Below are 57,671 nucleotides of genomic sequence, written 5' to 3'. Positions count from 1 at the left end.
GCAAGACGCTGGTAGCGGTAGCGGCTGCCCTGCACGCCATCGCCAACGGCTATCAGGTAGCGCTGATGGCCCCGACCGAACTGCTAGCGGAACAGCACTACCAGAACCTGACCCGCTGGCTGGAACCGCTAGGAGTAGAAACCGTCTACATTTCCGGCAACCAGACCCCGCGCCAGCGCCGCCGCAAGGTCGAAAACCTGCTGCTGGGCATCGGCCATATCGCGGTCGGCACGCACGCCCTGTTCCAGCGCACCGTTGAATTTCTGCAACTGGGACTGATCATCATCGACGAACAGCACCGTTTCGGCGTGCATCAGCGCATGTCGTTGCGCGAAAAAGGCAAACAGGGCGACCACTACCCGCACCAGTTGGTAATGACGGCTACCCCAATCCCACGCACGCTGGCAATGACCGCTTACGGCGACCTGGATTATTCGGTGATCGACGAACTGCCGCCTGGGCGTACCCCCATCACCACCGTGGCGATGAACAACGAGCGCCGTGATGAAGTCATTACCCGTATTGCCGATGCCTGCCGTGAAGGGCGTCAGGTGTACTGGGTATGCCCGCTGATTGAAGAATCCGAAGTGCTACAATACGAAGCGGCAGAAGTGACCGCCGCCCTGCTGCGCGAACGCCTGCCACACGTTGAAGTCGGGCTGGTACACGGGCGGCTGCACGGTTCCGAGAAGGAAAGCATCATGCGCCAGTTCAAGCAGGGCGACATCCAGCTACTGGTTGCCACCACCGTGATTGAGGTGGGGGTGGATGTGCCGAATGCCTCGCTGATGATCATCGAAAATACCGAACGCATGGGGCTGGCGCAATTGCACCAGTTGCGCGGACGGGTCGGGCGCGGCAGCACCGCCAGCAGTTGCGTGCTGCTGTATCAGGCTCCGCTCGGCAAAACTGCCCGCAAGCGGCTGGATGCGATGCGCAATACCACCGACGGTTTCGTGATTGCGGATATTGATCTGGAATTACGCGGCCCCGGCGAAGTGCTGGGTACACGCCAGACCGGCGATGTACGGCTGCGGGTTGCTAGCCTGCTGCGGGATCAGCATTGGCTACCGGCGGTGCAGGAAGCCGCACGGGCAATAGTGGCACAATACCCTGAACGGGTGGAACTGCTGACCCGGCGTTGGTTGCAGCAAGCCGGTGGCGATACGGCGACGCGCTTTTTCCAGAGTTGAACTACCCGCCTAAAGGCAGAAAACGGTACCATTTCGCCAAAGGCATTGCGCATAGACCACTGGTTCAGGTGATCCGGCAACATGCGGCTGCTACGTAGGCACTGCCACAGGCGCTGGAAAGTGTGTCGTTGATGCCAGCAGTGGCAGAAATTGGGTAACGTCAATGCGCCAGAATCTTTGCCAGAAACGCTTGGGTGCGTTCGCTACGCGGGCGGTTGAAAAAGTCATGCGGGTTGTTTTCCTCTACGATCTGGCCTTGATCCATGAAGATAACACGGTCTGCCACCGATTTCGCAAATCCCATTTCATGGGTGACACAAAGCATGGTGATGCCTTGTTCAGCGAGTTCGGTCATTACGTCCAGCACTTCTTTAATCATTTCCGGGTCGAGGGCAGAGGTTGGCTCGTCGAACAGCAGGATTTGCGGGGTCAGGCACAGGGTACGGGCAATCGCCACGCGCTGCTGTTGCCCGCCGGAAAGTTGCAGCGGGTACTTGTGCGCTTGTTCGGCAATTTGCACCCGTTGCAATTGCAGCATCGCGCGTTCTTCTGCCTCCGCTTTGGGCAGCTTGTTGACGTGGATCGGCGCGAGGGTGAGGTTTTCCAGCACGGTCAGGTGCGGGAACAGGTTGAATTGCTGGAAGACCATGCCGACCTTGCGGCGCACTTCGTGCAGCACCTTCACGTCGTCGCTGAGTTCCAAGCCGTCAACGGTCACTGTGCCTTGCTGGTGGGCTTCCAAGCGGTTAATGCAACGGATCAGGGTGGATTTTCCCGAACCGGAAGGGCCACAAATGACGATGCGTTCACCCCGGCGCACCTGCAAGTCGATGTCACGCAGGACGTGGAAGTGGTTGCCATACCATTTGTTGACTTTGGCGAATTCGATCATGTAGTCAGACATTAATGCACCTTCCCCCGATTCACCTGCCGCTCTACCCACTGGCTGTAACGCGACAGGCTGAAACAGAATACGAAATAAATCAGCGCGATGAACAGATAACCTTCCAGCTTGTACGCCATCCAGTCCGGGTCACTGTTGACCGCCAGATCCAGCGAGCCGGTCAGTTCATACAGGCTGACAATCGTCACCAGCGAGGTATCCTTGAAGGTGGAAATGAAGTTATTCATGATCCCCGGCACAACGGTTGCCAAGGCTTGCGGCAGGATGATCTTGCGCTGCATCAGCCAGTAACCCATCCCCAGTGACACTGCGGCTTCATACTGCCCGCGCGGGATTGCCTGCAAACCACCCCGAATTACTTCCGCCAGATACGCCGCTGCAAACAGCACCATCGCCACCAGCACCCGTACCAACACATCAATCGACGTGCCTTCCGGCATGAACAGCGGGAACAGGAACGACGCCATGAACAGCACCGAAATTAGCGGCACACCCCGAATCAGCTCGATATACACCGTACATAAGCTACGGATCACCGGCAGGTCGGACATACGCCCCAATGCCAGCAGGATGCCCAGCGGGAACGCCCCCAAAACCGACATGGAAGCCAACAATATGGTCAACGGCAAACCGCCCCACTGGTCAGTGGTCACGGTTGCCAACCCCAATACCCCGCCGTGCATCAGGATGAAAAATACCGTCAGCACCACCACCCACACAGCCGCAAACCAGCGTTGCCAGAACACGCGCATACAGCTTGCCAGCAACAACGCCATCAGCAGCAAGGTAGCCAGCAATGGACGCCATTGTTCCTCAAACGGGTAACGCCCGAAAATGATAATGCGGTATTTTTCCGCCACCACGCCCCAGCACGCGCCAGTTCCACGCGCTGCATGGCACTGTTCGGCATCCGCCACCCACACCGCCTGACCGATTGCCCAGCCCCACGCTTGGGTCAGTGCATACAGCAGCAACGTCCCCAGCAATACCGTAACACTACTGTTGAAAACATTATTGAACAGATTGGAGCGTAGCCAATTCATGTTACCGCTCCTTGATCGCCGCACGACGGTTGTACCAGCCCATGAACGCCGAAGTCAGCAGAGAAAGCGTCAGATAAACCGCCATAATCACCGCAATGCACTCCACCGCCCGCCCGGTTTGATTGATCGAGGTATTGGCAATCGACACCAGATCGGGGTAGCCCACCGCCACCGCCAACGAAGAGTTCTTGGTCAGGTTCAAATACTGGTTGGTCAGCGGCGGGATAATCACGCGCAAGGCTTGCGGCAACTGGATGAAACGCAGGGTTTGCGCCCGACTCAAGCCCAATGAATACGCCGCCTCATGCTGCCCACGCGGGACGGACGCAATGCCGCTGCGCACGATTTCCGCGATATAGGAAGCGGTATAAATCACCAGCCCCAGCAACAGCGCGAAAAATTCTGGCGACAGCGTAACCCCGCCCTTGATGCCAAACCCTGCCTTGACCGGCACATCACCAAACCACGGCAGCGATAGCCCCGCCTTGCTCAGGTAAATACCCAAGAACGGTTCGGCCTCCCGTGCGGTCGGCAACAGTTCCACAATCACCAGATACCACATCAACAATTGCAGCAGCAACGGAATATTGCGGAAAATTTCCACATACGTCAGGCACAAACCCCGGAGCAGGATATTGTGGGAAAATCGCCCTACCCCCAGCAATACGCCGAGGATAGTGGTAAAAATAATACCCAGCACGGCGGCTTTCAGCGTATTGCCCAAACCGGTGAGAAAGGCTTGCCAGTAGGGTTGGGTAGATTCGTAAGCAAACAGGCTTTCGCTGATGTCAAACCCGGCGGGCTGGGCGAGAAAACCAAAACCGCTCTGGATGCCGCGCACCCGCATGTTTTCCAGCGTATTGTCTGCCAGCCAGACGATGCACGCTGCCACCAACAGCAAGGCAGCAAACTGGTATAACCAGCCGCGTGTTTTTTGGTTGCGCCAGAAGGCCATCATGCTTTATCCCCTTGTTGATGGGTATCGATGGCTATCCCATCAAGCTGCTGCCCTTGCCTTTCCAGCAACGCCCACAAATCAGCATAAAAGAAATGGTCGATGGTTTTAATATGCTGCGCCAACAAAGCATCTTCCTGCATATTGGGGCGAATATCACAATAGTACACCCCATCCAGCGGGTTCAGTTTGACGGTGTATGCCTTGAAATGCCCCGGCAGAAACGTTGCACTCACACCATACTCATTTTCACGCTTGGTTGTCTTGCGCTGGACATCATTCAGGAAAATGGCAATATGCGGCAAGGCGGTATCCGTCAAACGACCATACAGGAATTTGTCCATAAAAACCTTGTCAATCCGGTCTTTACTCGATGTTTTGACGGAACCAATGATTTTCAGTTCGCTGTTTTTGCTAATCAGCAAATCATGCTGATAACTGGCCTTAAACAGCTCCAAACCGGCAGCATCCCTGACTGGCACTTGCATTGTCCCAGCGACACAATCAAGGTTGAGTTCCACAATGAGCAGGCGAATCAGACGCTCAAACAAATCACCGTTCAGTTTTCTGGCCTGGTTGGACTTCCCTACCGGCAAACCATCCAGTGCTGCACCGATGGATTGTTGCAGGGTATAAATGGTGCGGATCAGGTTTTCCCGCAACGCATCAGCAGGCTTGTGACCATTCCGTAACTGCTCCAGTATCCCATGGAATTGGGTTAATGCCCCGGCAAGCGTCTCTGCCGTGTACATCAAACGGGAATTCAACGGACGGGTAATATTAAAATCGCCGTCTTCCCGGTACTGAAAAAACTGATAGTGGGTTTCATTTTGCGACACGATGCGTGCCTGTAAACCCTGCTCGATAAAGTCCAGATAACGGCAGCAAAAATCCGTGTAATCGCTGACCGCCTGAAAACGTCCTTTGTCAGTCACATAAAACAACAGATCAGCAAACGTCACCGGATAGATTCCCTGCGGGCAGCCGTTTTACGGTCATGGGCAATCCATTCCTCTTTACTCATGCGGCGCACATTTTCAAGCCGTTCAATTGCCCAGCGGTTGTATTGCGGGTCAAGATCACACCCCATCCAGCGACGGTTCAATTGTTCTGCTACCACAACCGTTGTTCCTGAACCAGAAAACGGGTCAACCACCAGATCACCTTCATTGGAAGAAGCCAACACAAATTTACGTACCAGTTCTTCAGGCTTTTGGGTGGGATGGGGTGTTTTCTCCCCCATACCATTACAGGTAGTTGGAATATCAATCACATCCTTGGGTTTTGCCCCTTTGGGATTGGGTGTCCAATCATCACGCTGTTTGGCGCTACCCTTGCCGTAGGCACTGCTTTCAGCTTGTGGATGGGAAGGGTATTTCAAGGTATGCGCCCCATAAGGGATCCGCACATCGTCAATATTCAGTTTGCTGGCATCTGACTTGCGGAAATGGATAATGCTTTCGTGCGAACGCCCCCAGTCATTACCCAGATTCGCCTTGTTCTTGTAATGCCAAACCAGCCAGCGACAGTGCTTGAAATGCCTGGATGCCGGGTGTTTCAAATCCGCCAGAATCTCGGAAAAACCGCAAATATACAAAGACCCGCTAGGTTTCAATACCCGTGAGGCTTGTTTGACCCATTGCATCGACCAGTTGATGTATTGTTCCTGGCTGTCAAAATTATCCCAATCGGCCTTTTTGATATTGTACGGTGGATCGGCAAATACCAGATCCACGCTGGCACTCTCCAAAGAACTTAACCATTCCAGTGAATCGCCTTGATACAAGCGTCCATTAGCGTGTTCGTATTGCAATAAAACACCTTTGGCAATAGGCTCAACCAGGGATAATTGTTCCATATCAAGCCTAACGGATCGGTGGTGCGTACATGATCCCGCCCTGATTCCACGGCCTGTTCAAACCGCGCTCCAGTTTCAGCGGGGAACCCTTACCGACGTTGCGCTCGAAAATTTCACCATAATTGCCGACCGCTTTGAGTACGCGATAAGCCCATTCCTTATCCAGCCCCAGCAACGCCCCCATGTCTTCGCCCGAACCCAGAATGCGCTGGATGTTGGGGTCATCGCTGACCTTCTTTTCATCGACATTGGCCTGGGTAATGCCGTATTCGTCACCTTCCAGCAGGGCATTCAGTACCCACTTGCTGATAGCGAAAAACTCGTCGTCACCCCGGCGTACCAGTGGCCCCAGCGGTTCCTTGGAAATGATTTCTGGCAGAATCAGGTGTTCATCGGGGTTCTTGGCGATGCTGCGTTCGGCAGCCAAACCGGAAGCATCGGTAGTGTAGGCTTCGCAACGCCCGCTGTGGTATGCACCGGTAGCAGCTTCGTTCTTTTCAAACACCAGCGGTTTGATGTCGAGTTTGTTGGCGCGAGCGAAATCGGTCAGGTTTTTCTCGGTGGTCGTGCCAGACTGTACGCACACGGTCGCACCATTCAGCTCCTTGGCACTGGCAACTTTCAGTTCCTTTTTCACCATGAAACCTTGCCCGTCGTAGTACATAACGCCGACAAAATTTGCGCCCAGTGAAGCGTCGCGGGTCAGTGTCCAGGTGGTATTACGCGAGAGGATGTCCACTTCGCCGGATTGCAGCGCGGTGAAACGTTGCTGTGCATTCAGTGGCACGTATTTGACCTTGTTGGCATCGCTGAGGATGGCAGCAGCAAGGGCTTTGCAGTAATCCACATCCAGCCCGCTCCATTTGCCCTGGCTGTCAGCGGATGAGAAACCCGCCAGTGCTACATTCACCCCACACACCAGTTCACCACGTGACTTGATGGTGTCGAGGGTTTTACCGGCATGGGCAGGCAGGGAAATGGCAGCAGTGGCGCACAGGGCAAAACCCGCCAGCCAGCGGGAAAAGGTCGTGTTTGGCATGGTGTTCCTTGGCAAATGATTAGTCTGGAATATCGGCAAATTTAAACAACAACTTGCCGACAAGTAAACAGCATCAATAAAACTTGCCGCGCATCAGTACCAGCGGAATCCCTGCCAGCACAAACATCAACGGAATAACCAGCCAGTTGCCCACCCTGACATAAGGTGTCGCTCCACTCATGGGCATGGCTTCACCGGTAATGACCGTTGCTTCGTACTGCGGCCCGGTGACGGTCACTTTGCCTTTTTCATTGATAATGGCACTGACACCGTTATTGGTGGCTCGTAGCAGGTAACGCCCAGTTTCCAGCGCCCGCATACGGGCAATTTCGGCGTGCTGTTGGGGTTCAATGGAGCCTGTAAACCAGCCGTCATTGCTGACATTGACCAGCATGGTGGCTTCAGGCAAACCCGCAATCATTTCTTCCGCATAGGCATCTTCGTAGCACACTGACACACGCACGGGCTGACCTGCCACTGTCAGTGTGTTCGTCCCTTCCCATGCGGTCACGTTGTCATACGGCAAGCGGATGATGTTTTTCAGAAAATCCAAGTATTTCAGGAATGGAATGTATTCACTGAACGGAACCAGATGCTGCTTGCCATACACGCTTTGTGCCGTGTGCAGGGATTGCTCGGCATCATGCCCCTCCCCCAAAGCCATCACTGCATTGTAAACATGGTCTTTTTCGCGGTCGAAATAGAAACCGCCGATCAGCACATCGGTTTTGGATTCACGTGCCCAATCCTGCAATGGCAAAACCACATCTTCCATCGAAAAATGGAAAAAGTCGGATAACGCCGTTTCAGGCCAGATGACCAGATGCGAATGTTCCACCGCCGGGAAACGGTCATAATCCATCAAGTCCAGATAAGCCTGCACGTTTTCAGTGCGGTATGCCTTGTCCCACTTGAGCAACTGATCGACATTGCCCTGCAACATACTGACGTACAAGGGCTTGTCAGACACCGGCTGTGTCCAGTTGATCTGCATCAGCCCCAGGCCACCCAAGGTTGTCACCAGCACAATTGCACCAGCAGCAATACGCTCTTTCAACGAACCCAGCAACGCCAGCAACAGGCAACCAGCACCCAGTGCCACCAACCAGCTTAACCCCAGTACCCCCGTTACCGGCGCATAACCTGCCAGCCAAGTATCAATCTGGGTTGTCCCCAGTTGCAACCATGGAAACCCAGTCAGGAACCAGCCCCGAAACCATTCTGTCAACGTCCACAAAGCCGGGAACACCAGCAGCAGTTTCATGCTGACCGACAGATGATCGAAATACGAAGCCAGCCAGCCAAACAGCATTAGACACAAGGCCACCAGCATCACAAACAGCAACACCATCAAAGCCGCAATCAGGCTGTTGGCTCCACCAAAAAAATGAATGCTGACATATACCCAGTGCGCCCCCCCGGCAAACATACCAATGCCGAATACCCAGGCCAGTTTCAGGCGTTGTTTCCGGGAAATGGATTTCAGGTTCAGCCAGAAAAAGACAGCAGGTACCAGCCAAGCAAACGGACGCCACTCGAAAGGCGCAAATGCCAGAACCAATAGTGCCCCTGCCAGCAAAGCCAACAGGTAATCAAGTTTGGAAAGGGAGTCGCGGAAAGACAGCATGAACCTATACCCGGTCAATCAAAACGTGGCGATTATAGCGCAGCCGTCTGTTCCTGATATGAATTTTCAATATACGGGGAAACTTCCAGCAGCGAAATCCGGCGATTGTCACTGCGCAGGATTTTGAACAACCAACCTGTCAGTACCACCTCTTCACCTTCTCGCGGAATTTTGCCCATTTCATCCATGATGATACCTGCAATGGTATCGAACTCATCCAACGAAAATCGTGTCCCTAACACAGCATTGATCTCTGCTACCGGTGTCAGCGCTTGTACCAGATAGAGGTTGTCACCTTGCGCCGCAATATTCACACTGGTGAGTTCTTCTTCATCGTATTCATCTTCAATGTCACCGACAATCTGTTCCAGCACATCTTCAAATGTCACCAAGCCACTAACACGCGAATACTCGTCAATCACCACTGCCATGTGATTGTGCGTATGGCGGAATTCCGCCAGCAAACGGCTCAGGCGCTGGCTTTCGGGCACAATCAGGGCTGGACGGATGATGGCATCAAGGCTGAAGGTGTCTTCATGCCCCATGTATTTAAGCAGGTCTTTTGCCAACAGAATGCCAGCCAGATGGTCATGTTCTTCATCCATGACCGGATAACGGGAGCGCTCGGTTTCGGCAATGGTTTGCAAAATCCGGGAAAAGCCATCCCGTTGGTCAATGAAATTGATTTGTGAACGGGGAACCATGATGTCCCGTACCTGAAGCGCCCCAAACTCCAGCACCCCCTGTAACATGCCCACCGTTTCATCAGGCAGCAGGTTTTTTTCATTGACCCGTTGCAGGTCTTCCAACAAGTCTTCCCGGCTTTGGGAGGTAAGATCGAGAGCCTGGATCAACCATTGTTTCCATCGCGGTCGAGGTCGCGACTCACCTGTTTCCGTATTCATGGTTCCTCAACATGTACTTGATATGGGTCTGGAAAACCGAGTGTGCCGAGAATGGTCGTTTCAAGGGATTCCATTTCAGCAGCTTCTTCATCGTTTATATGATCATAGCCTTGCAAATGCAACAAACCATGTATCAGCAAATGTGCCCAGTGCTGGGTCTGGGTTTTGCCTTGTTCCGCTGCTTCACGTTCCATGACCGGCAGGCAGATGACCAAATCCCCCAAGTAATCGGTTTCACCCTCTTCCAGCGGGATCGGCGGCTCATCGTAAGGAAAAGACAACACATTGGTCGGGTAATCCTTCCCCCGGTAATCGCGGTTGAGTTCCTGGCTTTCAGCTTCAGCCACCACACGCACCACCACACCGGCATCACCCTCGCCTTGCCATGCCGCTTGCGCCCACTGCAACAACTCGGTTTCAGCAGGCAGGGTAGCGTAATTTTCAGGATTCTGGATGTCGAGCAGCAAGGTCATGACTGTCATACGCCTCTACAATTTTTTGTACCAGTTTGTGCCGTACCACATCACGCCCACTGAAATAGTTGAAGCTGATGCCTTTGACGCCATCCAGAATTTCCGCCGCCTGTTTCAGACCGGATTTCTGATGACGTGGCAAGTCAATCTGAGTGACATCGCCGGTAATGACGGCAGAGGAACCGAACCCCAAACGGGTCAGGAACATTTTCATCTGTTCGGTGGTGGTGTTTTGCGCCTCATCCAGCAGGATGAAAGCATCATTCAGGGTACGCCCACGCATGTAAGCCAGCGGTGCAACCTCAATGACGTTGCGTTCAATCAGTTTGTTGACCTTTTCAATGCCGAGCATTTCATACAGGGCATCGTACATGGGGCGCAAATACGGGTCGATTTTCTGGCTCAGGTCGCCGGGCAAGAACCCAAGCCGTTCACCCGCCTCCACCGCAGGGCGTACCAGAATCAAACGGCGCACTTCGTCACGTTCCAGTGCCTCTACCGCACAAGCGACTGCCAGCCAGGTCTTGCCTGTCCCGGCAGGGCCGATACCGAAAGTGACATCGTGGATACGGATATTCTGGATATACTGGCTCTGCACCAAACCCTTTGGCTTGATGAAACCGCGTTTGGTACGGATACGCACATCATCACTGGTGTTGGCTTGTACCTTGTCCAGATTGGCTTCCTGCAAGAACAGGTGAATGCTTTCCGGGTCAAGCACGTTATCCGCTGTTTCGCGGTAAAGCCCTTGCAACAGGTTAATGGTGAGCTGGTTGGAAGATGGGTCGCCAGTGATCTGGAACAGGTTGCCCCGGTTACTAATGTCTACCCCAAGGCGTTTTTCCAGTTGACGCAAATGTTGGTCAAACTGACCACACAAGTTCATGAGGCGGGGAGTGTCGGCAGGTTCAAGCTCGAACTGGACGGTGTGCCTGTCATTTTCCGTCGCAGCAGTTGTTACTGTACTCAAAAAAGCTGAATGTCTGTAAGTTATTAATTGCTTGAAAGTATATAGGCAGGCACGTTCCGGTTCAACAACTGCCGCACCTTGCCATCCGTATTCAAAACTCAGTTGGGCTGATGATAATAGTCGTACTTGCTCAGCATTTCATTGGTAAAACGCCATGCCTCGTTGTATGACAAACCACTGTCACTAGGGATAACCACTTTCACATACAGGTCTGTACCGTATTTGGCTTTCAAGGCAGCCAGCCTGCTTTCCAGGGCTGGCAAGCCGACATTCGGTACAGTCGTGGAACCTGGCTCACGGATGGCATAACCCGATTTGCGATAGACCACTTCTACCACCTGTTTCCCCTTGGAGGAACGGGCAGGCTTGAGCAGTTTCTGATATTTTTTATCCAGTTCGGTGTATTCGCCCCGCAAGCTCAGCAACTGTTTTTCATGCTGGTCGACCTTGGTCAACAAATTGACAACCTGGGTGCTTTTGTCGGTCAACTCGGTTTGCATGGTGTCCAGCGAACGTTTGCGCATCTCAAGTTCTTCGGACTGCTCGCGGGAAAGTGCCTGCAAACGGGTAATTTCAGCCTCGTTGGTGCTAGTCAGGGTACGAGCTTCCTCGGTTTCAGCACGGCTGCGCAACAACTCCATTTCCAGAGTGGAAGCCCGTTGTTGCAGGTATTCCAGTTGTTCTTCCAGCGTGGCATTTTCCTTGAGCTGGAATTCAGCCAACTGGGTGGCCTGTTGTGCCTGCGCGGATGCCTGTTGTGCCTGCTCAGCAGCTTTTTGTGCATCCTGTGCAGCTTGCTGGGCTTCCTGCTTGGCAACTTCCTGCGCTTTGACGCTATGCTTGAGTTCATCCAGCAGATTACGGTTGTTCAAGGCCATCACCACAATCACCAGCAGGAAAATCTTGAGGATCACCATCATCACATTGCTGAAAGACGACCAGAAGCCCTCTTCCATGTCTTCCTGTGAGCCACCACTGAGTGATGGAAAACCGCTGTTCATGGTTTATCCTTGCTATCCAGCCGAAAACCTTCCCGGATGGAATCACGGATAACACGGATATTGTCACCACTACCTGCCACAGCAGCTTGCAGATCATCCACTGCCAGTTGCAGCCGCTCACCGGCTTGCAGGAAACGGTTTTGCACCAGCCCGATGGTTTCGGATGCCTTGCGCAGTTCCGCAGCCAGCACTGCCACATCATGCATCAGGTTATTTTCGGCATGTTTGAAGCGCGGCAGGATATACAGTGAGGTGACATCTTCGATGTTCGCCAGCAACTGGGTACGTGCATCCTGCAAACGCAGGTAAAAATAGGCGAAAAATACGTAACAGATAATGGCTGTCACCGTGGTACTCAGGGAATTGGACATACCACCGATGATGTCCCACATGTTTTTCATGCTGTCAGGGGAATTCATCAGGCCAGCCGCCCCCATTAAGGCAATAGCCAGGGAAATGACAGTTGCCAGTACCCCCGCCAGAATCAGGATACTGTTGACAAAACGCACCAGGGTAAACTGGGATGCTTGACCAGCAAGTAGCGTCGCCGCCAGTGCAGCCTGATTGATCGGCGCATGTTGGCGGGCAATGGTTTGCACCGCGTAATAACGGTTGACCACTAAAGCCGACTCTGGCAATCCATACGCCGGGTTGGCAGCATTATCTTCCGCACGCTTGATGAAATTCTCCAGCATATCCTGTTCACGGCTATACACCAGAAACAACAGGATCATGCGCACCAGCCCAATCAAAAAAATCAACAGGATGACACCATTCAGCACCAGACCCAACTGGCCTGCTTGCGTGGTGTAAAAGAATTGCGTCACCACATCCTTGTTCAGCAAGACCCCAGCTCCCAGCAGGAACAGCAGGATCAGCATCTGTAACAGGGTCAGGTAGTAACGTGTCTTAATTGGTTTCAGCATCAGTATCAGAATCCCTCGAATATGGCTGACGTGGTATGGCTTCGACAGGTACAGGTTCGCTCATGTTCCGCCCCGAGGAAATTCCCAGTTCAGACAGTTTGCGTACACCGGGCAAGACACTGCGTTCCAATGAACCGAGCGCCTTATTGTACGTTTCCACGCTGGAACCCAGATTACGCCCCAAACGCTCCAGATGCTCAAGGAACACGGTCAAGCGTTTGTGCAACTCTTCACCCAGATCGCGTACCTTGCCTGCGTTTTCAGCCAGAACGGTCTGTTTCCACCCGAATGCCACGGCCCTTAACAAAGCAACTAGGGTGGTCGGTGTTGCCAGAATGACTTTATCATTCAGGGCATCATGCAGCAGGCTTTTATCCTGTTCCAGGGCTGCGCCCAGAAACTGCTCGCCGGGGATGAACAATACCACAAAATCGGGGGATTGCTCGAATTGCTCCCAATAACGCTTGCCTGCCAGCACTTTCACATGTTCGCGCACATGGCGGGCATGGCGTTGCAGGTGACGTTTGCGGATTTCTTCATCATCTGCACCCGCTGCATCCAAATAGGCATCCATCGGTGCTTTGGCATCCACAATCATTTCACGCTTGTCCGGCATCCGTATCACCATGTCAGGGCGAATGGTGCGTTCGGCATTACTGCGTTGCGCCTGCTCAACGAAATCACAATGCTCGACCATACCAGCCAGCTCGGCAATACGCCGCAGGCTAAGCTCTCCCCACTGCCCACGGATACCAGGGGTACGCAAGGCAGAAGCCAGGCGCCCGGTTTCACCCCGCAGGGCAGCCTGGTCATGCATCATGCCCCGAATCTGCTGACTGAGAACACCGAAACTGGCTTGCCGTTCCTTTTCAATCTCACGGATTTGCTGCTCGGTTTTCGCCAAGGCATCACGGATCGGCTCAACCAGATGCTGGATAGAGCGCTGCCGTTGCTCTAGATCGGCGCGTGATTCCACCTGAAAACGCCCCATGCTTTCCTGTGCCAGTTGTAGAAACTGGGTATTGTTTTCACGCAAAGCCCGCTGGGAAAGAGCCGCAAACGTGTTGTGCAGACGGTCTTGCGCGTCATCCAGCATTCGCAGACGCTCTTCGTGGATTTGCTCTTCGCTTTGCAATTGCATTTGCAGACGCTCAAGCTCACGACGAGCTTGCCGCAAAGGGTTGCTATAGATGAAATGCGCTACCAGCAACCCAAACAGGAACATGCTTATTGCTGTAATGAAAACAATGTGTTGATCAACAAAAGCACCAAGCTGGAAGGCGTTGTTATCCATACTGTGCATTCAGATAAAGAACAAAATGAGGAATCCCTCCCGACCCCACAATAGGGAGGAAAATATTCAGTGCTCGCGCTCCGGCAAGGCAATATTCAATTCCAGCACATCATAATCTGTGCCTTTCTCAAACTGGACATTCACCTGCTCCTCGGTAATCGGTACGTATTTGCGGATCACACTCATGATGTCGCGGCGCAACTGCGGCAGATACTCGGGGCCGTTGCGGTCAATCCGCTCATGCGCAATGACGATTTGCAACCGTTCTTTGGCCAGTTTGGCGCTACCCTGCTTTCCTTGCCTGAAATAATCAAACCATGCCATAACTCACCCGAACAAACGTTTGAAAAAGCCTTTCTTTTCCACGTCCAGAAAACGGTGTGGGACGGTTTCACCTAGGAATCGGCGCACAAAATCATCATACGCTTGTCCGGCATCACTGGCCTTGTCCAGAATGACTGGTGAACCACTATTGGATGCCTGCAAAACACTTTGCGACTCGGGAATCACGCCAATCAAGGGTACAGCCAGAATTTCCAGGATGTCTTCCATACCCAGCATTTCACCAGCCTCTACCCTGCTGGGGGAGTAGCGGGTAATCAGCAGGTGCTCCCGCACGGAATCACCCTGCTCCGCCTTCTGGGTCTTGCTTTGCAACAAACCGAGAATACGGTCGGAATCACGTACTGAGGACACTTCCGGGTTGGTGACAACAATCGCATCATCGGCAAAATACATGGCCATGTGTGCTCCCCGCTCAATACCAGCCGGAGAATCACACACCACGAAATCAAAATGGTCTTCACGCAGGTCATTGATGACTTTACCTACGCCTTCCTTGGTCAGGGCATCCTTGTCACGGGTTTGGGAAGCAGGCAGAACATGCAGATTTTCGGTACGCTTGTCACGGATCAACGCCTGTTTCAGGCTTGCCTCACCGTTGATAACATTCACGAAATCATAGACGACGCGCCGCTCGCATCCCATGATAAGGTCAAGATTGCGCAAACCCACATCAAAGTCGATAACGGCGGTCTTGTAACCACGCAGAGCCAGCCCGGTGGCGAATGCGGCACTGGTAGTCGTTTTGCCAACGCCACCTTTACCCGAAGTCACTACAACTATCCTGCTCAAAAGAGGCTCCTTTATTATTTACATCAGAGGGCGTGGATTGATACAGAATCCAGTACAGGATACTACCAGAAACAACGCTTTTTTAGTAGAAAATCAGAACATCGGCGCGATTTTCAACTTTTCCCCTTCCAGCCATACCATCGCGGGTCTGCCCTTCAAATCCGTGCTGATATCGTCCAGCAAACGGTAATTCCCGGCAATTGCCACCAACTCGGCTTCCAGTTTCTGGCAGAAAATGCGGGCGCTGGTATCCCCTTGAATACCCGCCAGAACTCGCCCGCGCAGGGAACCGTACACATGCACGGAACCACCCGCCAGAATTTCCGACCCGGCGCTAGTATGTTGTAGCACGACAATATCGCCATCAGGAAAATAAATCTGCTGACCGGAACGTACTGGACGATCAATAACCTCGATACTCTTGCCGGAAGCATTTGCACCTCTGGTAGCTGGCTTTTCAATACGCGCCGCAGGAGGCACACGCCCACCGCGCAGGATAGCCCAGCCAGCCTGTGTGGCTTGTTCAATACAGACATCAGGCAGATGACGAATACCTACTGGTATAAACCCTAGGTCAGTAATCACAGTTCGCAGTTGCTGCATGTCCAGTTTTTGACACTCTTCACCCAGCGCCTGACAGTCAACCACCAATGGGCTACCTGCAAACAGGGTCGGCAGGCTGTCACGCTTGCTCCGCAAGCCTTGCCTGACCTGCACCATATCCGGGGATGCCAGTTGCAGGACGCTGAGCATGGTCATTTCGCCCTTGATCTCCACTGAATCTGCTGACAAATTAAACACTCCTGCTAACACAAACCATTAACTATTGCTATAAATTTATCCGACAAACGGACAAATAGAAAAGTCTTATTCTTAAAAACAAGATTCTATCTTTCACCCTGTTAATTTATAATTCAGTTGCACGGGGCAAAAGAAGAATAATTGAACATGAATTTTTTTGGGGCTTATACCATGAACAGGGGCGATTCAACTTTCCAGCTCTCGCTGGCGCTTGTCACACTACTAGCCATCCAGCCAGCATTAGCTCATGCAGGCTTGACTGATACTAGCACACCTTCCCTGCAACTCGCGGCGGCTGTTGAAACCTCGCAAAATCATCAGGAAGCCGCCAAACAGTTTGCCATTGCCAGCGACTTGCTCACCAACAAGAACGGGGGACAAGCAAAACCCCAGGAAGGCATCGAGTGGCTTGAACGCTCTGCCGCGCAAGGTTACACACCTGCCCTGTTCGAGCTTGCCAATTTCTACGAAAACGGTGTGCATGTAAAGCAGGACATCAGCAAAGCGGTCGACCTTTACGAACAGGCGGCAAAACAGGGGCATGTTGACTCGCAGTACAACCTTGGTGTGCTGTTCCTGCGCGAACCCGAAAACATTGACAAGGCCATCCACTGGTTTGAACAGGCCGCCCGCCAGCAGGACGTTGCCGCACAATACAATCTTGCCTTGCTGTATGACGCAGATAAAAACCGTAAGGCTGACCAGACTGAAGCCACCTATTGGTTCACCCAAGCTGCCCAGAACGGACACAAGGATGCCCAGTTTGACCTCGGCGTGCGTTACCTGAAAGGCATCCATCAACCGCAGAACCATTCGCAAGCAGCTTTTTGGTTCCGTAAGGCTGCTGAACAGCACGATCCTGCTGCTGCCTTTAACCTTGCCCTGATGTACGAAGAAGGGCATGGGGTGGAGCGCAGTGCTGACCAGGCGCTTCACTGGTACAAGGAAGCCGCCCGTCAGGGAGAACCCGGCGCACAATATAATCTTGGCATCAAATACCTGCTGGGTGAAGGAATGCCTCAGGATGCCAAACAGGCGATGGAGTGGATCCGCAAAGCCGCTGAAGGCAAAAATCCGGCTGCCCAACACACCATTGGTTTTATGTACGATCAAGGCGTTGACCTGCCCAAAGATGATGCAATGGCATTGTACTGGTATCGCCAGTCTGCTGATCAGGGCTACGCGGAAGCACAAATGGGTCTTGCCAGTATGTTTGCCGAAGGTCAGGGTGTGACTACCGATCTCGCTGAAGCCGTCAACTGGTTCCGCAAGGCTGCCGAAAACAATAACCCGGTAGCCCAGTTCAACATGGGTACTTATCTGGCGCATGGCATAGGCACTGCTAAAGATTTACCCGAAGCCGCTTACTGGTTATCGCGGGCAACAGCGCAACATCACGAACACGCGGCAGCCAATCTTGAATTTGTGCTGAAACAACTGACCGCCAGTGAACGGCAGGAACTCGACCGGCGCTTGTCTACCACCCCGCATATTCCGCAGCAACAGGACAAGTCTGCTAGCATCCAGTAGAATGCCGGGCTTTAAGAAAACCAGCCCGATACGATGTCTGCATTGCTCAAGCCCCAATTCCCCGCCCCCCCCAATGGCCACATCCGCTGGGGGCAATTGTATGGCTCATCCCTCGACTGGCTCATTGCCCAGTCCGCCCAAGGCTTTGATGGCTTGACCCTGCTGGTTGTACCGGATGTGCATACCGCGTATCAAATGGATGCGGCGCTGCACTTTTTCGCCCCGGAAATCCCGCGCCACATTTTCCCCGACTGGGAAACGCTGCCCTACGACGTGTTTTCCCCACACGAAGACATCATTTCTGAACGCCTGAAAACGCTGGCGACGCTGCAAAACCTCAAGCGCGGCATCCTGGTCGTACCTGCCACCACGCTGCTGCATCGGGTTGCCCCCACCAGTTACGTGCATGGCTACACCTTTATAGTGCGCAAGGGTTCACCACTCAATATCGACAAATTGCGCAAGCAACTCGAAGAAGCAGGTTACCGCAACGTCAGTCAGGTGATGGCACACGGCGAATACGCCACCCGTGGCTCGCTGCTGGATTTGTTCCCGATGGGCAGCCATACGCCCTACCGAATTGATTTGTTTGATGAAGAAGTGGATTCAATTCGTACCTTCAACCCGGAAACGCAACGCACCGATGCTGTGGTGGACAGTATCGAACTGCTGCCAGCGCGGGAATTTCCGCTCGACGAAGCCGGAATCCGCACCTTCCGCCAAAACTATCGGGTGCAAGTCGAAGGCGATCTGAGCCGCAGCCGCATTTACGAAGGGGTGAGTCAGGGCAAACCGCCAGCGGGGATTGAGTATTACTTGCCGCTGTTCTTTGAGCATACCGCCACGCTGTTTGATTATTTGCCGAAGAAGACCTTGCTGGTACTCGCAGAAGGCGTGGATGCTGCGGTCAACACGTTCTGGGAAACGGTGGAGTATCGGTATGAACAGCGGCGGCATGATATTGAAAGGCCGTTGCTTGCGCCGGAGAAGTTGTTCCTGACGGCGGCGATGCTGGCGAGTTGGGTCGGGGATTATCCGAGGGTTGAGGTGCAGCGGTTTAAAGAAGCTGACGCTTCTTACCCCTCACCCCAACCCCTCTCCCTCAAGGGGAGAGGGGCTGAAGAAGAAAATGCATCTCTTGCTCCCCCTCTCCCCTTGAGGGAGAGGGGGCTGGGGGGTGAGGGGTTCTTCAACTACCCCATTGCCGCCCTGCCCTCGCTCCTAATCCATGCCCGCCACGAACAGCCCCTGTTCCTGCTGTTCAACTTCCTGAAAGAGCTGCAAGGGCGGGTGCTGTTCACCGCTGAATCTGCCGGACGGCGCGAAGCCTTCCTCACCCTGCTGAAAGACAACGGCATTGCGGTCAAAACACTGGAAACCTGGCAGGATTTCCTCGGTAGCCAAGCGGAAATGGCGGTCACGGTCGCGCCGCTGGAAAACGGTTTCTGGCTGCCGGATGCGCGGATTGCGGTCATCCCTGAAAACCTGCTGCATGGGGTGCAAATCCAGCAGCAACGCCGTCGCCGCAAAGCCACCCGCGATGCCGATGCGATTATTCGCAACCTCACCGACCTCAACGAAGGCGCGCCTGTCGTCCACGAAGAACACGGGGTTGGGCGTTATCTGGGCTTGCAAACCGTTACTGCGGGTGGGGTGACTGCCGAATATCTGGTGATCAGTTACGCCAATGAGGAAAAGCTGTATGTCCCCGTAGCAGCGCTACATCTGGTCAGCCGTTACACTGGGGCAGACCCCGACAATGCGCCGTTGCATCGCCTCGGTACAGGACAATGGGAAAAAGCCCGTAGCAAAGCGGCGGAAAAAGCCCGCGATGTGGCGGCGGAATTGCTCGACATCCACGCCCGCCGCGCTGCCCAACAGGGGCACAGCTTCCCGTTTGACGACAACGATTACCGCCTGTTTGCAGGCGCGTTCCCGTTTGAGGAAACGCCGGATCAGGCACTGGCGATTGAAAACGTCATCAAGGACATGCGTGCCGCGCAGCCGATGGATCGGGTGGTGTGCGGCGACGTGGGTTTCGGCAAGACCGAAGTAGCGATGCGGGCGGCGTTCGTGGCGGCGAATGCGGGCAAGCAGGTGGCGATGATTGCGCCGACTACCCTGCTGGCGCAGCAGCATTTGAACAATTTCCGTGACCGTTTTGCCGACTGGCCGTTCAATATCGAATCGCTGTCACGCTTCAAGACCGGCAAGGAAACCAGCAAGGCACTGGAGGCACTCGCCAGTGGCAAGATCGACATTGTGATCGGCACGCACAAGCTGTTGCAGGACGATGTGCATTTCAAGCAACTGGGGCTGGTGATCATCGACGAGGAACACCGCTTCGGCGTGCGTGACAAGGAGCAGATGAAAAAGCTGCGTGCCAATGTCGATATGCTGACCATGACCGCCACGCCGATCCCGCGCACCCTGAATATGTCGCTGTCGGGCTTGCGTGACCTGTCGATCATTGCCACCCCGCCGACCCAACGCCACGCCATCAAGACCTTTGTGTGCGAATGGAACAAGACCATCATTCAGGAGGCGTGTGCGCGGGAATTGTCACGCGGTGGGCAGGTATACGTCCTGCACAACGAGGTCAAAACCATCGACAAGGTGGAGCAGGAACTGGGCGCAATGCTGCCCGGCGTGACGGTGCGCCATGCCCATGGGCAAATGCGGGCGCACGAGCTGGAAAGCATCATGAGCGACTTTTACCACCAGCGTTTCCAGATTTTGGTTGCCACCACCATCATTGAAAGCGGCATTGACGTGCCAACCGCCAACACCATCCTGATCAACCGTGCCGACAAGCTGGGGCTGGCGCAGTTGCACCAGTTGCGCGGGCGGGTCGGGCGTTCGCACCACCGCGCTTACGCCTATTTGATTGCGCCGCCCAAATCCGCGCTCACGCCGGATGCGGTCAAGCGGCTGGAAGCGATTGAATCGCTGGAAGAACTGGGGGTCGGTTTCACGCTGGCGACCCACGACCTAGAGATTCGCGGCGCGGGCGAATTGCTCGGCGAGGGGCAAAGCGGGCAGATTCAGGAAATCGGTTTCAACCTCTACAACGACCTGCTGGAACGGGCGGTGAAAGCCCTCAAGTCCGGCAAAGTGCCTGACCCCAAAGCCACCAGCAGCCGCACCACGGTGGAACTGGGCGCTCCGGCGCTGATCCCTGACGATTATTTGCCGGATGTCCATGCGCGGCTAATCCTCTACAAACGCATTGCCAGCGCGGCATCGCAGACAGCACTGGACGAGTTGCGGGTGGAAATGATCGACCGCTTCGGGCTGCTGGCGGAACCGACCAAGACCCTGTTCAGCGTCACGCGGGTCAAGCTGCTGGCGCAGGAACTCGGTATCCGCAAGCTGGATATGCACATCAAGGGTGGGCGGATGATCTTTGATGACAAACCGAATATTGACCCGATGAAGGTGATTACGCTGATCCAGAAACGCCCGTGGGTATTCAAGCTGGATGGGCAGGATAAGTTACGGTTTGAGGTGGAATTGCCGACGGTGGAAGAGCGGGAGGAGTGGGTGGTTAAGGTGATGGGGGAGATTGGGGGATAGAAAAAACTGGAGTCTGTCTCTTTAACTCTTTTATACTGAACAAAAAGCTTAATTAACAGACTCCACCTCCTTTATTACAAAGTAAAATTAATGGTATGCTTTTTGCAAAAAGCTAAAAAATCGTCAAGTATTTTCCTCGTTTCCAACTCATTGCCAAATCGCGCCAAGTCATAAGCCTTCGCGACAAAGATATTTTTTCTATCTTCATCGTCTATAATTTCATAGCAATCATTATTTGATGACATTTCTTTTATAGTTGAATCGACTTCCCATTTATTGTTTTTACCCACCAGAAAAAATAATTTTGACTTAGATGCTTCTGCTGTAGAGAACTTATTGACATCCCTTTTATCACAATCTGACAACCATCTACCAGTATCAGATTGAAGTATAATAGAAAACCGAACTTGATCTTCATTAATTTTATTATTTCCAAAGTAAAACTCATAACAATACATATTGAGCCAATCCCAAGCCCAGTTGTCGAGACTGCCCTTGCCATTTTTAGGACTAGAATTACTATATTTAGACCACCCACCTTTATAAGACAAGGAATAGTGGTTGCCGATAAACTTCATCAAATCCAATACTCGTTTTTGGTACAAAAATAAAAGTCTATAAGCATTTCTCACATCTAACAAAACATTATTCAATTCAAGATCAGTTAAAGAATGCGACATTAATACTCTCCAATAAGTTTAATGATAGATTTCTCAAAGTTCGATTTCTGATAATTAATCTCACTTAACCATTCTCCCGTGGCATATCCATGCAACCCAAAATACTTGATTAAGTCTTTTAAAATCATTGACACTAAAGATACACTTTCCAGCATAGTGCTAGCTAAAAAAATATCATCTTCTAATTTCTTTATTCTTTTAAGAAGAGAACTCCATTTAACGTTAAACACTATCAGCTTATCGACTTCCAAATAAACACCTTCTTCTAAAACCCCACCAATAGCTAAAAGATATACACTTCTTTTTTCATCATCATATTCATTTAAATATGCTTTATACTCTCTCAACCATTGAGAAGGATCTTGTTGATTTTCATCATTTCTTTTTGCTTCCACTATTAGATCGAAATTTTCAAATCTAATAAAAACATCAGGTTCTACATAATTTTGCTCTGTACCTTGCCCATCCCAATGAGGCCAAAATTCATAACTTATAATATCACCTGATTTTTTAGGCAACAGACTGGACTCAGAACAAGAATCTCTTAAAATACTCCAAGACAAATTAGCAGGCAAATAAATTAATAATCCAAAAACAGAAGATGTTAGGGAATCCTCAGATGTTTTGAATAGTTCTCTCCAGTGAACCTGTCCTTTTCTAAGGCTTCTACCATATTTATTTCTCTCAATTGCGTGTAGCATATAAATCCCCATTCACGAAAGCGGATGAAATTATAGCAAAGCACAACCTATTGATCTATAGTAAAGAATGAAGAAAGTTTAAAAATCAAGACTCACTAAATCATCGACTTTTTATTTAAACATACGTTCCGGCAACACAAATTGATGACAAATCAACTTTTCAGCCGTAACCCATGAACATCCTTGAGTGACAACCCCGTCTTTACTGCAATCGTTTCATCATCCAGCACATCCAGTAAATTGTAGGCAATTTCCACCGCCTTCTTTTGCTCGCCTTCATCCCGTGCCGTATCCGTCACATTCTTCAAATCACGGTAGTACTTCAAGCTATCTTCGTAGGCTTGACGTTCGGCAGGATTAAAGCAGGCAATTTGTGCCGCTTCAAATAACTTGAGGAATATTGCTTCGTGCAAAACAGGCGGTATTTCCTGCATTTCGTGCAAGTGCCTGAATATATACAGCCATTTGTCTTGCGTCGTATGCAGTTCATCCAGCGACTTATTAAAATGGGGCAGCGTCAGATAGATAAACGTCAGCTTTTCATAAAACACCTGCCCATTCTGGTTTTTAAGCTGGATGGTATGAATCACTTCCTTGTCGTGGATTTCCCGATCTTCCTCAAACACAAAATCAAGGATGCCGATGGTATAAACCGCCGCCAGCTTATAATCCCAATCGCCGCGCTGTGCCTGCTCCTGAATCGGAAACGTGGCGTAATACAGGCTGCGATCCTTGAAAAAATTCTGCTTGGCTTTCTGCAACTCAACAATGAAACGTTCACCCGTCGGGCTGATGCAATTCAGATCAAAAATGGCTTTACGGTCAAGCGCAGTATACCCCTGATGTTCATTGCGGGTGTACTGTAAATCCTGAACCCGGTGTTTTTCTGGCAGCAGCGTATTCAGGAAGCTGATCAGCAGTTCCTTGTGCGGCTCTTCCCCAAACAGTTTCTTGAAACCGAAGTCGGTAAAAGGGTTGATGTACTTATCCTGCATAGTGCCAACCTGCTGATGTTATGGGCTGTAGGACTGTGATTCTAGCATAAACCCAACTGGCAGCGATGCGACAAGTTACCGCTATCCACCATCAACACCCGCCCTATGCTATCCTACCCCCAACAAGATTTTTGGCGTTGGTTTATGTCCGCATCGGTAGCACTCAAGACAAAGAACACTCCATCCCCCGGCACGGTCGGGCGCGGTAAAGCTGTGACACTGGACAGCAAGCCCACCCACACGCACTGGACGGATGGGCGCGTCAGCCTCCACCTCGGCAACAGCCTGAACCATTACCCGCAATGGGACAACCCAACCGTGATCGTTTCGGACGGCGCGTATGGCATCCTCGGTTTTGAAGGCGACACCTCCGACCATCTGGGTATTGCCGACTGGTACGAACCGCACATTCAGGCATGGAGCCAACACGCCACCGCGCAAACCACCCTCTGGTTCTGGAACTCTGAAATCGGCTGGGCGACTGTCCACCCGGTTCTGGAACGCTACGGCTGGCGTTACGTCAACGCTAATGTCTGGAACAAAGGCAAAGCCCACATCGCGGGCAACGTCAACACCGCCAAAATCCGCCGTTTCCCCGTCGTCACCGAAATGTGCGTCCAGTATGTATTTGAAGCACGCATCGACAACCTGACACTGCAACAATGGCTACACCGCGAATGGAAACGCACCGGGCTACCCATGCGTAAAGCCAACGAAGCCTGCGAAGTCAAGGACGTAGCCACCCGCAAATACCTCGACCAAGGTCACCTCTGGTATCCGCCGCCACCGGAAACCTTCGCAAAAATGGCAACCTACGCCAACCAGCATGGCAACCTGGCAGGTCGCCCCTATTTCTCCCGCAACGGCATCCACCCCATGACGGCGGAAGACTGGGCAGCCCAACGCGCCAAATTCCACTGCCCGATGGGATTCACCAACGTCTGGGATCGCAACCCACTCAAAGGCGCAGAACGCATCCGCGTCCCCGAAATCAGCGGCAAAGCTGCCCACCTGAACCAAAAACCGCTGGATTTTCTGGGCATGATCATTGAAGCCAGCAGCGATGCAGGCGACGTAGTGTGGGAACCGTTCGGGGGATTGTTTTCCGCTTCATTGGCAGCGAAACGCGCCGGACGCAAAGCCTTTGGCGGGGAAATTGACCCCACCTATTTCCAGCTTGGGCTGGAACGTTTCATGCCACGCCAGCCTGAAAAAGCAGTAGCAAGAAAACGCAAAAAGCATTCTTGGGCAGATACACCCGGCTTCGGCATGTGGGCAGACCGTGAAGAAATGGCAGACCCAGCAGCGTATGTGCGCAACATCAGGAAACCGCGTTATACCCTGTGAAATAAAGCTGAAGTTGCTCTACCTGACCACACTCAAATGTGGCGGCTTGAAATCCGTATCCTTGGCAAACACCGGAGGCAGCAAATTCGCCACAAACCGTAGCTTGCTCCCATAACCTAATCAAAGGGGTCAGACTCGATTGATCACATAGGAAGCCACCCCCTGAAAGGAAGGAAAACTTTGTCACGCCGCCAGCAACACTTGTTCCTCCACCATTGCAGGCAAATTGAGCCGCACGAAAAACGCCTGCGGATACAGGTAATCTTCCCCCGACTCATCTACCACCCTCACCATACCCAGCGTTTCACCTTGAGGGTCAGGCAGCACTTCGTACAACTTACGCAGTTCCAGTGAAACCTCGTAATCTTCGTTCTTGATACAAATTGCAAATGTATGTCCAGACATAACGCTTACCCGATAAAATATTTGATTTTGAACTCTTTCTTACCAATGCCATTGGCTTCGTACCAATGGATTTCCGCCTGATGCAGTGAACCATCCGGCAAACGGATTTCAGCAAATCCCTTGCGTTTGCGCCAATGGCCTTCCCCATGCAGCTTGCGCAAACGTGGTAACTCCCGAATCCCCGAACCTGATGCAAAGGTTTCAGCATCGCGAATTTCACCCACAATTTCAAACAGCATGTGGCATCACTCGTACCTGTCCAACTTTGCAAAGCAATCGCATCCAAACGGTGAAGGCATAGACCGCCCCCGTATCGGCAATCAACATGCTTTGCGCCTTTTCAATAATGCCTCAGCACGGCTTTCAAAAAGTAATGAACGGGCTTTGGCAGATACGTCAGAATGCCCACTGCGATACACCCTACCCACGGGAACGGGGGAGGCGGTAGTGGTGGGATCTTGCAAAATAACCCCCTCTTCTTTCGCCAATTGCTCCAGCAACAACTGTACCAAGCGAAATTTATCCGCGTGGGGCAGTGATACCACAGAGGGCAGTAACTCAGCTATCGACATAGTGGCATCTCCTATCAATCAAGTAAGCCGTTCACAGATTAACGCACTGCAAACACAAAGAACACCCAGCTTCTCCGGTAAAATTCAACCTCAAGTTGCTCTACCTGACCACACTCAAATACGTCTGCTTGAAATCCGTATCCTTAGCAAACAGGAGGCAGCAAATTCGCCACAAACCGCAGCTTGCTCCCGTAATCGTCGAATGACTTGCCGCTCTTGTATGGACTAGATCCCGTTAGTACCAACACCGCAAGTTTAGTACTGGCTGATGAGAACTACCCAAAATCCGTCTGAACTACAGCGATTCTCCGCACTTGTAAACACCCTCACTTGTAGCTACTATTTTAAAATATAGCCACAAATGGGATAACCGTTATGCACGTTGCTGTCCGCGAACTCAAAAACCGCTTTTCCGAATACCTGAAATACGCCCAGGCAGGTGAAGAAATCATCGTCACCACCCACGGTAATCCGGTAGCACGCTTGACGCGCTTAGCACCCAACTTGCAACTTCGCGCTTCACAACCGCTGGATAAATTAGCGTGGGTACGACGCGGACAAGCTGGCAAAAAACTGGGATTGCCTGCTGCGCAGCGTATTCGCTTAACCGAAGGTGTGTCGTTGAGTGATTTGCTGCTGGAAGACCGTGCATGAGTATCCCCCTGCTCTATCTCGACACATCCGCGTGGCTGAAATTGTATGTGGAAGAAGACGGTTCAGAAGCAGTCCATGCAGCAGTTGAACAAGCGGAACAGACTTGCACCCACCTGATTGCCTACGCCGAATTACGCGCAGCCTTGGCAAAAGCGCAACGTATGCAACGGCTAGAAGCCGCCCAAAAAGCCCAACTGTTGCCCATCATCGACAATGATTGGCAAACACTGAATGTGATTTTACCCACGGAAATGCTGGTCAAACGGGCGGGCAATCTGGCGGATCAGTTTGGTTTGCGGGGTTACGACAGCATTCATCTCGCGGCGGCAGAGGCGATTAGCCTGCAAATCATGCCGCAGCCGTTGGTGTTTGCCTGCTTTGACAAGCATTTGAATGAAGCTGCCAAAGTCTTGGGTATGACTGTCTTGAACCAGGATTTATAGGATTCAAAGATGGACAGAATTGAAGAGGCGTCGCCTCCCCCATCCTGCTAATCCTTGCCCACCCGGTTGGAGCTGCCTGTGCGGCGGCTACCGTAGCACTTGCGGTACTTCTTCGCATATTTATCACGACAGGTAAGCACACGATTCCTGTACTTGCTTGATGCTTAACGGTTTAAGCATCTATTATGGGTCATCTGCTCATTTGAGGAAGCCCATGCGTTTATTGACGTTATTGTGTCTGTGCTTATTACCGCTACTGAGCCATGCGGTACACAACTCCGTATTACGCGACCACCCCTCCCCGTATTTTCGCACCCACTCCGATGACAGCATTCACTGGAATACCTTCAGTGCCACCGCTTTTGAACAGGCAAAAACCAGTGGCAAACCCATCTTGATTTCCAGCGGTTATTCGAGTTGTTACTGGTGTCACAAAATGAAACAAGACACCTTCAGCGACAAAGCAGTGGGGGAAACCGTGAATGCCGGTTTCATTCCAATCATTGTGGATCGCGAGTTAGAGCCAGAAGTGGATGCCTATTTGCAAACCTTTATGGAACAACAACGCGGTTTCGGGGGCTGGCCGTTGACGGTGATGCTGACACCGGATGCGCTCCCCATAGGTGGCTTTAACTACACCAAGGCGGATGAGTTTAACGCAACCCTGCAACGTTTCCTCAATGACTGGGCGACCAATAAAACCAGTATTCAGGAAAAAGCTCAAGCGAAAGCCAATACGCTGGCACAACAACGCGATGCGGCGATAACGGTGGCTGACACCACCACGCCGCTCGCCGTGCTACAAGCGTTTCTGCAACACGTCAGTGGCGCGGGCGATGAAAAATACGGCGGGTTTGGTGATCAGGAAAAATTCCCGAACTTGCCGCAGTTAAGCGCACTGTTTACCCTGCACCAACTCAAGCCGGACAAAGACTTGTATGCTTTTTTGCAAACCAGTTTGGCAGCATTGATTGGTGGCGGTTTGCGCGATCATTTGGGCGGTGGATTTTTCCGTTACACCGATGACCGCCGCTGGACGCACCCGCATTACGAACAGATGTTATACACCCAAGTATTGGCAGCACCCTTGTTGATTCGGGCAGGCGTGGAATTCAAACAACCGGTATACCTGCAAGCCGGACGCGAGGCATTGTTACATACCCTCACCGCATTCCGGCGCGATGATGGCTTATTGCGTGCCGGATTATCCGCCGTGGGTGGGGATGGCACCGCGGGCGGTTATTACCTGTGGAAACCGGAACAGCTCAGTGCCACCGTCGGCAAGGATTGGCAAAACAGCGTACATAACCTGTTGGGTGAGGAAGCCGATAAGGTATTGCCTTTCGTGACACTGCAAGGTGCTGCGGGTAAAGCTTTGCGGGAAAAATTACTGAGCGAACGGCGGACTCGTCCCCTAACCAGCGATGATAAAGCCTTGCTCGGTTGGAACGGGTTAGCCTTGAATGCCTTCGCCGCTGCCCAGGGGCTTGACCCCGAACTGCAACAAGCCGGTGAAAAGCTTGCCGCACAATTACTGGCTCTCACCAAACAAGACACGCTGCCGCGCCTGATTGGTGAACCGGCAGCGGGAGAGGCGCAATTCGCGGATCGGGTGTATCTGGCTTACGGGTTGGCGGCGTGGGGCAAAGCCAACGAACAAAGCGCGTTTACCGAGGCAGCACGTCAGTTATTGCATGACACTTACCAGCGGTATTACCAAGGCAAGGGCTGGGTGCAAAGTGAAGCGAATCCGCTACTGGGGGAAATTGCCGTGCCAGTGATTGCTGATTCACAATTGCCGTCGCCTTCCGCGTTATGGTTGGTCACGGTCTGGCAAGTCGCCGATCAAGACCCGGTATTGCGCAAAATTGCCGAAGAAATCAGCGCAATTTTGCCGAATGCCTTGCGCGATAATGCGTTTTTCCATGCTACCCACATTGCTGCACTCGTCCAACACGCTACTAAGGAGAAACCATGAGCCGTGATTCTTACATGCCATTTTACGGCTGGTTGCTGTGGTTTGGGTTGATGCTGTTTGGCGGGTTTTTGCTGTGGCAATACGGTTTGTGGACGGAATTATGGGTGAAAGATCAAACGTATTTGTCCGCTATCATTGTGTGGCTGCTGGTGTTGGTGAGTGTGTATTTGGGGCGTTGCTCTTGGCAGTTGTCGCGCCAAGCTGCTGCGGCTGACAGCCTGAGTGCCGGTTTACTGACACTGACACCGCAACAGTGGGAAGGTGGACGTTGGTTGGAAACACATCCGGCAAGTTGGGCGCAGGAACATTTGATGCTGGTGTTACGGCAAATGCAAATACAGGGAAAAAGTGCCCCCACCGATAGCTTGCAGGCACGCTTGATTGAGCGGGTGCATAGCGGGCACAGTTCGGGGTGGTTTTTATCCGATTTAATGTTGCGCTTAGGGTTGGTGGGCACGGTGATCGGTTTTGTGCTGATGTTGGGTTCGGTGTATGAGTTGCAGGCGGAAGGCATTAACGTACTCAAACAATTGCTTACCAGCATGGGCGGTGGAATGCAGGTGGCACTGTATACCACGCTGGCAGGTTTAGGCAGTGCGATGCTGGTCAGTATTCAATGCCATTGGTTGGATCGTTGTGCGGATCGGTTGATTAGCCGGATTATCGCGATGAGCGCAGCGGAATTGCCTGCATGAGTTTATACCGCCGCACGGGCAGACAAGTGCCAACTGACCCGTTTATCGACTTGCTGTTTAACACCTTGTTAGGATTTAGCTTTTTGTTTTTGGTGAGTCTGGTATTCATTAACCCTGAAGCGGATAAGGCCAAGGTCGATATGCAGGCGGAATACGTGATTTCAGCCACTTGGCAGCCCGATGTGGCGGATGACGTGGATTTGTGGGTACATGCGCCATCGGGGGACACGGTGTCTTACCTCAAAGCCGAAGCCGGTTTTTTGCATCTGGATCGGGATGATCGCGGCAAAATCAATGACACGATAAACGTGGATGGGCGCGAAGTGGTGCATTCCATCAATCAGGAAATCGTCACGATTCGCAAACGTTACGCGGGGGAATACATTGTCAATCTGTATTATTACCAAGCTGCTTCGTCGCCACCGTTAAACGTGCAGGTGAAAGTTGACCAGATCAACCCGCGTTTTCAAACCGTATTCGCCGAAACCGTGGAGCTGAAGGCGCAGGATGCGGAGGTCACTGCGGTACGTTTCAGCATTGCGGAGGATGGCACGGTATCAGGTTTCAACAAGTTACCGCTGAAATTAACCCCTTATGGCTTAGATCACATTCCGGTGGATGTATGGAATCGTTAACCCTCATGTTTGCCTACGTGATTCCGCTGGTGTTTGTGGTGTGGCTGTGGCTGGATAAACCCGGTTGGCGCAGTAAGTTGCTGCTCACGGTGTGTTTGCCGCTGTTTTACTGGCTGCATTGGCAAGGTTTGCAAGATACCAAAGGGTGGCCTGCGCCGCAGCCCTTGCCGGAAAAGTTCGAGCTGATTGCAGCGGATGTGTTCGAGCCAAGCCAAGCCAAGGATGGCGCGATTCGTATGTGGGTGCGTGAAACCGATGATGGCGAGCCACGGGTGTATGCTTTGCCCTACAGTCGGAAATTGCATCAGGCATTGTTTGATACCAAAGAGCGCGTGGCGCAGGGGCGTACCCAAGTGGGTTTGCTCAGCGATGGCGAGGCAGGTGGCTCAGGCGTACCAGTGGGGAGCGGGCAAATGCTGGAATTTCGGGATAAACCGAAGTCGACATTGCCACCTAAATATTAATGAGTTGTAAGCTCACTCTAGCGGTTTGAGCAAATCCATCAAATCGTCGGTACTGAAACGTGGCCCATCCTGTTCTGCCTGTTCAGAATACAAACTGTCTGCCAGTGCCTGTTTCTTTTCCTGCAATTTGAGAATTTTTTCTTCAACCGTGTCTTCGGTAATCAGTTTGTAGACAAATACCGGCTTGTCCTGCCCGATGCGGTAGGCGCGGTCGGTTGCCTGTTGTTCCACTGCCGGATTCCACCAAGGGTCATAATGAATCACGGCATCGGCAGCCGTCAGGTTAAGTCCGGTTCCACCTGCTTTGAGGCTGATCAGGAACACTTGCGCGTTACCTTCCTGAAAATGGGCGATGACTTCATCACGGTTTTTGGTTTGCCCGGTCAGTTTGCTGTAAACAATGCCTGCGGTTTGCAGCTCTTCTTCAATCAGTGCCAGCATGGAGGTGAATTGCGAGAACAACAGCACCTTGCGGCCTTCCTCCACCATTTCCGGCAACAGGGTCATGAGCAGTTCGAGCTTGGCAGATTCCTGTACGTTGCGAGCCTTGTCGAGCTTGACCAGACGCGGGTCGCAGCAAACCTGACGCAGTTTCAGCAGGGCATCGAGGATCATGATATGGCTGCGGGCGAAGCCTTTTTTGCTGATTTCTTCCTGTACTTTGGCATCCATCGCCAGCCGCACGATTTCATACAGGTCGCGTTGTTTGCCTTCCAGTGCCACGCTACGCACGATTTCGGTTTTGGGTGGCAACTCACTGGCAACCACTTCCTTGGTACGGCGCAGCATGAAGGGTTGTATGCGTTGCCGCAGTTGTTGTTGCTTACCGCCATCGCCCTGTTTTTCAATCGGGGTGCGGAACAGGCGGGCAAAACGTTCGTGCGTGCCGAGGAAACCCGGCATCAGGAAATGGAACATCGACCACAATTCACCGAGGTGGTTTTCCATCGGTGTGCCGGTCAGGCACAAACGGTTGTTGGCTTTGAGTGAATAAATGATCTGGGTAGTGCGGGAAGCGGCATTCTTGATCGCCTGGGCTTCATCCAGAATCAGGTAGTGAAATGTGTAACGCAGGTATTGGTCTTCATCACGCAGGATTAGCGGATACGTGGTGAGGATCAGGTCGTGTTCGGCGAAAGCGTCGAAATGCTTTTGCCGATCATGTCCATGCACCAGCAGTACCCGCAGCTCAGGGGCAAACCGCTGGGCTTCACGCCGCCAGTTGCCCATCAGGCTGGTCGGGGCGATCACCAGCGCAGGTTGTTGCAAGCGTCCGGCCTGTTTTTCTATCAGCAAGTGTGTCAGTGCCTGCAAGGTTTTGCCCAGCCCCATGTCATCTGCCAATACACCGTTAAAACGGTATTCACGCAGGAATTGCAGCCAGTTCAAGCCGGTTTGCTGGTAGGGGCGCAGGCTTGCATTCAAGCCAACCGGCAGCGGAACATCCTGGATACCGCTGAAATCACTCAGTTTTTTGGTCAGGGCAATGATTTCACCCGCACCTTTCCATTTCAGGCCAGGAGCATTTAGCAATGCGCCCAACCCGGCACTTTGGTAGCGGCTGAATTCAAGGTTGCCGTTGGCGTTGAGCGGTTGCTGGTCATACAGTTCCACCAGCGTTTCCATGATGGTATGCAGGCGGCTGGCATCAAGTTTGACCCAGCGGTTGTTTGCCAGCGGCACCAATACGTATTCCTGTCGCAACAACAGCGCTTGCAAGGCTTGCGGGCTTTCCATCTGTGCCAGCATGTCGATAAGGATAGGCAGCAGGTTGATGCGTTGTCCGGCAAGTTCAAAACCCAGGCTGACTTCAAACCAGTCAATGCCACTACTGCTTTCCTGCCAGTCTGCTTCCAGGTCGTCGACTGTCTCGAATTGCAGGTCGAAATTGCCTGCGCTGCTGATGTGCCAGCCTGCTTCGCGCAATTCAGTCACGCCATGTTCAAGAAAATCGTGCCAGCGCACCGCATTGAGCATGGCGGAAGGCGAGTTCATCCGCAGTTCTAGCCGGTGCAAGCCGTGCTGGGCATTGCCTTCGTTACTGAAACCATAATCCAGCAGGGTGGCGTAGGCGTCCTGTTCAGCGGTGGTCTTGCGGTGGATACGGTAACGCTTGCCATCAGCTTTTGCCAGACTACGAGCGCTCAGGGTGTCCGGTTGCAGGATATGCCCGCCATAGTTGAAACGCAGGCTGGCAACCGGCATACGCGATGTATGGTCAGGAATGGGCAGTGATTGCAGCAGCAGGTCAGGTTGCAACGGGAGGTGCAAATCTTCGATATACTGCTGGATTCTGGCAGAGGGGGTTGGGATGTCTGCATCTGGTAGCAGTTCCAGCAGGCGCTCGCTGACAGTATCAGCCTGTTCGGGTGGAATGGGGGGGGCGCTGAGGAATTTTTCCACCTGTGTAGCGGTCAGATCAGAGTGCTGCAACAAGCCGCAGGTATAACGTTGCAGATCCACATACCAAAGTTTGCCATTCAGCCAGAAATGCACATTCACCGGTAAGTCTGGTCGCAGGTGGACGCTGTACTGACCGTTGCCATCCTGTTGCCAGCCAAACTGGAAGGTGCGCGGTTCGCCTGCCAGCAAGGGGTGGGCATCACGCTGCCAGTTGTCGGGCGTTGCCCAGAAGGTGCGTTCCGTTTTGAGGATTTCTTCCAGTACCTGTTCACCACCTTCACCGGTCAGTGCATCCTGGTGGTTGTAATGAGTAAAACGCATGGTGGGAACAGCCAGCAACTGCGCGATCATCAGGTCGTGCGGCTCGTAAGCGTAACTGCGGGTGCGATAGGGATTCAGCAACGATTCCAGCACCACCGGGGAAGGTTTGCCAAAACCGCCTTTTTTCAATAGGCTGGATTTGTACAAGCCCAGGGAGATGACATCCGGGTTGTAATGGTGGCCTTGGCTGAGCAGGTACAGCAGTTGGGGTTGGCGCTCCTCAAGGTCTGCAAGGGCACTGTTGTTATCGGTTAACAGGCGGGGTTTTTCGGTTTGAGCCAGCCCCTGCAACCACAAGTCAATCGGGGAAACCCGCGCCACGCGGGCGGTGGGCAGGGTGGCGGCGGTAAAGGCCGGTACTTTCAGTTTGCTTTCCCGCACTTGTTGGCGTTTGGCGTATTCCAGATATTCAAACAGGGTAGCAATCGCATGTTTACAATTGCTGGTGACGGGGCAAGTGCAAACACCTGTAACCCAGCGGGGTGAATGCGCATTAAAATTAACCTTGGTCAGGTAGATATGGCTATTGCTGCCTTGTACTTTGGCCTGGATCGACACATTACCGTCAGCACTTTTTTCGGCGTGGAAGCTGCTGACCTTGCCGTCTTCCCAATAGTCTATACCGCGTTCGATCGTAGCCGTGTTGCATACGTTGTACAAGACTGCGGGGTTAATGCCGTTGTCTGCCAGCAGGTTCAGGTATTTGGTTTTGAGTTGCATCAGTTCCGACGGAAATTCCGGGCAATCGGATATGTTCCCATTCGGGCAGGCATTGCGCAACAGTAATTGATGCTGCTGTACTGTTGTTATCCGGGTGTAGCTAGTACAGGCATGAGTAATTCCGCCATCCACGGCAACACTACGGCGGCAACGAATGCAGAAATCGCCATCGCCAACCCGGCAAACGCGCCCATTTCCGCACTGACCTGAAACGCCCGTGCCGTGCCGATGCCGTGTGCTGCCACTCCCATTGCCACTCCGCGCACACTGTCATCGTGGATGCGCAACAGGTCAAACAGTTTGGTTCCCAGTACTGCACCAATGATACCGGTGGTAACAACCAGTACGGCAGTCAGGGAGGGCAAACCACCGATGCGTTCCGCAATCCCCATGGCTACGGGTGTTGTCACGGACTTGGGGGCAAGCGACATGAGGGTCTGCGGGGCGGCTCCCAATGCCCAGGCAATCAGCACGGCACTGACACCACCGATACTAACACCGCATACCAGCGCAGTGAGGATTGGCAACCACAGTTTTTGCAACTTGCCAATCTGGCGGTACAGCGGCAGCGCCAGTGCTACGGTAGCAGGCCCCAGCAGGAAATGCACAAATTGCGCCCCGTCGAAATAGTCTTTGTACGGCATCCCTGTCAGCAGCAATAGGGCGATCAACAGGGCAACGGCAGTAATGACAGGGTTTAGCAAGGGGTTTTGCCGGGCGTACACATACAGGCGGTAAGCGAGCAGGTAGGCCAGCAGGGTCACGGTCAAACCAAACAGCGGTGAGGCGGCAAGATAGACCCAGATTTGGGTGAAACTGGTTTCATTCGGCATGAGTGTTACCCCGGTGTAGCAGACGTTTGATAGCCAGCATGATCAGGGCAGTTGCTGCCAGGGTAATCAGGGTGCTGAGCACCAGTGCAATGCTGATGGGGAGCCATTCATCACCAATAAGATCAAGGTGCACCACTACACCGACACCAGCAGGCACAAACAGCAGTGACAAATGACTAAGCAATGCGGTAGTGGCACTATCCAGCGTTTTTTCCAGCGAACCGCGCAGCAGCAGGGTCAGGAACAGCAGGATCATACCAATCACCGGGCCAGGCACGGGCAGTTGCAACAGGCGGCTGGTGATTTCACCCACCAGTTGGTAAGCCAGCAGAATGGTGATACCGTTGAGGAAATCAGGTTTCATAAACCAATGCCAAAGATCTTGTTGGGGGTAGGACTGTTGTTTTGCGCTATTTTGGAGGTCTTTAGAAGATAATATGGAGGCTGAGCCCGGAATCGAACCGAGGTACACGGATTTGCAATCCGGTGCATGACCACTCTGCCACCCAGCCACCGGGTTGTGGATGATACCACATTTAAAGGCAAGAAAGATTGGAGCGGGAAACGAGGCTCGAACTCGCGACCCCAACCTTGGCAAGGTTGTGCTCTACCACTGAGCTATTCCCGCTTTTAGTCTGGATAAAAGCACCGATGCATTGGATACTTTCTAAAAAATTGGAGCGGGAAACGAGGCTCGAACTCGCGACCCCAACCTTGGCAAGGTTGTGCTCTACCACTGAGCTATTCCCGCTGAACAGGCTGCGAATAATAAAGACAGAGGCTGATGCTGTCAACCACTCGTACAGCTTTTTTTCACCTGCCTGTTATGAGTGGTTGAACAAGGCCGACAAGCCAGCTTCATCAAGAATTTCCACCCCCAACGCCTGTGCTTTGTCGAGTTTGGAACCCGCATTTTCACCTGCAATCAGAGCCGTGGTCTTTTTGGAAACACTGCCTGATACCTTCGCCCCCAACGCTTCCAAATCCGCCTTGATGTCATCGCGGGAACGGCTGAGCGTGCCGGTAATGACGTAAGTTTTACCCGCTAGCGGCAGCGCCTCCGCTGGTTTGGCTTCATAGTTTACCCATTGCACGCCCAAATCACGCAGGTGCTGAATAGTATCGCGGTTATGGGCTTCTGCGAAAAACTGGACAACGTTTGCTGCTACCACTGGGCCAATATCAGGCACTAGTTTCAATGTTTCTTCATTGGCTGCCTGAATCATTTCCAGTGAACCAAAATGACGAGCCAGGGCTTTAGCCGTACCTTCACCAGCATTGCGGATGCCTAATGCGTAAATAAAGCGTTCCAGAGTAGTGGATTTACTGCTTGCGAGAGCGGCGATGAGATTTTCGGCAGATTTTTTACCCATGCGTTCCAGCGCGGCAACCGCTGCGACATCCAGACTGTAAAGATCGTCAACGTGGCGGATCAAACCTGCATCAAATAACTGTTCCACCATTTTGTCGCCAAGCCCGTCGATGTTCATGGCTTTGCGGGAAGCGAAGTGTTTGATGGCTTCTTTGACTTGTGCGGGGCAATACAAACCACCGGTACAACGCGCAACGGCTTCACCGGCAGGGCGTTGCACCTCTGAGGCGCACACTGGACAATGTGTGGGCATCACAATCGGTACGGCTGTGTCAGGGCGGCGCTCAAGGATGACGCTGGCGACTTCGGGAATCACGTCTCCTGCCCTGCGCACAATCACATAATCGCCAATACGCACGTCTTTGCGCTCGATTTCATCCATATTGTGCAACGTGGCATTGCTGACGGTCACGCCGCCGACGAATACCGGTTTGAGACGCGCTACAGGGGTAAGTGCGCCGGTGCGCCCAACCTGAAAATCCACGCCTTCGAGTTCAGTAATTTCTTCTTGCGCAGGGAATTTATGTGCCACTGCCCAACGCGGCGCACGGCTGATGAAACCGAGTTCCTGCTGGGTGGCTATGCTATTGACTTTATACACCACACCGTCGATGTCATAAGGCAAGCTGTTACGCCGGATGCCAATCTCACGGAAGTAGTCCAAACAGCCTTGCGCCCCCTGCACCACGCGAATGTCAGGGCAAACCCGCAGCCCCCACTCACGGAATTGTTGCAGAATGGCGTAATGCGTATCCGGCACTGTCCCGCCTTCCACCAAACCGACCGCGTAGCAAAAAATATCCAGCGGGCGTTGTGCAGTTAGACGTGGGTCAAGCTGGCGCAAACTGCCTGCCGCCGCATTACGCGGGTTGACGAAGGTCTTTTCACCCAAGGCACGCATTTTGGCATTGAAAGCTTCAAACCCAGCTTTGGGCATGTAGATTTCGCCGCGCACCTCCAATACTGACGGGTAGCCTTCGCCTAACAAGCGCAGCGGAACAGAGGCAATGGTACGCACATTGAGGGTGACATCTTCGCCGGTTTCACCATCGCCACGAGTGGCAGCACGAGTGAATACGCCATTTTCATACAACAGGCTGATTGCCAAGCCATCGAGCTTGGGTTCGGCGACGAATTCGGTTTCTGCATCCGCTTTCAGGCGGTCGTGGATGCGCTTGTCGAATGCCCATAATTCTTCATCGCTGAACACATTGCCTAACGACAACATGGGAATGGTGTGTTTGACTTCGCCGAACTCAGTCAACGGTGCTGCACCGACACGTTGGGAGGGGGAATCGGGGGTAATCAGTTCTGGGTGCGCAGTCTCAAGGCTTTGTAACTCGCGGAACAGCCGGTCGTATTCCACGTCAGGGATTGCCGGGTCGTCCAGCACGTAGTAGCGGTAGTTGTGGTAACGCAGTTGTTGGCGCAGGGTTTCGATTTGTTGTTCTATCGCTTGCATATTTTTCTCTTATTTTTCAAACACCGCGATGGACTCGACGTGTGAGGTATGCGGGAACATGTCCATCACCCCCGATCCCACCAGCCGGTAGCCGTGGGTATGCACCAGTTCGCCCGCATCCCGCGCCAGTGTCGCCGGGTCGCAGGAAACGTATACAATCCGCCCAGCCTTGAGTTTGCCAATATGGGCAATGATTTCTTTCGCCCCGGCACGCGGCGGGTCGAGCAGGATTTTGTGGTAGGTATGCTTTTTCAGCCACGGTTCGCGGTTCAGGTCTTCGCCCATCAGATTGCAGACGTAGTAGTCGGTGTTGTGGATGCCGTTGGCGTGCGCGGCTGCGCGGGCGCGTTCCACCATCGCCATGTCGCCTTCCACCCCAATGACTTGCGCGGCCTGACGTGCCAGTGGCAAGGTGAAATTGCCTAGGCCGCAGAACAAATCCAGCACGGTGTCGGTGGGTTCAGGAGCAAGCAATTCCAGCGCACGCGCGACCATCTTGCGGTTGAGCGGCTGGTTGACCTGGAAGAAATCCAGCGGCGCAAAGTTTACCCGTGTGTTGAATTGCGGGTGTTCGTAATACAACTCAGGGTTTTCTGGGTAAAGGCAATGGACGGTTTCCGGCCCTTTGGGTTGCAGGTAAAGCTGGTAGCCAAATTCACGGGCGAAATTGAGCAGCTTGCCGGTGTCGCCTTCGGACAGCGGTTCCATGTGGCGCACCACCAGCGCGGTGGCATTGTCACCCACTGCCACTTCGATTTGCGGGATGGATTCACGCGCATCCATGCTACCCACCAGTGCCTGAAAATCAGTGAGGTGTTCGCCGATGCTGGGATGCAGGATTTCGCAGCGGTTGAGTTCGGCAAGAAAACCGCCGTCTTTTTCACGGAAACCGACCAGTACTTTCTCTTTCTTGCGTACCCAACGTGCACCCAAACGGGCTTTGCGGCGGTAAGCCCAACCCTCAGCGGTGAGTGGCTCGAATACGGTTTCTGGCTCGACCTTGCCAATACGTCTTAGCTGGTCGAGCATGGCTTGCTGCTTGTGGCTGATTTGCGCATCGAGGGCAATATGTTGCCAACTACATGCGCCACAAACGCCGAAATGCTGGCACTTGGGTTCAACCCGTTCCAGTGAAGGAGTGAGGACAGTTTCAACCTTGCCTTCGTCGTGTTTGGCTTTGTGCGAGGTGTAGCGGAACGTGACCTGTTCGCCCGGCAATGCGCCGTCGATGAAGACGATCTTGCCGTCTACATGGGCGACACCTTGGCCTTCGAGGGTGAGGGATTCGATGGTCGCTTCCATCAAAGGGCTGTTTTTGACACCACGGGGTTTGTGTTTACGGCTCATGCACCCGCCTCCCATGCGGATTCAAACGCTTGTAAATGTTCCTTGCCGGAGGCTTTCAGGTGTTTGCGTACCAGGGCGCACTCGATGTCGTATTTTTCGTGGGTGATGTGTCCACGCATAAGTTGGAAGCGCAGGTAGACCAGCCAGGTGTTGAGCACGTCGGTTTCACAGTAGTTGCGGATGTCGGCGATGCGGCCTTGTTGGTAGGCATCCCACACTTTCGAGCCATCCATGCCCATCTTGCCGGGGAAGCCGTACAGGGTGGCGAGTTCATCCAGTGGTGCATTGGCACGCCCGCCGTACAGGGCTAGCAAATCCATCAGATCAGTGTGGCGGGTGTGGTAACGGCTGATGTAGTTGTTCCACTTGAAGCTCTGGTCATCTTCGCCCATGTCCCAATAGCGTGGGGCGGAGATTTTGTGCAGCATGGCTCGGTAATGGATCACCGGCAGGTCAAAGCCGCTGCCGTTCCACGACACAATGGTAGGGGTGTAGCGGTCAATGCCGTCGAAGAAACGTTGCAGGATTTCCTTCTCGTCGGCAGCTTCATCACCCAGTGTCCACACCTTGAATTCGTCGCCGCGCCCCCGGAAGGTGACGGAAATGGCGGCGATACGGTGCAGGTGATGAGCAAGGAATTCCGAGCCGGTTTTCTGGAAACGCAGGTGGTACATGGCTTTGGCGATACCGTCTGCGTCAAGGTCGCCAAGGTGATAGAGTTTGCGCCCGCCTTCAATGTCGGGGATGGTTTCGATGTCAAAGACTAGGGTGTTCATGGTTTCACCATATTACTTTTACAGGGTATTGCTGGATCAGCGGGTCGGGGGTCAGCAAGGCCAGCCCCTCCTGAATCGCCTGACAGACCAGCATACGGTCAAACGGGTCGCGGTGGACATCCGGCAAGTTCGCCAGATGCTGGATAGCATCTTCGTGCAGGCTCAACGATTCAATCTGGTGCGCTTGCCGTTGGCGGGGTATGTAATAACGCGGATGCTCCGGCAAGGGCAGTTTGCCGAGTTGGTACTTGACGGTGATTTCCCACAACGATACGGCACTCAGAAACACTTCGGTTTGCGGTGATCGGAACAGGTTGCGGGCTGACTCACTCAAACTGTCGTCATCGGCAATCAGCCACAGAAACGTGCAGGTATCCAGCAACAGGCGCATCATCAATGCCCTTCAAAGGCATTCAACACGTCGTCGGGCAACGGCTCGAAAAAACTGGCGGGTACGCTGAACTCTCCCTTTGCCAAACCGATAGGACGCAGAGCAGTCAAGCGTTGTGGCAAGGCACGAATTTCTGCCACTGGCACATTGCGTTTGCACAGCAATACCCGTTCACCGGCAAGAATTTGTTGCAGGTATTGCGACAAATGTGTTTTGGCTTCGTGGATGTTCAGGTACAACATGGTTTATTACCGAACTAGATTAAAGACCATCAATATACACTGATGGTCGCCGAAATGCCATGCGTCACACCCCGCCCCGGATCATCTCCAGCATATCCCCCGCCGAGAGCTTACCGCTGACATCGCTGCCTTCCAGCAAACTGTCTGCCAAGTCACGCTTGAGCTGGTGCAGCTTGACAATTTTTTCCTCGATGGTGTTTTCCGCCACCAACCGGTAGACCGTGACCGGACGCTGCTGACCGATGCGGTGGGCACGGTCGGATGCCTGATCTTCCACCGCCGGGTTCCACCACGGATCCATGTGGATGACGTAATCCGCCGCTGTAAGGTTAAGGCCGAAGCCACCTGCCTTGAGGCTGATCAGGAAAATATCGCCTTCACCACGCTGGAAAGCATCCACCCGCTGCTTGCGCTGCTCCATCGGCGTGGAACCGTCCAGATACTGGTAAGCAATCCCCTGCCCGTCCAGCCATGCGCGGATCAAGTCCAAGTGTTTGACGAACTGACTGAACACCAACGTCTTGTGCTGGTTTTCGCGCAATTCCAGCACCAGATCGCCGAATGCCTGCAATTTGCTGGAAGGCAGCGCACTGCCCGGCATCGCCAGTTGCGGGTGACAGGCAGCAAGGCGCAGCCGGGTAATTTCTGCCCGCACTTCCAGGTGCTTACCCTCCTCGTCGCCGGGCTGGGCGAAACGCTCCAGCGCCTGCTGGCGCAGGGCTTCGTACAAGGCCATTTCGGCGTCGCTAAGACTGACGGTCAGGGTGATTTCAGTGCGTGGCGGCAATTCCTGCAACACCTGATTTTTGGTACGCCGCAGCATGAACGGCTGCACCAGCTTTTTCAGCGCATGACGGGCGTGTTCGTCGTTGTCACGTTCAATCGGGGTCTGGAAGCGTTCGCCAAACTTTTGCTGCGAGAACAGCAGGCCGGGGTTGAGGAAGCGGAACAAACTCCACAGTTCGCCCAGATGGTTTTCAATCGGCGTGCCAGTCGTGACCAGCCGGAAATCGCCCTGCAACTGGTACACAGCCTGGGTGCGTTTGGTGTTGGTGTTCTTGATCGCTTGTGCTTCGTCCAGCACGATGGTTGGCCATTGGCGTTGCTGGAAGGCTTCCACATCCTGCTGCAACAACCCGTAGCTGGCAATCAGCAGGTCACGCGGCTGCAAACCGTCCAGCAAGGTTTGGCGGTCTTTGCCGCGATAAAACACCGGGCGCAAGGAAGGGGCAAAACGTTGGCATTCGCTGTACCAGTTGTTGCACACCGACACTGGGGCAACCACCAGCGCCGCGCCCTGATCGGCACGCGCCAGCAACAAACCCAGCGTCTGCACGGTCTTGCCCAGACCCATGTCGTCCGCCAGACAGCCGCCCACGCCCCAGTCGGCAAGGCGCATCATCCAGCGAAAACCCTCTTCCTGATAATCGCGCAATTCGGCCTGCAAGCTGGCGGGGACTATTGGCTGGCTTTGGCGGACTTGTTTCAGCTTGCTGACTTGCGCCTTCCAGTGCTTGTCAGCCTCCAGTTCACCGGCTTCATCGATGAACTCTTCCAGCGCCATGCCCGCCAGCGTGCCGACTTTCAGGCCATTCTTGCCGGAGGTTTCGGCATATGCCCGCAAGGCTTCCAGCCGTTTTTGGAACTGACGGGTCAGGATGAGGAATTGCCCGTTGCCCAGCGGCACGAAGCGCCCGGTGGCGGTCTGGCTGAGTTCTAGCAATTGGCGCAGGGTCAGGACGAGGTTTTCATCCACATGCAGCTTGCCGTCGAGGTCGAACCAGTCGCCAGATTGCTTGACCTTGAGGGAGAGGTTGTTACTGCCGACCTGTTGAGTGATACGCAGCTTTTCGCCTTCCGGCCATGCCAGCACTACGCGGTCGCCGAGGTTGTGCAGTTGTTGCAAGGCTTCGAGGCATTGTTCGGGTTCTTCCAGTAGTAGGTCGTCGCAGGGGTCTTCCCAGTTTGCTAGAGCCGGGCAATCCTGGATCAGCGTGTTGGCCTGTTTGCGCTCCTGTTTTAGGTTGCGGCTGGCCTTGAGCAGCTTACGGTCGATTTCTGCCATGACATTGCTGCGCCCGTTGCCCGGCGGGAAGATCGGCCCGCCTGCGCCGAGGGGTTGTACGCGCATCAGCAGGCGCAGACCGTCATTCCACGGCAGCAGGTGCAGGTGCAAATGCGGGTCGGCCTCCACCGTTTCCGCATTATCCATCCCGGCAATGTCGGACTGGATGGTAATCAGCGGTGCTAGTGCCGCCAGTGTTTGGCGCACACTGGCTTCGGCTTCGGGGGGGACAAGCAAGCCATCCTTGCCGAGGATGCCATGCAGTTGCAATACTGCCGATGTCAGCTTGTAGAGCTTGAGTTGCAGGGTGGTTTCTTCCACCACGAAATACTGGTCAGGCTTGAACTCATGATGCAAGGGCAGTTCCGGGAACAGCTTGATACGCAGCTTGCCCCGTTCCTTGAGGATTTGCAGCTCTTCGCGCCCTTGCTGGATGTCGAGCGGGGTGTTCAGGGCTGTTTCCCAGTAAACACGCGGATGCCCGATCAGGTGCTGCCAAACGTCCTGAATGTGCAGTTCGTAGCTTTTTTCATAGTAACCGTAGCTGTAGAGCTTGATGGATTGGCAGATGCGGCGGTCTTCGTCGGTGAGAGATGTGAAACTTTCCGGCTCCAGTGCGAGGCGTTTCAGGGCGATATTGCGGCCTTCCGACCAGCCTTTTTTGCTGTGCTTTTGCAGGCGCGGGGTGATGCCGTATTCAACCGTGCCAGAGCCGTATTTGAAGCGGGTTAGCGACCAGATGACCCGTTCTGCACCTTCTTTGGGGGTGTTGGTTTTGGCAGGTGTAGTGCTGCTACCCAAGCGTTGCAATGCCAGCAAGGTGCGTTCCCAGGCAGGTTGCGGCTGGTAAAAGCTGATCAGGGGTTGTGTACCTGCCTTGTTGTGGGCTGTTTGGGCAAGCCCACTGTAGAGGGACTTGCGTTTGTCCTTGTCGGGCAAGACTTGCGCCAGTGCTGCCGCGTATTCGTTGGCTAACCAGCTATAGCCGATTTCATCCATTTGCCGGTAGTAGGTAGCGGCGGCATCCAACCAAGCAGTGGGGATGGTTTGCTCCAGCCAATGGCGCACCATCAGGGCAATCAGGAAAGCGAGGGGCGATTGTTGCCAGCCCGCCACGTCATCATCGAGTGCCTCTACCTTGCCGGTCAGGCGTGAATTGGCAAAATAAGCGAGTGCCTGGTAAATGACATTATGGGCGCCAAACTCTTTAAAGTAAGCCGGAATTTCCTTGAACGACTTGGCAGAACCATCCAGCAATAACGCCAGCACATACAGGGCTTCCAGCGGTGTACCGTATAGCGCCTTGCGGCTGCCTTGGCGTTTGCGCAGCAGCTTTAATCCTGCCTGATAAAGGTTGATGGCTTCATCGCGTTTGCCTTGGGAAAGCGCCCGTGCCGATGCGAACAGATGCCAGTATTCCAGCCGCGTGCCACTGGTGGCGGCAGGTTCAGCAGCAAGAACATCATCCCATAAGCCGCGCTGGAACAATTGCCAGTAGTATGAGCCACCAAAGCTTGTCCACAAGGCCGCCGTATCCGTCGTGGTGGTCAGCAGATTATGGCAGCGTTGCCACAAGGCAGTGGCATTTTGCCCCTCATGATCTGCCACACGAATATAGACAGGAGCGATCAGTTGCAAAAACAGGGAGTCACTGAAAAACGGCATCCACGCCGGATCGGGTGGCTTGCCCCACAAGGTAAACCACGGGTGCGGCTGAAATTTGGGGCTGTTGGCAAATTGCTGGCTGGCCTGTTGCAAGACCCAACTGGCTTTTTGGGCGTCGCCCAGCAGCACGTTCAGGCGCAGATCCCGCAGGGCATCCTCCACAAACGGCCAGATTTTGTAACCCCAGCCTTGGCGGGGGGCTTCTGGGCTGAGGTTGGCAAGCACTACTTTTGCCAACTCAGGGAAACGCCCTGCTTGCAAGCTGCGGCGAGTCAACTCATCACGGACACCTTCGGCGCAGGCGTAATAGCTGTTGCGGACTGACACCAGCCAACCGGCAGTAATGAGCCTGTCCAGTTCGGGGCGCAGCAGTTTCACATCCTGATTCACAGGCGCGAGCTTCGACAACGGTGTCGCCGCCATTGGCGCGTAAATGATGGACATGAACTCCAGCAAATTCTGGGTGCTTTCGGGTAAAGCGAGGAATTTTTTTTCGTCAAACATCATCGTCATGGTTAAATCTGGCCAACTGTTGCTGCACGTAGGCCATCGGAATCCGTTCCTGTTCCAGCCGCTGGTGGGTTTGCTGCAATTGCTGGTAAACGGCAGCCTCTGGCGGCTGCAAATGCTGGAGTATATCAGCACAGCGGGCGTTTTCCGGCTCTTCGGTGCATAAATGCGCGTATTGCTGCAAGGTGGGCGCATCCATCAGCAAGGATTGGGTATGCGGAAAATGGCGGCGCATCCGCGACAGGATCGAGAAGCCGTGGGTGTCGAGGTCGCCCCAGTAAATGACCTGCCGGGTGTGCAGCCACGGGATTGCCGCCAGCGTATCCACCCCATAACCCAGGCCAAAAATCACGATGGCTTGCGCAGTAGCAGGAAAGCTCAAACCATTGGTTTTATTTTCGGTGACAAACACGCACTGGCAGGGGATTGCCCATTGTGCCAATTGTGACACTGGCAGGCTAATATCGGTCATGCCCGCAACCGGGCTGAGGGCGGCATCCAGCAAGCGCAGGCGCAGCAGTGGTTCGTCGTATTTCAGACCATAACGGCGCTCAAAACCGTATTGGCGCAAGCCGCTACTGTCGGGGTCAATCGCAGTTTCCGGCAACACCGCATCCAGCAATTCGCTTAAGATGGCTTTGTGTTGCCCGATGAATTTGCTGTCCACGCTGGGAATGTCGAGTTCGCGCAAGTAACGCTCTGGGCACGGCTGGTGCAGGAAATAGCGGCATACCGCCAGTAAGGCAGACCACACCGTTGCATGTTCCATCAGTTTGGTGGGGTATTTCAGCAACCACGGGCGCAGCAGCGGAAATTCGGCAGCGGTTTCCAGCCCCGTTTGGTACAGGGCGGGGAATACCTGCTTTTTCTGGATAAAACGCAGCAAATCATCGCGGGTGTCGAAGCTGAGCGTGTCGGGCAGCAGTTGCGTGCCAAGTTGGCGGTGCTGCACTTCGCGGTAGCCGATGCGGTAGCCGTAGCCTTTCACTTCGCGGCTGGCTTGTTTGAGGGCGGTGATCCATTCGCGCACCTGGGCAAACTGTTCCACCTGCATCGCCGCATTGGGCTTGCGGAAGGGGATTTCCCACGGGAACAGTTCGCCTGCTTCCCATGCGTCTTGCAAGATGCGCCCGCTGTCCCACAGCTTTTGGGCTTTGGCGCGGATGTCGGCGGGGGTGATCATGTCGAGCCTTGTACCGCTTGCTTCTCCCGCCGGTACTCCTCAATGCTCAAATTCCGTACCAACGACTTTTGCCCCGCTTCGTTATGCACGAAATGCACCGAGTTGATGTAATCCTCAATCACATGGATTTTTTGCAAGGGCGTGACGATCAGCAGTTGCAGATTGAGCTTGCGGAACAGTTCCAGCCCGTAGCGGGTGGATTCGTCCGAGCCGCGCCCAAAGGCTTCGTCGATCACCACGAAGCGGAACGAGCGCGAACGCACTTGCCCCCATTCCAGCCCGAACTGGTAGGCCAGCGCGGAAGCCAGCACCGTATACGCCAGCTTTTCCTTCTGCCCGCCCGATTTCCCGGCGGAATCGCTGTAAAACTCGCGTTCGGTGTCATCCTCGCGCCAGCGTTCACTGGCCGAAAACACATACCAGTTGCGCACATCGCTGACTTTGCGCATCCACTTGCGGTCAAGCTCGCTGAAGCCTTCGCGCCCGTTGAGGCGGTCAATGATGTGCTTGACTTGCAAGAAACGGGTTTCGGTGTACATCGCGTCATCGTCGAGGCTGTGGCTCAGGCACTGGCGCAAGTCGGCGCGGAAGTCGCGGATTTCAGCGTCTTGCGTCTGGGTTGCCAGTAACAGGATGTACGTCCCCGCGTTGTATTCGATGCCCTGCAAGGAACGGTTGATCGCATCGAGCTTGTCGTCGATGGCGCGGCGTTCCTTTTCCAACTGGTTTTGCAGCATCACAATGCCCTGGATGGTCTGCTCATTCAGCATCGCCTTGAATTTCTGTTCGTGGCGCGGCAAGTCTTCGCTTTGCAGCACCGCCAACATGCGCTGGAATTCACCTGCGGATTCGAGGCTGGCATCCACTTCGCTGGTGTCGGCGGGGTAATCGCGCTTGTAATCCTGCATTTGCTGGACAATTTTCTGCGACAAGCGGCGGTTTTTGCCTTCATCGTTGTCGAGTTGCGCCTGCATCGCACTGCGGATGTCGCTTTGCTGCCGCGCCAGACTGCGCAGGTTGAACACCGTGTCGCCCAGCACCTGTTGCCGCCACTGTTCCAGCGAGTGCTGATGTTGCGCCAAGGCGGATGCTGGCAACAAGGCGGCCTGTTCGGTAGCGCGTGCCTGTTCATCTTCTGCGTTGGTGATTTTATTGTTCAGCGTGCCTTGTTCCAGCAACACCTCGCTGTGCTTGCGGTCGGCCTCTTCGCGTTGCTGGCGGCTGGTTTGCAATTGCGTTTGCAGGCTTTGCAGAATGTCGGAACTGTTTTCGATACGCCGTTGTTCTTCACGCAGTTGCTGGATGGCGCGTGCTGGGGTGTGCCAGTCAATTTCGCTGAAATCGCGCACCTTTTGCACATCACGCAGTGCATTTTGCTGCTGGCGCAACTGTTTCTGGCGACGGTCGACATTTGCCAGTGCATCCGCCGTTTGCTGGATTTGCAGGATCAGGGCAGCGGCTTGCGCTTCCAGCGCTTGCAATTTGTCGCGGTTGCTCCAGCCCAACACGTAGCGGGAACGGTCGTGCAAGTTATGGCGGTCGTCTTTTTCGTGGCGTTGCCCTCCGCCTTTGACCTGCCCATTCTGGCTCAGGGCTTGGTGATGGCGGCGGAAATCGGCCATGTCGGTGGCGCAATGGTAATCAAAGCGTTCGTGCAGCGCGTGTTCCAGCCACGGGTAAAATTCGCTGTCGGCCTTGATGCGCAGCTTGCGTACCAGCGATTGCGGGTCAAGTTCGCTGCGGCGCGACATGCTGGGGGTTTGTACACGGTAATACACCAGCCGCCCGTGCAAATGGGTCTGTTCAACGTAGTGGCTGACGCGCTCGTAATGGCGTTCCGGCACTAACAGGCTCAGGCCGAAATTGTGCAGCACGCGCTCGGCAGCCCCTTCCCACAGCCGTTCGGCTTCGTCCACTTGCAGCAATTCGCCTGCAAACGGCAAGTCTGCTTCGGGCAGGTTCAGCACCTCCAGCATGGTTTGGCGCATGGCGAGGTTTTGGCGCGGAATATTGCTCTTGCGTTGGCGCAGCGAGTCAATGTCAGCTTGCAGTTGCTGCTGCTGGTCGTTTTGCTGGCGGAAGCGGATGGCGTGGTCATCACGTTCGGCTTGCAGTTGTTGTTCCTGTTGCTGGATGTCGGCTTCCAGCACCTCAATACGCTGGCGGTTGTGGTAGAAGTTGTCTTCGCTCACTTCAGCCATCAATCCGAGTTGGGTGATATTGGCCTGCCACTGATCAGACTGGCGTTGGCAGCGGGTGCGGTCTTTTTCCAGTGCCACCATTTCCTTGTCGAGTTCACGCAAGCGTCGTCCGCCTTGGTCTTCGATGCTGCGGTGCAAATCGTCCTCTTGGGTGCGCAAGACCTGGATGCTGATTTCAAGCTGGGTGCGCCGATGGCTGAGGCGTTCGGCATCGTGGTGCAAGCCTTGCAGGCGTTCGGTGAGCAAGCCCACTTCCTGCACGGCAAACCAGCAACCCAAGGCTTCGCGGGCGGCACGCAGAGTGTGGATGCTGCTGCTGAGTTGGGTGTAATCGGCAAGGTTTGCGTCCAGCGGTTGCAACAGGCTGATTTGCCGCCGCGCTTTCAACACCGCTTCGTGCAGGCGGTTGAGGTTGTCGAAATCGCGGCACAGGCTGTGGATTTGTTGTTCTACACCTGTGTCTTCGAGCATGTGGGTACGCACGAAATCGGTCAAATTGCCCACCGATTTCATCGACACGGTTTGGTAAAACAGGTCGAGTGCCTGTTCGGACTGGATGCCGAAATAACGCCGGAAACGGGCGGCGTATTCCTTGAAGGTGTCGATGACCGTCACGCCGGACAGTTTCGCCAAGCGTTTGCGCAATTGGCTGATGTCATTGCCGAAGTTGGCAAAGTGTTCGCGGATAGTGAGCAAGTTCTCGGCGGTGACGTAAAAGCGTTCCGGCTGGCGGCTGCCTTCCTTAAGCCAGAACACTTGTGCCAACGTCATGCCTTGGGCAAAGCCGGGGTTGTAGAACCAGCCGAGCAATACGCTGTAGTGCTTTTCATCGCGCAGGGCAACGGCTTTTGCGCCCTGCCCCAATTCGTTTTTTTCGCTTTTGTATTCGCCGCGCACGTAAGAGCCGAGGGAACGTTCCTTGCCTTCCGCGCCCGCCGCCTTGTTGTAGGTGATGCGCTGGGTAGGGACGAGCAAGGTGGTTATTGCGTCCACCAGGGTCGATTTGCCGGAACCAATATCGCCGGTCAGCAGTGCGTTGTGGCCTTGCGGGGCGATTTTCCAGACGTGCTGGTCGAAGGTTCCCCAGTTGTAGACTTCGAGGTGGTGCAGGCGGAAGCCGGTGTGGGTGTCATCGCTGGCGAAATCGAGAGAAAGAGGTTGCGGGTCATTCATGATTTTAGTCTCGACATTCGCCACAGAGGGTGATGATGGCAATTTTTACTTGATCACGCAGATTGTTGAAGCTGGGCATGTCGATGCGGGTAACATCTAACGTTTCCACCAGATCGCACAAATCCTGGCGGTTGTAGTCTGGATTATCCCAACACTCACCCAATCTGGCTTTGGGTGCACGTTCTGGGGAACGGTCATTGCCAGAAAGTTCAGCTTCAAGCTGGGCGCAATGTTGGTAAGGGTTAGCCTTTACGCCGCAAATGAACCATGCCTCTGATGTTGGTTTAGGAACGACTGCCAAGCCTTGCTGTTCAAATTCCGCCGCCCGAAAGCCTGCCTTAATGGCATCCCGTAAGGTTTGCCAGTCGTGCTTGTCCGTATCGTGAAAGTAGGCTGCCATCTGCTGATCGTGCTGTTTCGCGTACTCTGCCAACGCAACGGCATGGCGAAAATACACCTCAAATCCTTTCACAACCTGTTTACCCACAAAGACTTGCCGTTTGTTCGCCTTACTTTGTTCCTTGAGCCATGCGCGGTAAATGAACGTCAGATGTGCCGCTGGTTCGGCTGTGAGGTTGTCACTGTTCCAGTCTGGCAAATGTTGGCGAATCAATTTGAACAACAGGAGGGCAACAGCACCGGGCGCGAAATCCTGCCCCGTGCAAATCCATTGCTGGTTGGCGCACACGCCCATGTCTGTTTCGCCTTCTCCGGCAACAACGAGCTTATGCAGCATGGTGACGTTCCGCTTCCTGAGCAACTTGATCCAAATACACATCCAGCATGGCCGAACCGGGAGGCAGGCTTTCCAGTTTATGGGCTGCGGATGGTACATCAAAGAAACGGGTGGCATGGGTAGCACCGTCGGCACGTTTGTAAATCAGCATGACGGATTCTTTGGCAACTTCGTCCGTCATGTAGTTCAGCAACATCGGGCTATGGGTGGTGACGATAATTTGCTTGGGGGACGCAACCAAGGCATCCACAACTTTTTCAATCGCTTCGGGGTTAATGCCGTTTTCGATTTCATCGAATAGCAGGGTTTCCAAAGGGCTGTATTGCTGCGCAAGTATTGCCAGTAAACGTAACATGCCATCATTGATATGCTTGGCTTCCACCCTAATTTCTTGTACCCCATAGCGGATGCTTGGGTATTCCTCTATCACTTCAAGTTGTATCCAACCTGAACGCAGGGCAGTGGTTTTAATATCTATGACTTGGGGATAGTAAGTGCGTAGCTGCCTGACTAATTCGTTGTGTTGATCACTTTTTAGTTGATGGATGAATGCTGACAGTTGCTCCCCTCCCATGCCAATGTCACCCTTATCACTTTTGCGGGACTTCTGGCGTAACAAATGAGGCGACAACAAATCTAGGGAACGCAATGCAATAAGACGTTTTTTGAATTCTTGAATTTCATCACTCAATAAATCTGGTTTTATTTGCGATAACAATGAACCTGTATATTGAAATAAAATAGGATTTTGATGCGGCATTGATTGGTACAATCTGTAAGAACCATCATCAACGCCAAACAGTGCTGAATTATCATTCATACACCCTAAGCGTTCCCACGTACATTGTTGTTTCGCACGGTTAAAGATGGCGTGCCACCGATAATGTTTAGACACGATTTCCATTTCAATAATAATTTTAATGGTATTGCGGTTAGTTAGATTGGAATTTAGGCTTTTGATGTTCCAATTCCGTTTCTCTAACCACTTTTCCACCTCACCTGACATGATGGCACTGGCGAAATCCAAGGCTTGTAGCACGGTACTTTTACCCGCACCGTTTAGCCCAATCAAGCAGGTGAATTTGGACAGTTCCAGATCAAAGTTCACCAGTGATTTGAAATTGTCGATATAGAAACGGGTGATCATGTGGTTACTCCCATAACGGCGGTGTCATTCATCCGTGGCACTCGAGTATTGCTGATAGGTCTTGAGTTTGCTGTCCAGTTCGCCCAGCCATTGCGCATCGACGAAGGCTTTAAGGATACGGCGGATTTCGAGCATGTCGTCCTGCTGTTTGAGGGTGCGCAAAAAGCCGTATTCGATCACCTTGTTGATGGCAATGCCAATCTGTTCAATGGTTTTGGCCTCGTTGCTGTGGGTGGGCATGAACACGCGCATCATTTCCACGATTTGGCTACGTTCCAGCACCACGCGGCTGTCACCGCCCGTGGCATCCTGTTCGGCAAGGCGTTTGCGCAACAGGGCGAGCAACAGGCTGACCGGGTAAGTGAGGGTGCGTTTGGCGACCAGACGCGGGGTGTCGGGGCTGTCTTCATCCTCGGTTTCAGGCTCTTGCTGGCGCAGGAAAGCGTAGCCTTCAGCTTCGTCAAGGTAGAGGGTCAAGCCAAGGATGCGGATGTAATCGCGCACGGCAGCTTGCGATTCCAGCAGGGTTTGCCACAGGCGCGGGTGCTGGTCGGCGTAGACCACACCTTTGAATAGCTGGATCAGGACAGGGGCAAGGTTGGGGGCTTGGGGTTCAGTCATGGTGTCACTCTAACGGGTAAACAGGATGCGCGGCAAGCGCACCGTGCGCCCCGCCTCACCCAACGGCAGCACCGCCTCGACCGACTCATCCACCACCGCTTTGGCATCCTTGCTGGCAAGGTTCAGGTAGGCGACCAGTTCCGCCAAACCTTGTTGCAGCGGGTAGTGTTGCAGCACTTCCATCAGGCTGACCTGCGAATGTGCGTGCAACAAACGGCGGATATTGCCGCGCAAGCGGGCTTCATCCACCCAATGCTGGTTGTACAGTGCCTGTACATCGACGGCTTCCGCAGCTTCTTCCAGCTTCACTGTTGCCAGCACCACTTTGGTTTTTGGCTCGAACAGGCTGCGCTCCATTACCAGCTCAATGTCTAACCGTGGCTGATCCAGCGTGGCAAACTGGCGAAAAATAGCCGTCTCCGGTGGGTTATTGCGCATGGCTACCGCTGACTTTTCAATACCCCGGATCAGTTGCAGGATGCGCTTGTCCTCCAGCCACGCCTGATCCGCCAGGTATTTGCGTAATTGCTCAGCGAGTTGCGCATTGGTGCGGAACACTTTTTCGCCCGCTTCCAGCAGGAAATAGCCAATGCGCGGCAAAAACTGGCGGTCATCCACTTCACGCAAGGCTGTCTGCTGCAAGGCGGCGGTGGTCATGTTTTCCAGTGCCTGCTGGCGTTGCGGCGACATCAGGAATTCCCAGAAGGCATTGAAACTGCGCCCCTGTTCGGAATCGCGGATGTAATCCTGCTGCTCGAAAATCTCGTCCAGCAACTCGCCCTTGCGCTTGTCACTGGTGACAATCAGTTCACGCACGGCCTGATCAAGGCTGCGGAAGTTGTATTCGACCTGACGGAAATCTGCCAGCAATTTACGCGCCGTGTCTTCGGCCTCAAACCAGCGTTCCTTGATGCGGGTCGGGTCTGCCGCCTCCACCAACCCGGAACGGATGCGGGCAATCTGGCGTTCCAATTCCGCCTGTTGCTTTTCCAGTTCGGCAATTTTGCGGGCGGGGTCTTGCTCGGCTTCCTGGACGATTTCCTGCAACAGGCGGTAGAGCGTCATCAGACGCGATTCGGTACCGACAAACTGGCGCGGTTGCAAGCCTTGCAGCCATTCCACCGCCTTTTCCGCCCCCGGTGTCAAATCCAGTTGCGGGATGTCGCGGCCTTGCACGTAATATTTGCGCAGGTAGGGGCTGGTGCCATTCGCCCAGTCGTCCAGATATTGCCGTGCGGTTTTGGGGAATGCCCCCTCCCCCTCGCTGTCACGCAAATGGAACAGGTAGTCGTCCAGTTGGGTACTCACCTGATCAAACGGCAACGAACGCTCGTTAGGCTTGATGAAAGTAGCGTACAGGAAACTGACGATCAGCGGGGCATGGCTGGCAGTCAGCAAGCGCCAAGTGGTGTCATGCTTGCGCAGGTAGTCAAGGGTTGAGTAATCCATCGGTGCTTATGCGGGAAATACACCAGTGGAAATGTAACGGTCGCCCCGGTCGCAAATAATGGCAACGATGGTGGCATTCTCGACCTCTTTGGACAGCCGCAACGCCGCCGCCACCGCGCCACCCGACGACACCCCGCAGAAAATGCCTTCCTCGGATGCCAAGCGCCGCATGGTGTCTTCCGCCTCCGACTGGCTCATGTCGATTTCGCGGTCAACTTCGTCACGGTGGAAAATTTCAGGCAAATATTCCTGTGTCCAACGGCGGATGCCGGGAATCTGGTCAGTTTGTGTTGCCGGTTGCACCCCGACAATCTGGATGTCGGGATTCTTGGACTTGAGAAAACGCCCCGTGCCCATGATCGTTCCCGTCGTGCCCATGCTGCTGACGAAGTGCGTCACCGTGCCGTGGGTATCGCGCCAGATTTCCGGGCCGGTGGAATGGAAATGCGCCAGCGGATTGTCTTCGTTGGCAAACTGGTTCAGCACCTTGCCCTTGCCTTCGCGTTCCATTTGCAGGGCAAGGTCACGCGCCCCTTCCATACTGGCTTGCTTGCTGACAATGATCAGTTCCGCACCGTAGGCTTTCATGGAAGCGCGGCGTTCCGCGCTCATGGTTTCCGGCATGATCAGCACCATTTTGTAGCCCTTGATCGCAGCAGCCATCGCCAAGGCAATGCCGGTGTTGCCACTGGTGGCTTCGATCAGGGTGTCACCAGGCTGGATGTCACCGCGCTCTTCGGCACGCTGGATCATTGACAGTGCTGGGCGGTCTTTCACCGAACCTGCCGGGTTGTTGCCTTCGAGTTTGACAAGGAGGGTGTTGGTGGTATCGCCGGGCAAACGTTGCAGGCGTACCAGCGGGGTATTGCCGATGAAGGCTTCAATGGTGGGGTAATGCATGGCCGTCACTCTGTTATTGTGTGAAGGCAACCAGCTTACCCGCCCCCGTTTGGCAGCACAATCCTTCCGGCGGATTTGGCTTGACCTTCCGGCATAATGTTGTAACGTCTAGGCTGCCAATCATAACAACAACAGGACGTTAGTGTGACCCCAGCAACCGACATCTGCCCGCCTGACAGGCAGTCTGGCCACGAACAAGACCCTGTACGCTGGGCAGGCAAAATTCCGGTTTCTGCCGCCATGCACGCACAAAGCGAGCTTGACCTCAACAACCGCTCCCTCAGTGGGGCATTTGTCTATATGCTGGCCTGGATAGTGGTAATGCTGGGGACAGACATTGCCCGGATTCAGCCAACACTGGTTTATGGCATGGGGCTGTTCCTGTTCACGCTTAGCTTGTTGAGGATCACGGGCATCAAATACTTTCCCGTCATCTATAAAAAAAGCCCGACTGTCTGGCGCGCGGTGTTCCTGTTTGGCTTGCTGTCAGCCGCACTTTCCTGGTCGCTGTTCAGCTCCTGGGGATTAAAACATCTGGGCCTGACAGCGCAGGGCATCATCATGCTGCTGCCCATCCTGATGTTCAGCGTTGGTGCTTCCTCCAGCAATGCACCCAGCCGCAACCTGATCATTGTTTACACCAGCATCCTGCTCATACCGTACATCATTGTGCTGCTGCAAATGGATTCCCCCTCGGCCTATAGCATGGTGGTGGCACTGTGCATCTTCGGCATTTTCACCCTGTTGTTTGGCAGCAGCATCCACCACGATTACTACCAGTTGCTGTACAAGAATGACTTGCTGGAACAACAGGCTGCCAAGCTGGTTGCCGCCAAGGAAGCCGCTGAAATTGCCAACCAGGCCAAAAGCCGCTTTCTGGCCAATATGAGCCATGAACTGCGCACACCAATGAACGGCATTCTGGGGGCAAGCGAGCTGCTGGTTCCACTGGTTACGACCGATGCGCAACAGCAGTACGTCACCCTGATCAACCGCAGCGGCAAGGCATTACTGACCTTGCTCAACGACCTGCTGGATTTTTCCAAGATTGAAGCAGGCAAGATGGAACTGGAATCTGCCCCCTACCCCCTCCGCGACATGGTGGCGCATTTGCATCACCTGCTCGACATCCGCGCCAAAGAGAAAGGGCTGGTGTTCAGCACCACCCTTGACGATGCCATCGCCCCCTACCTGCTGGGCGATGAAATCCGCATCCAGCAAATCCTGCTCAACCTGCTTGGCAATGCCATCAAATTTACCGACGCGGGCAACATCACCCTCAGCATCCGGCTGGCTGACGGCGGGCAGCGGTTGCGTCTCGAGGTCAGGGATACCGGCATTGGCATCCCTGCCGACAAGCAACAGCTACTGTTCAACAGTTTCCAGCAAATGGAATCTTCCACCGCCCGCAAATACGGCGGAACCGGGCTGGGGCTAGCGATTTCCCGGCAACTGGTCAGCCTGATGCACGGCGAAATTGGTGTCAACAGCGCAGCAGGCAAGGGTTCCTGTTTCTGGTTCGAGCTTCCCTATCAAACGGCAAATGCACCGCCTGTACTGCAAACCCAACCACCCCCGGCAACACCAAACAGCCCCTTGCAACCGTCTTGCCGGATCTTGCTGGCAGAAGACAATGCCATCAACCAGCTTATCGCCCAGGCCATGCTGGAAACACTGGGGCTAACGCAAGTCGATACGGTGGAAAACGGCCAGCAGGCCATCCAGCACCTGATCAATCACGACTACGACCTAGTGCTGATGGATGTGCAAATGCCGGAATGCGATGGTCTGGAAGCCAGCCGCCATATCCGTGGCACGACCGTCTACAACGGCATGGCAAACGTGCGCAACCCCACCATCCCCATCATTGCCCTGACCGCCAACACCCTGCATTCGGACATTGAAGCCTGCCTGCAAGCGGGCATGAACAGTCACCTCGGCAAACCGCTGGACTCCCGGCTACTGGCTACCGAACTGGGCAAATGGTGTACGTAACAGGGCGGATCACCTGCCCTGCTGCACCACAATCCCCTGTTTCGCCGCCCATTGCCCCAAATCCTGCTTCATCAGCGCATTCGCCATCAGTTCCGGGAACTGGTCAGGGGTACAGGCAAAGGTCGGCACGCCCAACGTGGCAAATTTCGCTGCCATGTCATGGTCGTAGAACGGCGCACCTTCATCACTCAGCGCCAGCAGCGAAATCACCTGCACACCGGATGCCACCAGTTGCGCGGTGCGTTTGAGCATTTCATTGGCATTGCCACCTTCGTACAAGTCACTGATGAGGATGAACACGGTGTCGTCCGGGCGTGAAATCAGGCTTTGGCAGTAAGCGATGGCACGGTTGATGTCGGTTCCGCCCCCCAGTTGCAGGCCGAACAGCAAATCCACCGGGTCGTCGTGCAACTCTTCGGTCAGATCGACAATCGAGGTATCGAACACCACCATCTTGGTGCTCAGTGCCGGAATCGACGCCATCACCGCCGCGAAAATGCTTGAATACACCACCGACGGAGCCATTGAGCCACTCTGGTCAATGCACAGCACCACCTCTTTCAGCGCGGAACGCTTGCGCCCGTAACCGATCAGTTTGTCCGGCACGATGGTGTTATATTCCGGCAGGTAATTTTTGATGTTGGCGCGGATAGTGCGGTTCCAGTCGATTTCCTGCAAACGCGGGCGGTTATTACGCACGGCGCGGTTGAGTGCGCCTTTCACAGCCTGTTGCATCGGCTGTTGCAGGCGGCGCAGCAGGTCTTCCACCACCTTGTTGACCACTTGCCGGGCGGTATCCTTGGTTTTAGTGGGGATCACGTTTTTCAGGGAAATCAGGGTGGCGACCAGATGTATATCAGCTTCCACTGCTTGCAGCACTTCCGGCTCCAGCAGCAACTGGCGCAAACCCAGCCGTTCGATCGCGTCCTGCTGGATCACCCGCACTACCGAAGACGGGAAATACTGGCGGATGTCGCCCAGCCAGCGGGTGACATTGGGAGCGGAACCACCCAGACTGCCACGCCGCCCGCCACCGTTGGCGCCATCACCGTAAACGGCGGTCAGGCAGTTGTCGATGCCTTGTTCCATGCCGCTCAGGGTGCAGCCGATGCCGTCAGCTTCGCCACCACCGAGGATCAAGCGCCAGCGTTTTTGTCGTTGTTCGTTTTGTGTCATGTTTTGTCCTTTGTTTTACCCCTCACCCCAACCCCGCACCCAACCCCCTGCGGGGTCGTCCCTCAAGGGGAGAGGGGCTAAAAAACATCTTTCTTACTCCCCCTCGCCCCTTGAGGGGGCAGGGGGTGAGGGGTAATTCGGAGGGTGATGCTGTCTAATTTTAAGCGGCATTGCAGGTAGCGAAG

General features: G+C 54.0%; 49 protein-coding genes and 3 tRNA genes (1 of these 52 running past the window's edge). 11 read left to right on the top strand and 41 right to left on the bottom strand.

Annotation, left to right across the window (positions count from 1 at the left end):
* Positions 1-1,193, top strand: partial view of an ATP-dependent DNA helicase RecG gene (gene recG / locus B2U47_RS12975; RefSeq protein ID WP_296674282.1) — the 3' portion only. 892 nt of this gene lie to the left of the window's left edge; the window shows 1,193 of its 2,085 coding nt (coding positions 893-2,085); its start codon lies beyond the left edge, outside the window; its stop codon occupies positions 1,191-1,193.
* 160 nt (positions 1,194-1,353) lie between these two features.
* On the opposite strand, the gene B2U47_RS12970 is transcribed toward recG, so the two are convergent.
* The 16 genes from B2U47_RS12970 to minC form a co-directional block, all read right to left on the bottom strand.
* The gene (locus tag B2U47_RS12970; protein ID WP_298682823.1) at positions 1,354-2,085 is read right to left on the bottom strand and encodes an amino acid ABC transporter ATP-binding protein; all 732 of its coding nucleotides are present in this window, start codon (positions 2,083-2,085) and stop codon (positions 1,354-1,356) included.
* Between the two features lie 11 nt (positions 2,086-2,096).
* Entirely contained in the window at positions 2,097-3,140 is a 1,044-nt protein-coding gene (locus B2U47_RS12965) for an amino acid ABC transporter permease (protein WP_296674279.1), read from the bottom strand.
* Position 3,141: 1 nt separating this feature from the next.
* A complete protein-coding gene (locus B2U47_RS12960; RefSeq protein WP_296674278.1) occupies positions 3,142-4,098 on the bottom strand; it encodes an amino acid ABC transporter permease in 957 nt (318 codons plus the stop codon).
* Entirely contained in the window at positions 4,095-5,057 is a 963-nt protein-coding gene (locus tag B2U47_RS12955; RefSeq protein ID WP_296674276.1) for a hypothetical protein, read from the bottom strand. Before B2U47_RS12955 ends, B2U47_RS12960 begins: the two co-directional genes overlap by 4 nt.
* On the bottom strand, positions 5,054-5,953 hold the full coding sequence (locus tag B2U47_RS12950) for a DNA-methyltransferase (RefSeq protein WP_296674274.1): 900 nt from the start codon (positions 5,951-5,953) through the stop codon (positions 5,054-5,056). Before B2U47_RS12950 ends, B2U47_RS12955 begins: the two co-directional genes overlap by 4 nt.
* 7 nt (positions 5,954-5,960) lie before the next feature.
* Positions 5,961-6,992, bottom strand: a complete 1,032-nt coding sequence (locus B2U47_RS12945; RefSeq protein ID WP_296674271.1) for an amino acid ABC transporter substrate-binding protein — start codon at positions 6,990-6,992, stop codon at positions 5,961-5,963.
* 73 nt (positions 6,993-7,065) lie between these two features.
* Entirely contained in the window at positions 7,066-8,619 is a 1,554-nt protein-coding gene (lnt, locus tag B2U47_RS12940) for an apolipoprotein N-acyltransferase (protein WP_296674269.1), read from the bottom strand.
* 32 nt (positions 8,620-8,651) lie between these two features.
* Positions 8,652-9,524: an HlyC/CorC family transporter gene (locus B2U47_RS12935; protein ID WP_296674267.1), complete on the bottom strand. Its 873-nt coding sequence runs from the start codon at positions 9,522-9,524 to the stop codon at positions 8,652-8,654.
* On the bottom strand, positions 9,521-10,006 hold the full coding sequence (ybeY, locus tag B2U47_RS12930) for an rRNA maturation RNase YbeY (protein WP_349675737.1): 486 nt from the start codon (positions 10,004-10,006) through the stop codon (positions 9,521-9,523). Before ybeY ends, B2U47_RS12935 begins: the two co-directional genes overlap by 4 nt.
* A complete protein-coding gene (locus B2U47_RS12925) occupies positions 9,966-10,883 on the bottom strand; it encodes a PhoH family protein (RefSeq protein ID WP_296674390.1) in 918 nt (305 codons plus the stop codon). The genes ybeY and B2U47_RS12925 overlap by 41 nt, the downstream gene beginning before the upstream one ends.
* Positions 10,884-11,065: 182 nt before the next feature.
* The gene (locus B2U47_RS12920; RefSeq protein ID WP_296674264.1) at positions 11,066-11,968 is read right to left on the bottom strand and encodes a hypothetical protein; all 903 of its coding nucleotides are present in this window, start codon (positions 11,966-11,968) and stop codon (positions 11,066-11,068) included.
* Positions 11,965-12,894, bottom strand: a complete 930-nt coding sequence (locus B2U47_RS12915) for a hypothetical protein (protein ID WP_296674262.1) — start codon at positions 12,892-12,894, stop codon at positions 11,965-11,967. The genes B2U47_RS12920 and B2U47_RS12915 overlap by 4 nt, the downstream gene beginning before the upstream one ends.
* Positions 12,878-14,188 (bottom strand): DNA recombination protein RmuC, encoded by a 1,311-nt coding sequence (locus B2U47_RS12910; RefSeq protein WP_296674258.1) that lies wholly within the window; start codon positions 14,186-14,188, stop codon positions 12,878-12,880. Before B2U47_RS12910 ends, B2U47_RS12915 begins: the two co-directional genes overlap by 17 nt.
* Before the next feature lie 66 nt (positions 14,189-14,254).
* Positions 14,255-14,512 carry a cell division topological specificity factor MinE gene (gene minE, locus B2U47_RS12905; RefSeq protein ID WP_296674254.1) on the bottom strand — a complete coding sequence of 86 codons (258 nt, stop codon included), beginning with the start codon at positions 14,510-14,512 and terminating at the stop codon, positions 14,255-14,257.
* 3 nt (positions 14,513-14,515) lie between these two features.
* Positions 14,516-15,322 carry a septum site-determining protein MinD gene (gene minD, locus B2U47_RS12900; RefSeq protein WP_296674252.1) on the bottom strand — a complete coding sequence of 269 codons (807 nt, stop codon included), beginning with the start codon at positions 15,320-15,322 and terminating at the stop codon, positions 14,516-14,518.
* Positions 15,323-15,415: 93 nt separating this feature from the next.
* Entirely contained in the window at positions 15,416-16,123 is a 708-nt protein-coding gene (gene minC, locus B2U47_RS12895) for a septum site-determining protein MinC (protein WP_296674249.1), read from the bottom strand.
* A gap of 171 nt (positions 16,124-16,294) precedes the next feature.
* Between minC and B2U47_RS12890 the strand changes: the two genes are divergently transcribed.
* Together B2U47_RS12890 and mfd are read left to right on the top strand one after the other, a co-directional pair.
* On the top strand, positions 16,295-17,653 hold the full coding sequence (locus B2U47_RS12890) for an SEL1-like repeat protein (protein WP_296674245.1): 1,359 nt from the start codon (positions 16,295-16,297) through the stop codon (positions 17,651-17,653).
* 33 nt (positions 17,654-17,686) lie between these two features.
* The gene (gene mfd, locus B2U47_RS12885; protein ID WP_296674243.1) at positions 17,687-21,229 is read left to right on the top strand and encodes a transcription-repair coupling factor; all 3,543 of its coding nucleotides are present in this window, start codon (positions 17,687-17,689) and stop codon (positions 21,227-21,229) included.
* A gap of 74 nt (positions 21,230-21,303) precedes the next feature.
* Here the strand turns inward: mfd and B2U47_RS12880 are convergent, their stop codons facing one another.
* The 3 genes from B2U47_RS12880 to B2U47_RS12870 all read right to left on the bottom strand — a co-directional run bounded on the left by B2U47_RS12880 (position 21,304) and on the right by B2U47_RS12870 (position 23,605).
* On the bottom strand, positions 21,304-21,909 hold the full coding sequence (locus B2U47_RS12880; protein WP_296674242.1) for a hypothetical protein: 606 nt from the start codon (positions 21,907-21,909) through the stop codon (positions 21,304-21,306).
* Positions 21,909-22,610 (bottom strand): hypothetical protein, encoded by a 702-nt coding sequence (locus tag B2U47_RS12875; protein WP_296674240.1) that lies wholly within the window; start codon positions 22,608-22,610, stop codon positions 21,909-21,911. Before B2U47_RS12875 ends, B2U47_RS12880 begins: the two co-directional genes overlap by 1 nt.
* Positions 22,611-22,762: 152 nt before the next feature.
* Positions 22,763-23,605, bottom strand: a complete 843-nt coding sequence (locus B2U47_RS12870) for an Rpn family recombination-promoting nuclease/putative transposase (protein ID WP_296674238.1) — start codon at positions 23,603-23,605, stop codon at positions 22,763-22,765.
* Positions 23,606-23,749: 144 nt separating this feature from the next.
* On the opposite strand from B2U47_RS12870, the gene B2U47_RS12865 reads away from it, so the two are divergent.
* Complete coding sequence (locus B2U47_RS12865) at positions 23,750-24,952, top strand: DNA methyltransferase (RefSeq protein WP_296674235.1); 1,203 nt, start codon at positions 23,750-23,752, stop codon at positions 24,950-24,952.
* Between the two features lie 183 nt (positions 24,953-25,135).
* Here B2U47_RS12865 and B2U47_RS12860 read toward each other — a convergent pair whose 3' ends face one another.
* Together B2U47_RS12860 and B2U47_RS12855 are read right to left on the bottom strand one after the other, a co-directional pair.
* On the bottom strand, positions 25,136-25,357 hold the full coding sequence (locus tag B2U47_RS12860; RefSeq protein ID WP_296674234.1) for a hypothetical protein: 222 nt from the start codon (positions 25,355-25,357) through the stop codon (positions 25,136-25,138).
* 5 nt (positions 25,358-25,362) lie between these two features.
* Entirely contained in the window at positions 25,363-25,596 is a 234-nt protein-coding gene (locus tag B2U47_RS12855; protein WP_296674232.1) for a hypothetical protein, read from the bottom strand.
* 708 nt (positions 25,597-26,304) lie between these two features.
* On the opposite strand from B2U47_RS12855, the gene B2U47_RS12850 reads away from it, so the two are divergent.
* The 6 genes from B2U47_RS12850 (at position 26,305) to B2U47_RS12825 (ending at position 30,798) form a co-directional block, all read left to right on the top strand.
* On the top strand, positions 26,305-26,583 hold the full coding sequence (locus B2U47_RS12850) for a type II toxin-antitoxin system Phd/YefM family antitoxin (protein ID WP_296674231.1): 279 nt from the start codon (positions 26,305-26,307) through the stop codon (positions 26,581-26,583).
* Positions 26,580-27,026, top strand: a complete 447-nt coding sequence (locus tag B2U47_RS12845; protein ID WP_296674229.1) for a type II toxin-antitoxin system VapC family toxin — start codon at positions 26,580-26,582, stop codon at positions 27,024-27,026. The genes B2U47_RS12850 and B2U47_RS12845 overlap by 4 nt, the downstream gene beginning before the upstream one ends.
* A 214-nt stretch (positions 27,027-27,240) precedes the next feature.
* Positions 27,241-29,004: a thioredoxin domain-containing protein gene (locus B2U47_RS12840; protein ID WP_296674228.1), complete on the top strand. Its 1,764-nt coding sequence runs from the start codon at positions 27,241-27,243 to the stop codon at positions 29,002-29,004.
* Positions 29,001-29,699: a MotA/TolQ/ExbB proton channel family protein gene (locus B2U47_RS12835; protein ID WP_296674226.1), complete on the top strand. Its 699-nt coding sequence runs from the start codon at positions 29,001-29,003 to the stop codon at positions 29,697-29,699. The genes B2U47_RS12840 and B2U47_RS12835 overlap by 4 nt, the downstream gene beginning before the upstream one ends.
* Positions 29,696-30,334: a hypothetical protein gene (locus B2U47_RS12830; protein WP_296674225.1), complete on the top strand. Its 639-nt coding sequence runs from the start codon at positions 29,696-29,698 to the stop codon at positions 30,332-30,334. Before B2U47_RS12835 ends, B2U47_RS12830 begins: the two co-directional genes overlap by 4 nt.
* A complete protein-coding gene (locus tag B2U47_RS12825; RefSeq protein ID WP_296674223.1) occupies positions 30,322-30,798 on the top strand; it encodes a hypothetical protein in 477 nt (158 codons plus the stop codon). Before B2U47_RS12830 ends, B2U47_RS12825 begins: the two co-directional genes overlap by 13 nt.
* Positions 30,799-30,810: 12 nt before the next feature.
* Here B2U47_RS12825 and B2U47_RS12820 read toward each other — a convergent pair whose 3' ends face one another.
* From B2U47_RS12820 to cysM, 19 genes are all read right to left on the bottom strand, one after another.
* Positions 30,811-34,242: a DEAD/DEAH box helicase gene (locus B2U47_RS12820; RefSeq protein WP_296674222.1), complete on the bottom strand. Its 3,432-nt coding sequence runs from the start codon at positions 34,240-34,242 to the stop codon at positions 30,811-30,813.
* 86 nt (positions 34,243-34,328) lie between these two features.
* Positions 34,329-35,075: an LrgB family protein gene (locus tag B2U47_RS12815; RefSeq protein ID WP_296674220.1), complete on the bottom strand. Its 747-nt coding sequence runs from the start codon at positions 35,073-35,075 to the stop codon at positions 34,329-34,331.
* Positions 35,065-35,439 carry a CidA/LrgA family protein gene (locus tag B2U47_RS12810; RefSeq protein ID WP_296674218.1) on the bottom strand — a complete coding sequence of 125 codons (375 nt, stop codon included), beginning with the start codon at positions 35,437-35,439 and terminating at the stop codon, positions 35,065-35,067. The genes B2U47_RS12815 and B2U47_RS12810 overlap by 11 nt, the downstream gene beginning before the upstream one ends.
* A 74-nt stretch (positions 35,440-35,513) precedes the next feature.
* Positions 35,514-35,587 (bottom strand) — tRNA-Cys (locus tag B2U47_RS12805).
* Between the two features lie 41 nt (positions 35,588-35,628).
* A tRNA-Gly gene (locus B2U47_RS12800) sits at positions 35,629-35,703 on the bottom strand.
* A 48-nt stretch (positions 35,704-35,751) separates the two neighbouring features.
* Positions 35,752-35,826, bottom strand: a tRNA-Gly gene (locus B2U47_RS12795).
* Positions 35,827-35,899: 73 nt separating this feature from the next.
* Complete coding sequence (ligA, locus tag B2U47_RS12790) at positions 35,900-37,909, bottom strand: NAD-dependent DNA ligase LigA (protein ID WP_296674216.1); 2,010 nt, start codon at positions 37,907-37,909, stop codon at positions 35,900-35,902.
* A 9-nt stretch (positions 37,910-37,918) separates the two neighbouring features.
* A complete protein-coding gene (gene rlmD, locus B2U47_RS12785; protein WP_296674214.1) occupies positions 37,919-39,256 on the bottom strand; it encodes a 23S rRNA (uracil(1939)-C(5))-methyltransferase RlmD in 1,338 nt (445 codons plus the stop codon).
* Positions 39,253-40,032, bottom strand: coding sequence for a 3'-5' exonuclease (locus B2U47_RS12780; protein ID WP_296674213.1), 780 nt, complete (start codon positions 40,030-40,032; stop codon positions 39,253-39,255). The genes rlmD and B2U47_RS12780 overlap by 4 nt, the downstream gene beginning before the upstream one ends.
* Before the next feature lie 4 nt (positions 40,033-40,036).
* Entirely contained in the window at positions 40,037-40,426 is a 390-nt protein-coding gene (locus B2U47_RS12775) for a type II toxin-antitoxin system VapC family toxin (protein WP_296678162.1), read from the bottom strand.
* A complete protein-coding gene (locus B2U47_RS12770) occupies positions 40,426-40,665 on the bottom strand; it encodes a type II toxin-antitoxin system Phd/YefM family antitoxin (RefSeq protein WP_296678166.1) in 240 nt (79 codons plus the stop codon). The genes B2U47_RS12775 and B2U47_RS12770 overlap by 1 nt, the downstream gene beginning before the upstream one ends.
* Before the next feature lie 64 nt (positions 40,666-40,729).
* Positions 40,730-44,908 (bottom strand): DEAD/DEAH box helicase, encoded by a 4,179-nt coding sequence (locus B2U47_RS12765; RefSeq protein ID WP_296678168.1) that lies wholly within the window; start codon positions 44,906-44,908, stop codon positions 40,730-40,732.
* Positions 44,892-46,088: a Wadjet anti-phage system protein JetD domain-containing protein gene (locus tag B2U47_RS12760; protein ID WP_296678170.1), complete on the bottom strand. Its 1,197-nt coding sequence runs from the start codon at positions 46,086-46,088 to the stop codon at positions 44,892-44,894. Before B2U47_RS12760 ends, B2U47_RS12765 begins: the two co-directional genes overlap by 17 nt.
* Entirely contained in the window at positions 46,085-49,462 is a 3,378-nt protein-coding gene (locus B2U47_RS12755) for an ATP-binding protein (RefSeq protein ID WP_296678173.1), read from the bottom strand. The genes B2U47_RS12760 and B2U47_RS12755 overlap by 4 nt, the downstream gene beginning before the upstream one ends.
* Positions 49,463-49,466: 4 nt before the next feature.
* Positions 49,467-50,198, bottom strand: coding sequence for a hypothetical protein (locus B2U47_RS12750; protein WP_296678178.1), 732 nt, complete (start codon positions 50,196-50,198; stop codon positions 49,467-49,469).
* Positions 50,188-51,345: an AAA family ATPase gene (locus B2U47_RS12745; protein ID WP_296678181.1), complete on the bottom strand. Its 1,158-nt coding sequence runs from the start codon at positions 51,343-51,345 to the stop codon at positions 50,188-50,190. The genes B2U47_RS12750 and B2U47_RS12745 overlap by 11 nt, the downstream gene beginning before the upstream one ends.
* 24 nt (positions 51,346-51,369) lie before the next feature.
* Entirely contained in the window at positions 51,370-51,966 is a 597-nt protein-coding gene (locus B2U47_RS12740) for a DUF4194 domain-containing protein (protein WP_296678184.1), read from the bottom strand.
* Between the two features lie 9 nt (positions 51,967-51,975).
* Positions 51,976-53,415, bottom strand: a complete 1,440-nt coding sequence (locus B2U47_RS12735) for a DUF3375 domain-containing protein (protein ID WP_296678190.1) — start codon at positions 53,413-53,415, stop codon at positions 51,976-51,978.
* A 6-nt stretch (positions 53,416-53,421) separates the two neighbouring features.
* A complete protein-coding gene (gene cysM, locus B2U47_RS12730; protein ID WP_296678192.1) occupies positions 53,422-54,315 on the bottom strand; it encodes a cysteine synthase CysM in 894 nt (297 codons plus the stop codon).
* Positions 54,316-54,459: 144 nt separating this feature from the next.
* Here cysM and B2U47_RS12725 point away from each other — a divergent pair, with 144 nt between their 5' ends.
* Positions 54,460-56,310 carry an ATP-binding protein gene (locus B2U47_RS12725; RefSeq protein ID WP_296678195.1) on the top strand — a complete coding sequence of 617 codons (1,851 nt, stop codon included), beginning with the start codon at positions 54,460-54,462 and terminating at the stop codon, positions 56,308-56,310.
* 9 nt (positions 56,311-56,319) lie between these two features.
* Here the strand turns inward: B2U47_RS12725 and B2U47_RS12720 are convergent, their stop codons facing one another.
* The gene (locus B2U47_RS12720; protein WP_296678198.1) at positions 56,320-57,486 is read right to left on the bottom strand and encodes a VWA domain-containing protein; all 1,167 of its coding nucleotides are present in this window, start codon (positions 57,484-57,486) and stop codon (positions 56,320-56,322) included.
* Positions 57,487-57,671: the final 185 nt, after the last annotated feature.

Source organism: Thiothrix sp. UBA5583 (assembly GCA_002425225.1).
Lineage (GTDB): Bacteria > Pseudomonadota > Gammaproteobacteria > Thiotrichales > Thiotrichaceae > Thiothrix > Thiothrix moscowensis.
Note: the sequence above shows the minus strand (reverse complement) of the source record. Positions and strands in the feature narration are given on the sequence as shown.

Bases quoted from the DNA above. Each gene is read 5' to 3' on its own strand.
- B2U47_RS12720 (WP_296678198.1), bottom strand. From the start codon at position 57,486: ATGACACAAAACGAACAACGACAAAAACGCTGGCGCTTGATCCTCGGT.
- B2U47_RS12920 (WP_296674264.1), bottom strand. From the start codon at position 11,968: ATGAACAGCGGTTTTCCATCACTCAGTGGTGGCTCACAGGAAGACATG.
- B2U47_RS12735 (WP_296678190.1), bottom strand. From the start codon at position 53,415: ATGGATTACTCAACCCTTGACTACCTGCGCAAGCATGACACCACTTGG.
- B2U47_RS12910 (WP_296674258.1), bottom strand. From the start codon at position 14,188: ATGGATAACAACGCCTTCCAGCTTGGTGCTTTTGTTGATCAACACATT.
- ligA (WP_296674216.1), bottom strand. From the start codon at position 37,909: ATGCAAGCGATAGAACAACAAATCGAAACCCTGCGCCAACAACTGCGT.
- B2U47_RS12825 (WP_296674223.1), top strand. From the start codon at position 30,322: ATGGAATCGTTAACCCTCATGTTTGCCTACGTGATTCCGCTGGTGTTT.
- B2U47_RS12745 (WP_296678181.1), bottom strand. From the start codon at position 51,345: ATGATCACCCGTTTCTATATCGACAATTTCAAATCACTGGTGAACTTT.
- rlmD (WP_296674214.1), bottom strand. From the start codon at position 39,256: ATGAGCCGTAAACACAAACCCCGTGGTGTCAAAAACAGCCCTTTGATG.
- B2U47_RS12755 (WP_296678173.1), bottom strand. From the start codon at position 49,462: ATGAATGACCCGCAACCTCTTTCTCTCGATTTCGCCAGCGATGACACC.
- B2U47_RS12830 (WP_296674225.1), top strand. From the start codon at position 29,696: ATGAGTTTATACCGCCGCACGGGCAGACAAGTGCCAACTGACCCGTTT.
- B2U47_RS12875 (WP_296674240.1), bottom strand. From the start codon at position 22,610: ATGCTACACGCAATTGAGAGAAATAAATATGGTAGAAGCCTTAGAAAA.
- B2U47_RS12915 (WP_296674262.1), bottom strand. From the start codon at position 12,894: ATGCTGAAACCAATTAAGACACGTTACTACCTGACCCTGTTACAGATG.
- B2U47_RS12950 (WP_296674274.1), bottom strand. From the start codon at position 5,953: ATGGAACAATTATCCCTGGTTGAGCCTATTGCCAAAGGTGTTTTATTG.
- B2U47_RS12855 (WP_296674232.1), bottom strand. From the start codon at position 25,596: ATGCTGTTTGAAATTGTGGGTGAAATTCGCGATGCTGAAACCTTTGCA.
- B2U47_RS12960 (WP_296674278.1), bottom strand. From the start codon at position 4,098: ATGATGGCCTTCTGGCGCAACCAAAAAACACGCGGCTGGTTATACCAG.
- B2U47_RS12840 (WP_296674228.1), top strand. From the start codon at position 27,241: ATGCGTTTATTGACGTTATTGTGTCTGTGCTTATTACCGCTACTGAGC.
- B2U47_RS12810 (WP_296674218.1), bottom strand. From the start codon at position 35,439: ATGAAACCTGATTTCCTCAACGGTATCACCATTCTGCTGGCTTACCAA.
- B2U47_RS12850 (WP_296674231.1), top strand. From the start codon at position 26,305: ATGCACGTTGCTGTCCGCGAACTCAAAAACCGCTTTTCCGAATACCTG.
- B2U47_RS12775 (WP_296678162.1), bottom strand. From the start codon at position 40,426: ATGATGCGCCTGTTGCTGGATACCTGCACGTTTCTGTGGCTGATTGCC.
- B2U47_RS12815 (WP_296674220.1), bottom strand. From the start codon at position 35,075: ATGCCGAATGAAACCAGTTTCACCCAAATCTGGGTCTATCTTGCCGCC.
- B2U47_RS12925 (WP_296674390.1), bottom strand. From the start codon at position 10,883: ATGAACTTGTGTGGTCAGTTTGACCAACATTTGCGTCAACTGGAAAAA.
- B2U47_RS12765 (WP_296678168.1), bottom strand. From the start codon at position 44,908: ATGACGATGATGTTTGACGAAAAAAAATTCCTCGCTTTACCCGAAAGC.
- B2U47_RS12890 (WP_296674245.1), top strand. From the start codon at position 16,295: ATGAACAGGGGCGATTCAACTTTCCAGCTCTCGCTGGCGCTTGTCACA.
- B2U47_RS12740 (WP_296678184.1), bottom strand. From the start codon at position 51,966: ATGACTGAACCCCAAGCCCCCAACCTTGCCCCTGTCCTGATCCAGCTA.
- B2U47_RS12780 (WP_296674213.1), bottom strand. From the start codon at position 40,032: ATGAACACCCTAGTCTTTGACATCGAAACCATCCCCGACATTGAAGGC.
- B2U47_RS12835 (WP_296674226.1), top strand. From the start codon at position 29,001: ATGAGCCGTGATTCTTACATGCCATTTTACGGCTGGTTGCTGTGGTTT.
- B2U47_RS12760 (WP_296678170.1), bottom strand. From the start codon at position 46,088: ATGATCACCCCCGCCGACATCCGCGCCAAAGCCCAAAAGCTGTGGGAC.
- B2U47_RS12865 (WP_296674235.1), top strand. From the start codon at position 23,750: ATGTCCGCATCGGTAGCACTCAAGACAAAGAACACTCCATCCCCCGGC.
- lnt (WP_296674269.1), bottom strand. From the start codon at position 8,619: ATGCTGTCTTTCCGCGACTCCCTTTCCAAACTTGATTACCTGTTGGCT.
- B2U47_RS12945 (WP_296674271.1), bottom strand. From the start codon at position 6,992: ATGCCAAACACGACCTTTTCCCGCTGGCTGGCGGGTTTTGCCCTGTGC.
- B2U47_RS12965 (WP_296674279.1), bottom strand. From the start codon at position 3,140: ATGAATTGGCTACGCTCCAATCTGTTCAATAATGTTTTCAACAGTAGT.
- B2U47_RS12820 (WP_296674222.1), bottom strand. From the start codon at position 34,242: ATGCAACTCAAAACCAAATACCTGAACCTGCTGGCAGACAACGGCATT.
- B2U47_RS12770 (WP_296678166.1), bottom strand. From the start codon at position 40,665: ATGTTGTACCTGAACATCCACGAAGCCAAAACACATTTGTCGCAATAC.
- minE (WP_296674254.1), bottom strand. From the start codon at position 14,512: ATGGCATGGTTTGATTATTTCAGGCAAGGAAAGCAGGGTAGCGCCAAA.
- B2U47_RS12750 (WP_296678178.1), bottom strand. From the start codon at position 50,198: ATGCTGCATAAGCTCGTTGTTGCCGGAGAAGGCGAAACAGACATGGGC.
- B2U47_RS12870 (WP_296674238.1), bottom strand. From the start codon at position 23,605: ATGCAGGATAAGTACATCAACCCTTTTACCGACTTCGGTTTCAAGAAA.
- B2U47_RS12935 (WP_296674267.1), bottom strand. From the start codon at position 9,524: ATGAATACGGAAACAGGTGAGTCGCGACCTCGACCGCGATGGAAACAA.
- ybeY (WP_349675737.1), bottom strand. From the start codon at position 10,006: ATGACAGTCATGACCTTGCTGCTCGACATCCAGAATCCTGAAAATTAC.
- B2U47_RS12880 (WP_296674242.1), bottom strand. From the start codon at position 21,909: ATGTCGCATTCTTTAACTGATCTTGAATTGAATAATGTTTTGTTAGAT.
- cysM (WP_296678192.1), bottom strand. From the start codon at position 54,315: ATGCATTACCCCACCATTGAAGCCTTCATCGGCAATACCCCGCTGGTA.
- B2U47_RS12970 (WP_298682823.1), bottom strand. From the start codon at position 2,085: ATGATCGAATTCGCCAAAGTCAACAAATGGTATGGCAACCACTTCCAC.
- B2U47_RS12845 (WP_296674229.1), top strand. From the start codon at position 26,580: ATGAGTATCCCCCTGCTCTATCTCGACACATCCGCGTGGCTGAAATTG.
- mfd (WP_296674243.1), top strand. From the start codon at position 17,687: ATGTCTGCATTGCTCAAGCCCCAATTCCCCGCCCCCCCCAATGGCCAC.
- B2U47_RS12860 (WP_296674234.1), bottom strand. From the start codon at position 25,357: ATGTCTGGACATACATTTGCAATTTGTATCAAGAACGAAGATTACGAG.